Genomic DNA, 49,383 nt, shown 5'->3' with positions numbered 1-49,383 from the left:
GCGGCCCTCGGGCGCGGGTCCTGGGGGAGGACCCGGGCGCGGGTCTGGGGGGATCAGACGCGCGCCGCTTCGCGGTCGGCCGGGTTGTCCGGGACCGTGGTCAGGGTGGCGGGTCGGCGGGTGAGGGCCTCCCCTTCCACGTCGATATTGGGCAGCAGCCGGTTCAGCCGGCGGGGCAGGTACCAGGCCTTGTCGCCGAGTAGGGCGAGTACGGCGGGGACGAAGGCCATGCGGACGACGAAGGCGTCGAACAGTACGGCGATGGCCAGCCCGAACCCGATCATCTTGATCATCGATTCGCCGGCCCCGATGAAGCCGGAGAACACCGCCATCATGATCAGCGCGGCGGCCACGACCACACGGGCGCTGTAGCGGAATCCGGAGACGACCGCCTGCGCGGGCCGGTCTCCGTGGACGTACGCCTCGCGCATCCGCGAGACCAGGAAGACCTCGTAGTCCATGGCGAGACCGAAGACGATGCCCACCAGGAAGATCGGCATCAGGCTCATGATCGGACCGGTCTCGGTAACACCCAACAGCTCGGCACCCCAGCCCCACTGGAAGACCGCCACGACCGCGCCGAGAGCCGCGAGCACCGACAACAGGAAGCCCAGGGCCGCCTTGATGGGCACCAGGATGGACCGGAAGACCACCAGCAGCAGCACGATGGCCAGGCCCACCACGACCACGAGGTACGGGATCAGCGCGTCCTGCACCTTCTGGGCGACGTCGATGTTCACCGCGGTGGTGCCGGTGACCTGGAAGGATGCCCCGTCCGTCGCGGCCTCGATGCCGGGGCGCCCGTCGCGCAGCGACTGGACGAGGTCCTTGGTCGCCTTGTCGCTGGGCCCGGTGCCCGGGACGGCGGAGAACACCGCGGTGTCGCCCGCGGGGTTGAACTGGGCCGGCGAGACGGACACGACCCCCTTGGAGGCACCGACCTCCTCGGAGATCGTCGTCACCGCGGCCTTGGGATCATCGGCCCCCTTGGCGTCCACGACGAAGGTCAGCGGCCCGTTGAAGCCGGGGCCGAAGCCGTCGGCGAGCGCGTCATACGCGCGGCGCTCGGTGGTCGACGTGGACTTGACCTCGGCTCCGGGCATGCCCAGTTGCAGCCCCGTCACCGGTATCGCGACCACACCGAGGCCCACAACACTCAGGAGCAGCACCGTGACGGGACGGCGCAGGACGAACCGGGCCCAGCGGCTGCCTCCGTTGTGCTCGCCACCCTCCTTGACCGTTCCGCTCTTGCGGGTGCCACGCGAGAGCACGGCGTTCGGCCAGAAGCCGAGCAGTGCGGGGACGATGGTCAGCGAGATGAGTACGGCGATGACGACCGCGCCCGCCGCGGCCAGGCCCATCTTGGTGAGCATCGGGATACCGACCACGGACAGCCCGGCCAGCGCGATCACGACGGTGAGCCCCGCGAAGACGACCGCTGAACCCGCGGTGCCGGTGGCAAGACCCGCCGCCTCCTGCGGCGCATGGCCCTTGGAGCGCTCCTCGCGGTAGCGGGAGACGACGAACATGGCGTAGTCGATGCCGACCGCGAGCCCCAGCATCATCGCCAGCGTGCCGGTCGTCCCGGACAGACCGAAGGTGCTGGCCAGGGCCGTGATCGCAGCCATGCTGACCCCGACACCGAGCACCGCCGTAAGCAGCGGAAGCCCGGCGGCGGCCATCGAGCCGAAGGTCAGCACCAGCACGAGGGCCGCGATGGCGATGCCGATCGCCTCGCCCGCCCCGCCCGCCGCCGGCTGGCTGGCCAGCGCGTCGCCGCCGACCTCGACGGTCAGGCCCGCATCCCGGACCTCGTCGATGGCGTCCTCGATGGACTTCTTGTCGGCGTCACCGAGCTTGTCGGCGATCACCTTGAAGTTGACGGTCGCGTACGCCGTCGAGGCGTCCTTGCTGACCGCCCGCGCCTCGAAAGGGTTCACCGCGCTCGCGACCTCTCGGCCGGCGGACGCCTCGTCCACGAACTCCTCGATCGCGGACCGGTTCCCGGCCGCGGTGACCTTCTGCCCGTCCGGGGCGACGAAGACGACCCGGGCCGTCGCGCCATCGGCTGTGGAGCCGGGGAAGCGCTCCTCCATCAGGTCGAACGCCTTCTGGGACTCGATGCCGGGCATCGACATCCCCTCGTCGGGAGCGGCGGGCGCCTTGGCCGCACCGAGGCCGAGGGCGCCCAGGACCGCCACCCACATCAGGGCGACGTACCAGCGTCGCCGGAAGGCCGTACGGCCCAGTCGATAGAGGAAGGTAGCCATGGGGCAGGGGTCTCCACATCTGGTCTCGGGTACCTGCCAAGGCTCCTGGGACAGGACCCTTCCTGTCGTCGTGCGCCTGCCGACAATGCCGCGTACTGAGAACGCAGTACGCGGCCACCTGCCCGTAGTCCTGGATGAGGAGGAGGCGAGGAGACGGTCGCCATGACGCAGGCGCCGCGCACGTGCCGTGGTGGGCGACAGCCCCAGGTAGATGTCGGATTCTCGCCAGCCACCGCCATGACCATGGCCGATGCTGGAGAGCATGCAGAACGGGACGTACAACGGGACGCAGCACGCCATGCACACCGACACCGAGCGCTGTGTGCGCGCCGTCCAGTCGAAGGACGCCCGCTTCGACGGCTGGTTCTACACGGCGGTGCGGACGACACGGATCTACTGCCGGCCCAGTTGCCCGGTCGTGCCGCCGAAGCCGGAGAACATGACGTTCTACCCGAGCGCGGCAGCCTGCCAGCAGGCCGGGTACCGAGCCTGCAAACGGTGCCGCCCCGACACCAGCCCCGGCTCGCCCGAATGGAACCAGCGCGCCGACCTGGTCGCCCGCACGATGCGGCTGATCGGCGACGGAGTCGTGGACCGCGAGGGCGTCCCCGGCCTCGCCACGCGGCTCGGCTACAGCACCCGCCAGATCGAACGCCAGCTCCTCGCCGAACTGGGCGCAGGCCCGCTCGCCCTGGCCCGCGCCCAACGCGCCCAGACCGCCCGCCTCCTCATCGAGACGACCCCGGTCCCGATGGCCGACATCGCCTTCGCGGCGGGCTTCTCCTCCATCCGCACCTTCAACGACACGGTCCGCGAGGTCTTCGCCCTCTCACCGAGCGAACTGCGCACCAGGGCGCCGAAGAAGGGAGCCAACTCACCTTGTACGCCAGGGGTGTTGACGCTACGCCTCCCCTTCCGGGCCCCGCTCAACCCCGACAACCTCTTCGGCCATCTCGTCGCCACCGCCGTACCCGGCGTCGAGGAATGGCGCGACGGCGCGTACCGCCGCACCCTGCGCCTGCCCTACGGCCACGGCGTCGTCGCGCTCACCCCGAGGTCCGACCACATCGCCTGCCGGCTCAGCCTCAGCGACCTGCGTGACCTGACCGTCGCCATCAGCCGCTGCCGCCGCATGCTCGACCTCGACGCCGACCCGGTCGCGGTCGACGACCAGTTGCGTACGGATCCCCTGCTCGCCCCGCTCGTCGACAAGGCGCCGGGCCGCCGGGTGCCGCGTACCGTCGACGAAGCCGAGTTCGCGATCCGCGCCGTACTCGGCCAGCAGGTGTCCACGGCCGCCGCCCGCACACACGCCGCACGCCTGGTCACGGCGCACGGCGAGGCGGTCGACGACCCCGAAGGGGGCCTCACCCATCTCTTCCCCTCCGCCGAGGCGCTGGCCGCGCTCGACCCCGCCTCACTCGCGATGCCTGCCACCCGCCGCACCACTTTCACCACGCTCGTACGCCAACTCGTCGAAGGATCCCTCCACTTGGGCGTCGAGAGCGACTGGGTGGAAACCCGCGCCCGGCTGCTCGAACTGCCCGGCTTCGGGCCGTGGACCGTCGACGTCATCGCGATGCGCGCCCTCGGCGACCCCGACGCCTTCCTGCCCACCGACCTCGGAGTCCGGTACGCCGCCCGGGAGTTGGGCCTGCCCTCCACACCCGCCGCGCTCACGGCCCGCGCCGCGGCCTGGCGGCCCTGGCGGGCGTACGCCGTCCAGTACCTCTGGGCGACCGGCGACCACCCGATCAACTTCCTTCCCGTATAAGCCAGTACAGGCCCGTACCGACTACTCAGATTCGTCAAAGGACTTTCCGTGAAACAGCACACCGTGATCGACAGCCCCTATGGCCCCCTCACCCTCGTCGCCACCGACGGCGTCCTGTCCGGCCTCTACATGACCGACCAGCGCCACCGCCCACCGGAGGAGACCTTCGGCACACCCGACGACACGCCCTTCGGCGAGACGATCGACCAACTGAAAGCCTATTTCGCGGGCGAGTTGAAGGAGTTCGACCTGCCCCTGCGCCTCGACGGCACACCTTTCCAGCGCACAGTCTGGGACCAACTCCGCCGCATCCCCTACGGCGAGACCCGCTCATACGGCGAACTCGCCGACGCCCTCGGCAACCCCAAGGCTTCCCGCGCGGTGGGCCTCGCCAACGGCAGGAACCCGGTCGGCATCATCGTCCCCTGCCACCGGGTCGTAGGCGCGAACGGCAGCCTCACGGGCTACGGCGGCGGCCTGGACCGCAAGAAGCGACTGCTGGACTTCGAACGGGGCGCCGGGCTCTTTTAGCCCTGGGTATTCAGCGGAATTCGATGATCTGACGCCCCGATAGCAGAAAGGCGCCGTTGACCTGCAAGAATGTGAGTGTCTAGGTCATATCCGCTGCGGGAGCAAGGCGCCTTTCTGGTGGTTGAGGGGTGGGACCGTCGGCTGTCGGTTGTGGCTGACGCGAAGAGGCTGATCGGTCATGCCGGGGCGGTGCTGCTGCGCCGATGCGCGGACCGGACGGGCTGACGGGGGCGCTGGCGAAGGTGCTGCCGTCCAGCACCGTGGCCGGCTGGCGGGACCGGGCAGGGGTGCTGGTGCACCTGGCGGTCGCGATCGTACTCGGGTCGGCGAACCTGTCGGAGGCCGAGCAGTTTCAGCTTCACCATCGGCCGCTGTTCGGGCCCGAGGCATCGGACTCGACCGCCCGCCCGACTCGCCGACCACGCCCGCCGCCGATGGCTCCGGATCGAGCGGACTTGGCCCTGGGCCACCGCGTTCACCACCTGCTGGCAGCGGCTGACCACACTCCCGGCCATCATCTGACGACCGGCCGCCAGACTCGACGAAGGCCAGGAAGGAGCAGGACCAGCACACTCCGGGAGCCGTGGAACCCCGGCGCGGCCGCAGCGACACGCGAAGGCCCCGCCCGCGATCACGCGGGATAAAAAGGGCGAACCATCAACCTCATCAGGCAATCACGACCGCTGACGAATCGAGGTTGACGAGGAATTCCGACGAGCGGCATCAGAAGCTCCTGGTCGACAAGGTGAGTCGGCGACACGACCAGCGCCAGGGCTCCGGGCGAAGTGTCGAGATGACTACGACATCGTTGCGCCGTGGCGGCCTTGGCTTCACCAAGTAGGCGCGAACTACCGGATGCGGCAAGGACGCGTCCCGAGGTAGGCGGCACGGCAGAGAACGTCCACTCGCGCGAAGCTGCGGTAGTCAGGCACGACATGGTCTTTGGAGGCGCTCGGGTCAGGAAAGGGATTCGGTGACAGCCGCGCCGTTCGTGCGGGCGACGCTACCGAGCCATGCCAGGCTCGGCTTCGCTTTGCGCTCGAAGGTCTCCCTGTCGACGGCGGCCAGCCCGAACGTCGGTTCCCAGTGGCCCCACTCGTAGTTGTCGAGCAGGCTCCAGTGCAGGTAGCCATGGACGTCTGCACCGTCCGCCATCGCCGCGGACAGTCCCCGCAGCGCGTCGGTCGTGTAGGCGATTCTGCGGTCGTCGTCGCTTGTTGCGATCCCGTTCTCGGTGACGAGGATGGGTAGGCCGGTCACCTCCCACGCGTGGCGGACGGCCATGCCGAGAGCGTCCGGTCGGTACGCCGCCCCGGTCTGCGTGTTGTCGGGGCGCTCAGGGTGGGGGACGAGTCCGTTCGCGTCCACCTGCTGGCTGGAGTAGGACTGGACCCCGATCCAGTCGTCGCCGCGTGATCCTTCGAGGTAGAGGTCTTCGTACGCGTATCGCACTTCAGCGAGTTTCTCTTCGTTGCCCGGTGTTGCGGTGAGCGCGCCGTTGGCGATCGTCCATCCCACCTTGGCTCCTGTCCGTTCGCGCACGATGTCGCGGACGGCGTGGTGGAGTTCGACCATGCGGTGTCCGAATCTCGGTTCGGGCACCGGCAGATTCGCGGCGATCCGTTCCCGCTGCGCCTCGCCGTCGACGGTGGGACTCTGCCATTCGGCGAGCTGCCCGGAGCGCATGGCTTCCTGCAGCATCACCATCATCGCCTGCATGTTGGGTTCGTTCATGGTGGCTACCCACTGCACGCCATCGAGGATATGGGTGGCAGTGGTCACGAATGATGCGAACCGGGCGGCTGCTTTTTCTCCCAGCCAGCCGCCTTCCTCCGCGAACCAGCGTGGCGACGTGAAGTGTTGCAGGGTGATCACCGGCTCGAGTCCGAGTTCGAGTGCGGTGTCGATCATGCGCCGGTAGTGGGCCAGCTCGGCGCGCGAGATCTGCCCCGGCCGCGGCTCGATGCGGGCCCACTCGATGCCGAATCGGTACGCGGTGCAGCCGGCGTCCGCCAGCAGTTCCATGTCCTCCCGATAGCGGTGGTAGCTGTCCAGAGCATCGCCGCTCGGTTCCATCCCGGGCATCAGGCTCTCGCGGGCCCACCAGTCGCTGTTGATGTTGTTGCCCTCAATCTGGTGAGGTGCGGTCGAAGCGCCCCAGAGGAACCTGGCGGGAAAGGCACTCATCGTGTTCTCGTTCATCGTGTCTCCACCTCAAGCGTGGTCGTCAGCTCGGCGGTGGAGCTTCCGCCGACGTAGATGTCGATGGTCGTGGCGTCCTGGACGAACCCGCCCGTGGCCGCGGCCCAGTAGCGCAGCATGTCCGGGCCGAGACCGAAGGTGACCGTGCGGATCTCGCCGGCCGCGAGGGGGACCCGCTGGAACCCCTTGAGCTCCCGGATGGGACGGGAGGCCGTGCCGTAACGCTGATGCGTGTAGAGCTGCACGACCTCGTCGGCGTCGACGCCGGAGCGGTTGTGAACGTCGACGGACACGGTGACGGTTTCTCCGACCTGGATCTCGGGCCGGTCCAGTCTCAGGTTCGAGTACTCGAAATCGGCGTAGGAGAGTCCGTGACCGAAGGGGTAGAGCGGCACGCTTTCCTCTTCGAAGTAGCGCGCACCCTGGTTCTCGGGCTGGAAAGTCCGGTTGTGCGAGTAGATGATGGGCACCTGTCCGACGTGGCGCGGCCAGCTGAAAGGGAGGCGCCCGGCGGGCGAGACCTCGCCCAGCAGGACGGATGCCACCGCTTCACCGCCGCGTGTCCCCGGGTACCAGGCTTGCACGATGGCGGGCACGTGGGCGTCCGCCCAGCGCAGATCAAGGGGGCGGCCCGACATGACGACCAGCACGACGGGAGTGCCGGTCCGGCTGATCCGCTGGAGCTGCTCCAGCTGCCGCCCCGGCAGGTCCAGGGTGGCGGTCGAGGCGTTCTCGCCGATCTGGTTCTGTCGTTGCCCGACGACCACGATCGCCACGTCGGCGGAGGCCGCCAGCTCCACCGCACGGGTGATCTCGTCGTCGTCGTTGTCCAGGGAGGTCTCCACCACTGTGGGGTCCATCCGATCGAACATGGAGGGGAAGCGTCGGCTCGGGCTGCCCGCTCCCGGCGCGTGCGTCACCTGGACGCGGTCACCGAGACGGTTCCGCAGGCCTTCCAGAACGGTTACGGTCTCGTCGGTGTCGTGGTCGAACACCCACGGGCCGAGGGTGTCTCGCTTGCTGTCGGCCAGTTCCCCGATCACGGCGACCGTTTTCAGAGCGTCGGCGCGAAGCGGAAGCACGGCGGGCTCGTTCTTCAACAGGATGATCGAGCGCTCTGCGGTGGTGCGGGCGAGCTCACGGTGTTCGAGGGCACCCAGGACGGAGGCCGCGGCATCCTCGAGCACGTAGGGGTTCTCGAAGAGACCGAGCCGGAACTTGGCCGTCAGGACCCGCCGCGCTGCGTCGTCGATAACCTCTTCACCGATCACACCGTCGGTGCCTGCCTGCGGGAGTCGCGAGAAGGCGGGGTCGAACATGCACATCTCCATGTCGAGCCCGGCCGAGACAGCTCGCACCGCTGCATCCGTGAGGTCTTCCGCGAAGTGCTGGGTCTCCAGGGATCGGACGGCGTTGGCGTCCGAGACCACGAATCCCTCGAAGCCGAGCTCGTCGCGGAGTATGTCGGAGAGCAGGCGGCGATTCGCGGACGCCGGCACGCCGTTGAGGTCCATGTAGGCGCTCATCACAGTGCCGGCCCCGGCTTCGATCGCCGCTTGGAAGGGCGGCAGGTACACGTTCCACAGCTCGGAATCCGACACTTCGGCGTCGTCGTAGTCGCGGCCGCCGCGAGCGGCTCCGTACCCGGCGAAGTGCTTGGGGCCCGCGAGCACGTGCTCGGCGTCCAGGTTCCCCTGGAAACCTTGGACCTGGGCCGCCGCGACGGCGGCACCGAGCACGGGGTCCTCACCCGGTCCTTCGATGATCCGCCCCCACCGTGGGTCGCGGGCGATATCGACCGTCGGCGCGAACGTCCAGGCGATACCGACGGCACGGGCTTCGCGGGCGGCCACGGCTTGTGCGGTTTCGATCGTGGCAGGCGACCAGGTCGCGGCGAGTGCGATCGGCACCGGGAAGATGGTCCGCAGGCCGTGGATCACGTCGAAGCCGAACAGCAGAGGGATGCCGAGGCGGGTGGTCTCGACGGCGAGGCGCTGCAGGCGGTTCGTCTTCGCGGGGTCTTTGACGAACAGCACGGAGCCCGTGGTGCCGGCGGCGATCGCGGCTTCGACCATCTTGGGCTGTCCGACATACGCCCGTTGCTCAGGCGGGAGCGTCTCCAGGTCGAAGTCCTCGGGCAGTTCCTCCATGTCCAGGTAGAAGAACTGGGTGAGCTGGCCTGCCTTCTCCTCGAGTGTGAGTCGGGAGAGCAGGTCGTCGACGCGCTGTTCCAGGGGCAGGGCCGGGTTCTGGTACGGGAGGTCGCCCGCCCGGACGGCGGCCGGATCGGTGACGCTTTCCGCGGCCACGTCGGTCATCGGTCTCCTTCTGGTTCAGCGGGGTTCGCCCCGCTGAGGATGGTGGTGGAAGGGGTGCGCCGGGTGGTCTTCATCGCAGGGCCAGGAGCGCGGCGGTGACGGGCTCGTCGTCGGGTTCCAGCGACTCCAGCTCGAGGACGACCGGTTCGAGGCCTTCCGCAGTGACGGTCACCGTGATCTCCCCGGCACCTCTCGGCCGGACGATCGCCAGAGCCCGGCCGTCGAACGTGGTGCACTGCGCTGCGTCGAAGCGTTCCTCCGAGTCCGGGCGGGCACTGCCGAGGGCCTGCAGGACGGCCGCGCCCTCGACCGTCACGTGCACCAGCTGATCGTGTGCGCCCGCCGGGTTGCCCTGCTCGTCGCGGAGTTCGATGGTGATGAAGCTGAGGTCGGAGTCGTCCGCGTGCAGTTCTGTCCGGTCGGCGACGGCGACGAGCCGAGTCGGGCCGGTGGCCGAGCGGAGCGACGTGCGTCCCTGTTCGACGCCGTTGCGGTAACCGACGGCCACCAGTTCCCCGGGCTCGTAGGTGAGATCGAACTCGGCCAGGAAGGGCTTGGACTCTCCTGGCGTCGCCCGCCCCAGAGAGCGGCCGTTGAGCAGCAACTCGACTTCGTCAGCGACGGTGTACACCTCCACGGCGATCGGGGTGCCGATCGGCACGTCCCAGCTCCAGCTGGCGATGGAATCGCTCCACGCCCACATGCCGAAGCCCTCACGCCCGTATACCTCGGGGCGTTGAACGGCGAGGTAGGGCTGGGTTCGGAGGCCGAACACGATCTCCCGGTAGTAGGAGATGGGCCTGCGCAGGCCGGTGATGTCCAGGTCTCCCACCCGCGCGGAGATCCACGGGTAGGGCGCCTCGAAGACCGGGCTCACATCCGCGTACTGGAGCCGGCCGACGCCGGCTTCGCCGAGGTAGTCCCAGCCGGTCCAGGTGAAGTCACCCAGCACGTGGGCGTTGTCCAGCACGAGGCGCCAGTTGTGCGCGATCCGCGGCGGGAAGGTTTCGGTGCCGACGATGATCCGGTGGGGGAACTGCTCGCGATCGGACTCGTAGCGTCCGTCCCCGTAGTTCAGGCCGGCCACGTCGAGAACCGAGAAGGAGGCTTCCGTCTTTTCGCTGACCATCGGCGAGGCGCTGACTCTCGCCATGAAATCGCCTGCGTTCATCATGGCGTTCACGCCGCCCTCCCCGTCGGGCTGCACTTCGGCGGAGCGGGCGCGCATCTCTTTCACCTCGCTGAGCACCGAGACGAACGGGTTGATGCCGTTCGTCACGAAGCGTGTCGGATCGAGGGTGCGGATCTTCTCGGCGAGTGCGCGTCCCCATTCGGAACCGAGCGCGTCGCCGGTTTCGAAGATCTCGTTGCCGATCGAGTAGAAGATCACGCTGGGATGGTTGAAATCCTTTCGTACCAGAGATTCGACATCCCGCTCCCACCATTCCGGGAACGACAGTGAGTAGTCGAACGACGATTTTCCTTCCGCCCACATGTCGAAGGTCTCGTCCATCACGAGCATGCCGAGGCGATCGCAGGCGTCGAGCATTGCGGGGCTCAGCGGGTTGTGGGAACTGCGCAGGGCGTTGAAACCGGCCTGCTTCAGAAGCTCGACTCGACGCTCCTCGGCGCGCGCGATGGTGGCCGCGCCGAGAGGCCCGTTGTCGTGATGAATGCATGCGCCGCGGAGCTTGACCGATTCGCCGTTGATGCGCAGGCCGGTGATCGGATCGAGCTGAAGGCGACGGATCCCGAAAGGCGTGGTTTCCTCGTCGAGGAGCTCATACGAGTTCTCAAGCACGGTGCGGGCCGTGTGGAGGGCCGGGCTGTCCACGCTCCACAGGGCCGGATTCGGTACGTACAGCCGCTGGCGGACCACCCCGGACCCGCCCGCGCGCAGGGTGATGGGTGCGGAGTCGCGCGTGATCACCTCGCCGTCAGGACAGCGGATTTCGGTGCGCACTCGAAGCGTCCGGGTTTCGACGCTCTCGTTCACCACCCTTGTCGCCACCTCCACGACCGCCCGATCGGCGTCGATGTCAGGCGTCGCGATCCGGACCTCGCCGAGGTGGGCGAGGTCGGTGACGCGCAAGGTCACATCCCGGTAGATGCCCGCGCCGCTGTACCACCGGGAGTCGTCGTGGGTTCGGGCATCGACACGGATGGTGTTCGATTCCCCGTAGCGCAGGAACGGGTCGAGGGGCACGTCGAACGGTGAGTAGCCGGAGGGTCGCTGAGCCGCGAAGGTGCCGTTCACATAGACCATGGCGTCGCGGTAGACGCCCTGGAACTCCAGCGTGACCCGCTTGCCACGCCACCGATCGGGAACCTCGAAGTCCTTGAGGTACTCGAACGTGCCACCGGGAAAGTAGCCGGTCCGTCCTCCGGAAGGCGCGTCGGCGTTCCGGGGAAGGGCGGCGACGGCGTCGTGCGGCAGGGTTACGGATGTCGCGTTCCCGGCGCCGGCCTGAAGCTGAGCGAACGGGCTCACCTTGGGGCGGACGCGCCAGCCGCGGTTGAAGGAAGTTCTTGTCATGCTGCTCCTCGGTTTGCCGCGGTGGCCACTACTCAGCGGACGCTCTTGACGCGCAGAAGGATCACCAATCCCCCGATGAGGGCGAAGCCTGCGGAGATCAGGTACAGGAGGCCGTAGTTGTCCTCCGCGGAGCCGGCTCCGAGGAGGAGGAAAGCGGGCGCGAGCAGGGGTGCGGCGACCTGTGGAATGGACGTCGAGAACTGGGTGATGGCGACGAAGCGCCCCGCCTGGGTGTCCTGCTCGGGGAGCACGTCCAGGTAGAGGGCCTGGTCGACGGCGGAGAAGATGCCGAGGCCGACCTGCAGGACGCACAGCCCGATCAGCAGCACCGGCAGATCCGGAGCGAGCCAAGCGGTGACCGCGCCCACCGCGAAGAGGACTCCGGCGAGAAGGATGAAGGACTTGCGCCGCTTGAGCCGGTCGGAGAGGAATCCGCTGAGCGCCGCGCCTCCCACGGTGCACACGATGCCGAGCAGGCCGGCAATCGCGACAAGTCCTCCGATCTGAGTGACGGGACGGCCGAGCTTGGCGGCGAAGAAGAACGTCGTGAAGGTGCTGGAGAGTGTGACGCCGAAATTGAACAGGAACCGTCCGAGCCAGTTCCAGGAGAAGTCCTTGTACTTCTTCACGTTGTAGCCGTAACCGGAGAGCAGCGAACCCATCGTCACCTTCTCGGGCGCAGCCGCGTTCCGGAGGTCGGGCTCTTTGACGAAGGCAGCGAACAGGAGGATGAAGGTCGCTCCGACCAGACCCGGAACCAGGAAGATCAGGAGGTTCGAGGTCGCGAACGCGCTGGCCAGGACGACACCCGCGATAGAGGCCACCATCGTCGCCACCCCGGTCAGGCCGGCCACCTTGCCGCGCTGGGACTCCGGAAGACGATCGCCCATCGAGCTCGTCACCTGCAGCCCGGCGATTCCGAAGCCGAGTTGCGTGACTCCCCAGCCGAGGAGCGCGATCCAGACGTTCGGGGAGACGGAAACGATCAGCAGTCCGGCAAGGCCGACCACGGTGAGGCCGATGAGCCAGGGACGTCGACGTCCGAGCCGGCTGCGCGTGCGGTCGCTGAGAATGCCGACGAGCGGACCGGCGAGCACGACGACGAGCGCCCCCACTCCGGTGACGTAGCCGAGGAACTCCTTGTTCTCGGGCGCAATGCGCGCGAGCAGAACGGAGAGCGAGTATCCGATCGGTCCGACGAGCGCCACTATGGAGCCGAACGTCGCCAGTACGACCAGCCAGATGTAGGCAGCGCTCACCCGGGGACGGTCCTCGCCCGGGGTTGTCTGATGTGTGAGCTCCTCCGCAATCATCGCCGCCTCGTTGAAGGCAGGCGAGGAGGGGGAGGCGACGGGCGCCGGACCATTCACCGGCTCGCCGCCCTCCTCGCTGACGAGCGTGGGAGCTGTGCCGGCCTTCCGGTGGCCGGATGTGGCCGCGGACTCACGCTCGGTCATGCGAACTCCCTTGTTCGGCTAATCTACCGATCGATAGGTTGCGCCTACCGGGTGGTAGATTAGGATTCGTGGACATCGTCGTCAAGCCGCCCGAGGAGATCGATGAATGCAGCAACTGACAGCACTCCCCGCGCCCAGCGACGGCTGGCGCCCGAAGTGCGGCGCCGTCAGATCGTCCTGGAGGCAGCGCGGCTGATCTCTGCTGCCGGCTTCAACGCGGTGTCCCTGGCAGACATCGCGGACGCGTGCGGCATTCGGAAGCCGTCGGTGCTGCACCATTTCCCGTCCATGGCCGATCTCCTCGCGGCTGTCCTCGCTCACCGGGACGAACTGTCCTACCCCGTGCGACGCGAGGTTGAGGATTTCGCCGACCCTGCCGCGGTGAACGAGGTGTTCCGGAGCACGGTGGAGCACAACCAGCAGCAGCGTGAGTTGGTCCGGCTCTACGTCGTGCTCCGGGCTGAGGCTCTGGATGTCGGCCACCCCGCGCACGGCTACTTCCTGGAGAGGGAGCAGCGGGCGCTCGACGGTTTCGCGCGGGCGCTGTCCTGGAAACCGAAGCCGATGCTCGCCGCGCGGGAGCTGTACTCCTTCTGGACGGGATTGGAGGCGCTTTGGGTCGCCGATCCCACGGTGGACATGCTCGAAGTGTGGGATGCCTTCGCCGAGCGCTTCTTCACCATCAGTTGAGCGTCACCTGACGAACGACACGACGTCGCAGTGCGACGCGCCCTGCACACCTCAATCCTCGGAGCACTGCTTTCATGGTCAGCTCAGTGCCTTATGCGTTGTCGATCGACTTCGGTGGCGACCGGTTCCCGGTGTCCGGGCCGCGGCCGCGGCTGTCGTGGAAGCCGCCCGCGGAGGTGCCCCCGGGCGCCGGCTATGACGTGGAAATCCTGATCGGCGACGGCGTGCGGGAAGTCGCCCGCACCCGGGAACACCGGTGGGTCGCGTGGCCGGTTCGGCCGCTGCGCAGCGGCGAACAGGCGCGCTGGCGGGTCCGGACGGGCACGTCGCCGTGGAGCGAGTGGCACGCCTTCGAGGCCGGGCTGTTCGACGAGGACTGGACCGCCCGGTGGATTTCTCCGGCCGAAGTCGGGGATACCGAGCCCGGAGCCCGGCCCGCGCAGATCCTGCGCGGCTCGTTCACCGTGCCCGAGGGGGTGACCCGCGCCCGCCTCTACGCGACGGCGCTGGGCGTCTACGAGGCGTTCGTCAACGGCGAGCGCGCCGGAACCGCCGAACTCACGCCCGGCTCGACCTCCTACGACCGCACCCTCTACGCGCAGGCGTCGGACGTCACCGCGGCGGTGCGGCCCGGGGCGAACACGATCGAGATCGTCCTGTCGGACGGCTGGTTCCGCGGCCAGGTCGGCGCCTTCCGCGAACCCGCGGACTGGGGGCCCCGCCTCGGCGCCCGGCTCGAGCTCCACCTGGCTTTCGCCGACGGCTCGACCCGCGTCGCCGGCACCGACGAGCACTGGACCGGCGGCCCCGGCCGGATCACCCGCGCCGACCTGATGGCCGGGCAGACCACCGACTTCCTCGCCCCGCGGGGCCCGGAACGCCCGGTGCTCCTCGACGCGGTCACCGCCCCGCCGATCGGCTGGTCGCCCGGCCCGCCGGTGCGGCGCGTCGAACGCCGGCCGCCCGTGTCGGTCACGCAGCTGCCCACCGGCGCCTGGATCGCCGACTTCGGCCAGAACGCCTCGGGCTGGGTCACCCTCACCGACCTCGGCCCGGCGGGCACCAGGACCGTGCTCGACTACGGCGAGCACCTCGACCCTGCGGGCGATCTCACGACGTCGCACCTGGACGCGGCCCGCCCGGGCGAGCCGCCGGTCCCGTTCGTCCAGCGGGACGAGGTGGTCTCCTCGGGCGCGCCGGGTGAGGTCTTCGAGCCGCGGCACACCGTGCACGGCTGCCGGTACGCGCGGCTCGAGCGCGGTGGCGTGCCGCTCGACCCGGCGGGCATCGTCATGCAGGTCGTGCACACGGACCTGCGTCCCACCGGGACTTTCGCCTGCGGCGACGAGGACCTCAACCGGCTGCACGAGGCGGCCGGCTGGAGCTTCCGCGGCAACGCCGTCGACGTGCCCACCGACTGCCCGCACCGGGAGCGGCTGGGCTGGACGGGCGATTACCAGGTCTTCGCCCCGACCGCGGTGCGGCTCTACGACGTCGCCGGGTTCACGCGCAAGTGGCTGCGCTCGGTCCGGGACGACCAGCTGCCCGACGGCCGCATCGCGAACTTCTCCCCGGACGGGCACCGCATCAAGGAGCACCCCGACGTCCTGTTCGCGATGATGACGGGCTCGTCCGGCTGGGGCGACGCCATCGCGCTCGTACCGTGGCTGCTGTACGAGACGTATGGCGACCGCGAGGCATTGGCCGAGAACTGGGACGCCATGGTCCGCTGGGTCGAATGGGCACTGGCGACGGCACGGACTTCGCGGCACCCGTCGCGGGTGGAGCGGTCGGCCGAGCCGTTGCCCCACGAGGAATTCCTCTGGGACGGCTCATTCCACTGGGGTGAATGGATCGAGCCGAAGGCGCGCGCGGAGGACGGCTCGCTCATCGACCCGGTGCAGGCCGACCCGGCCGGCTGGTTCACCGCCGACAAGGGGGAGGTAGGGACGGCCTACCTGGCCCGGTCGACGGCCACGCTGGCCGCGACCGCGCAGGTCCTCGGCCGGACCGAGGACGCGGCCCGCTACACGGAACTGGCGGACCGGGTGAAGGACGCGTGGCGCACCGAATTCCTCGACGACAGCGGGCGCACCGCCGCCGACACGCAGGCGAGCTACGTCCGGGCGCTCCACTTCGGACTCGTGCCCGGCGACCTGCGCACGGCGGCCGCGGCGCGGCTGGTCGAACTGGTCCGGGAAGCGGGCACGCACCTGGGCACCGGGCTCCTGTCGACGGCCGACCTGCTGCCCGTGCTCGCCGACCACGGCCACGCCGGCGTCGCCTACGAGGTGCTGTTCCAGCGCACCTACCCGTCGTGGCTCGGCATGCTCGACCGCGGCGCGACGACGATCTGGGAAGACTGGGACGGCGTCGACGCCGACGGCACCGCGCACGCGTCGCTCAACCACTACAGCAAGGGCGCGGTCGTCCGGTTCCTGCACACCCACACCCTCGGCCTGCGGCAGGCCGAGGGCTCGGTGGCGTGGGAGTCGTTCGTCGTCGCGCCGGTGCCCCACGCCTTGATCACGTGGGCACGCGGGACGTTCGACGGTCCGCAGGGGCTCATCGCGGTCGAGTGGCACGTCGAGGGGGAGGAGCTGCTGATCATCCTCGACGTGCCGCCCGGGTCGAGGGCGACCGTCGTCTTCCCCGGCGGCGAGGAGGTCACCGCCGGGGAAGGCCGGTTCGCGGACCGGCGGAAGCTGTGACGCCGTCCCTCAGACGGCCGACCAGCCGTCGTCGACCGGCAGCACGACCCCGTTGATGTCGCCGGCGGCGGGGGAGGCGAGGAAGGCAGCACCCTGGTCGAGGAGGTACGCCGGGGCGCGGTGGACGAGCGTGCCGTGGATGTCTGCGTCCGCCGGGTGCTGCGGGCCAAGTTCGACTGCTGCGGCTCGCCTCTCGCGTCGGAGCGCTGAAGGGCTACGAGCCACAGGAGGTCGCCCCCGTGACGGACACGGAGGTCGCCGCTCTGCTGCGTGAGGCCGCTGCGGCCGGCACCGTCCTGCTGCGCAACGAGGGCGATCTGCTGCCCCTCGACACCGGGTGCCGACCGTCGCGTCGCTGTCATCGGCCCCAGCGCGCGCGAAGGCCGCACTCAGGGCGGTGGCAGCGCCTTCGTGAACGCGCCCTACACCGTTGCGCCACTGAGCGGGCTGACCTCTGCGCTCGCCGCGCACGGCGTCGACGTGGTCCACACGCCGAGCGTGTACGGGCCCGGCCAAGTGATGGTGGTGAAGAAAGAGCAGCTCACCGAACCGGTCGCCGGCAAGAGCGGGGCTCGCGTGCGCTTTCTCGGCGCGTCCGGGGACGAGGTGTACAGCGAAGTGCGCACCGACGGGCCGCTGTTGTACATCGGTGCGCCCCAACTCGCCGACACCTACGCGGTCGAGGTCACCTGCCGCTGCCTGCCGGCCAGGGACGAGCTGGTCCGGGCGGTCGTGGCGGCCAACTCGAACACGGCCGTCGTCATCAACTCGGGTGCTCCTGTGCTCACCGCGTGCACCGACGGTGCGCGTGCGCTGCTGGTGAGCTGGCGACATCGGCTACCGCGCCTGGCTGCGCTCCGGGGCTCGACCGGCTCACTGGTTCGGCGCGGGACAGGGCTACATCACGTGGCGTTACACCGCTCCTTGCGGGGACGCGCGGATCCGCGTCGAGGTGGCCAACGTCGGTGATCGGCCGGGCCGCGAGGTCGTGCAGGTGTATCTCAGCCGACGCGAGTCGCAACTGGCCCGTCCGCCGCGCTGGTTCGCGGGCAGCGCCATCGTTCACGCCTCCCCTGGCGAGACCGTGAGCGCGCACATCACCGTTCCCAGACGGCTGTTCGCCAACTGGTCGGCCGAAGATCACGACTGGCGGGTCGAGGCCGGTTTCTTCACGGTGCACGCGGCCCGCCACGCGGACGCATCAGTCCTGACGGTGGGCGTCCAGCCCAACTGATCTGCCCACATCCCCAACCCCGCACATTCCATGGTGGAAGGAACCGACACAGCATGAAGATCGTCAAGGGACAGGTCGCTGTCATCACGGGTGGCGCCAGCGGCATCGGGTACGGCCTGGCCGAGGCGCTCGCGGCCCGCGGCGTACGCATCGTCCTCTCCGACGTCCGTGAGGACGGCCTGAACGAGGCCGTCGCGCGGCTGGGCGCCGGCGACGTGGACGCCATCGGTGTCGTCGCCGACGTAACCGACGCAGCCTCTGTCGACCGGCTCGCCGACCAGACAATCGACGCCTACGGCCGCGTGGACCTCGTCTGCAACAACGCGGGCGTCGTATCGCCCGCCGCGCCGATGTGGGAGCAGGAACTCACCACGTGGCGCCGCATGATCGACATCAAGGTGATGGGGGTCATCCACGGCGTACGCAGCTTTGCTCCCCACCTGATCGACCAGGGCAGCGGCCACATCCTCAACACCGCCTCGTCCGGCGGTCTGGCTCCCCTGCCTGACCGCACCCCTTACACGGGCACGATGCACGCGGTGGTCGGTCTCACCGAGACCCTCGACGCCGAACTGCGACGCGCGGCTCGGAAGGTGGGCGCAACCGTGCTCTGCCCCGGCCTGGTCGACACCCCCCTGGGCCAGAACTCGGCGACGCTCGGTGTCGCCGCGCTTCCACCCGGCGTTGACGGCTCAACCATGAAGGGCCTGCCCGGGGTCATGTCCGCGAGGGCGGTCGCCGAGGCCGCCCTTGCCGCCATCGAGGCCGACCGCGTGCACTCCGCCCCCGGAAGCGGCGTCGCCGACCGGGCTCGTGCCCGGGTCGGGGGGCTACTGGCCGACCTCGCACCTCCAGCTCGCGGACCTTCTTGCGCAGAGCGGCGTTCTCCGCCTCCAACGGCATCGGCGGCTCGGTCGGAGCTTCCGCCCGGCGTCCCCGCGGCCGACTCGCACCGGCTGCCCGGACCCAGTTCCGCAAGGTCTCGGGATTGATCCCCAGATCTGCAGCGACCTGCCGGATCGTCGCCTCGGGCCGCGACTGGTACAGCGCGACCGCGTCCGCCTTGAACTGCGGCGCATAGTTCTTCACGACCACGAGATGTCCGTTCTCAGATCCCCAGGATCCAATGTCTCGTGTGTCCAGGATCAAGGGTCAAGGCCCATCGGGGACGGCCTTGTCCGCTCAGTAGGTGTAAAGACGGACGCGGACGATCCCGGTGGAGGTCAGCGGGAGAGGGATCGGGAAGAAGGCCGGCTGGGAAGCGTCAAGGCTGTGCAGCCGCACTGAGGCGCCCGACGAGGTCTCGTCGCCGCCCAGTCGGCGGGTGACGGTCCATCGGCCGTCGAAGTCCAGTTCCTCGACGGACAGGATGCCGACCCTGGCGTCCTGAGCTGCCGTGAATCTCGTCGTGAATCCGCGGCCCACCAGGAGGAACTGGTCCCGTTCCTCCTGCAGGACCAGCCCGTAGGCGGGACCGCCGGACTGCCTGAACGGACCTGGGGCGTCGAAGGCCAGGGTGTACGGGTCGGCCGAGTGCCGGGTAGTGGGGCGCTCGTGGTCGAGCATGAATCCCGTGACTCTCCTCGCTCCGGCGCGGGTGCGGTCGGTCGCCGCGGTCAGCAGGCGGTAGGCGTCGGCGAGGGCCACGCCGTCCGGGGTGTCGCCAGGCAGGGAGTCGACGCCGAACGGGGCGACGCCGAGCGCGCCGTACTCGCCGATTGCCGTGAACATCAGGCCGATGCCCGCCGGGCTGCGGCGCATTTCGGGGATGAAGAGCCGACCGGTCGCCTGGGTGTAGTCGCGGCAGATCGCGTTGGTGTCGCCGAAGTAGATGTCCGGGGCCAGGAAGTCGAGTGTGGGGGCGGCGGTCTGCCAGATCGGGGCGACGCGTGGGAGCGGTCCGCCGCTGGGGTAGGTGCCGGGCTGCTGGCCGCCGGCGAGGGCGACGGTGCCGGCTGTCTCGGGCGCGGTGTCCTGCGGGGGTTGCTCGCGGCTCAGGCCTGTGGGCAGGTCCAGTTCCAGTGGGGCGTCGAGCCAGGCGTTGACGTACAGCGGCACGTCGTTGGCCTTCCGCCCGGCAGAGGCGACGTGCTCGATGTAGGCGGCGTAGGCGTGGGCCATGAACGCCTCGTCGGCGTTGGGCCCCTGGCCGAGTAGCTCGGGCCAGCTCCCCTCGCGGCGCGATCCCGCCGCGAGCCAGTCCTGGTGCACCGGCATGTGGCCAGACCGTGCGATGGCTTCGACGACGGCAGGCGGGACCGTGGAGTGGAATGCCTTCTCGGCCAGCGGGCTGCGATCGCGGGAGTCGCCGAGGAGTCCCACCTCATTCTCCACCTGGACCATTACCGCGGTCTGTTGCTGGTCGACGTCCCGCAGGTGGTCCATGAGCGCGTGGAAGGCGCGGGCATCGGCATCGCGTGACTCGGCGGCGAACGGTGACAGGTGTTCGATCCGGCCGCTCGTCGTGGTGTGAGCCCGGGGGAAGCGGTCGGTGTCCTGCTTGACCCATGCCGGGACGTACGAGGACATGGCGTTCTTCCACGATCCGAACCACAGCGGCACCAGTTTCAGGCCGCGCTCACGGGCCGCGGTGATCATGCTATCGAGCAGGGCGGTGTCGAAGGTTCCCTCCGACGGCTCCCACAGGTCCCAGGCCACGGGCGCGAGGACCGTGTTCGCGCCCAGAGCGCTGACCTTGTCGAAGGCCGTGCTGATGGCCTGCGGGGTACTGGAGCTGGAGTTGTGTACTTCGGCGCCGAGGAGAACGAAGGGAGCACCGTCGATGAGCAGGTCCAGCCCTTCCAGTCGCACTCGGGTGGGCTGTCCGGGGATAGCTGCAGTCATGGACTTTCTCTCAGTCGGTGGACTCGGAGCGGGGCATCGGGGTCGGCCATGGAGTGCTCGCTCATGTGGCTGTGACAGTGGTCTGGGCCACGTCGCAGCCCGGCGCCGTAGCGGTGATCCAGATCTCGCCGACGCCGGTGGGGCGTATGACCGCGATCGCGCGCCCCTGGTAGGTGCGGCGGTCCTTGGCGTCGCAGCGCTCTTGGGTGCAGGGATCCGCGCTGCCGAACGCCAGCAGGGTGCCGGCGCCGGTGACTTCGAGGTTCACCATCCGGTCGGCGGCAGCATGGAGGGTGCCGTCCGCGTCGGTCAGGGCGAGGGTGACATAGACGAGGTCGCCGCTGTGCGCGGTGGCCGTCGGCCGGTCGGCCTCGGCGCGCAACCGGACCGGACCGGTGGCGGATCGCAACGAGATGCGGCCGACCGGTTCGCCGCCGCGGTAGGCGATGGCTTCCAGTTCGCCCGGCTGGTAGGCGGTCTCGAAGGCGGTGCGGAAGCGGTGCCCCTCACCCTTGGGGCGGGCCTGCCAGTTGTCGTCGAATGCGGAGCGGAGCACGGGATCCTCTTTGTTCGACAATCCGACGCCGGTCCATTCGCCACCGCGTCGACGGGGGTTGAGAGGGCCCCTGGCCGACAGCGGCGCGCCCTCGTCGTAACGGTGGTCGTGAGCGACGGCCTCGCCGCCGGGCTGGACGCCGAGCGTGCGTTCTTCGCCAGCCCCCGGTTGCATGGTGTTGTCGCCCTCCACCCATTGGCTCGCCGTGGCGGACCCCCAAGGAGTTCGGGCTGGATCGTGGTCACAAGGTCTCCATGGGACGGGTATGAGCCGACGCCTGGGGGCACACGCGGGTTGCGACGTCGGTACCGGATGGATGCGCCAACCGTAGCCGCGCCTACGCCTAAAATAGAAGTGTGATTCCAAATTGAGACAGGTGCTGGGACCGGCCCTATGCTCGACCTGTGACAAAGCAGACGAAGACAGCGAGCATCGGGGCCCGCGGCCCCCGGGGGGCCTACGCGAAGACCGCCGAGGTGCGGCAGAAGATCCTCGACGCCTGCATCGAGGCGTTCGGGGCCGGAGGATTCCACGGCGCCACCATGAAAGAGATCGCAGAGCGAGCCGGCATCAGCCAGACCGGACTGCTGCACCACTTCGACAGCAAGGCGGAACTGCTGGTCGAGGTGCTCGCCGCACACGAACGGGAGACGGCCGCGATCGTCCGGGAAGCCGACGACCTGGACGTACTGCAGACTCAACTGCGAGTCGCGCACGCCAATGAGACCCGACCAGGGCTGATTCAGCTGCACAGCATCATCTCGAGTGAGGCCACGGTCAGCGAGCATCCCGCGCACGAGTTGTACCGGGCCCGCTACGACAGCCTGCGCCTCCACCTGACCCGGATCTTTGCAGAGTTGCGCGGTCGCGGACGCCTGAAGGTGGACACGAAGCCGGACGTCCTCGCGAACCTGCTCGTCGCCGTCTTCGATGGACTCCAGATCCAGTGGCTGTACAACCCAGGCGCGGTGGACATATCGACAGGCATCGAGGCCTTCATCGCAGGGGTGGTTGACGACGTGGCCTGAGAGCTTCCACACGACTTGAGCCGTGTGCTAGCGTCCAAAACAATCTCGAAATACGAACCTAACTTAAGGATTGAGGCGGTCGGTTCGCCGATCACGCACGCGCAGTCAAGGAGAACCTGAATGATCGTGTCAACCCGCCTGCGTGGCTGGCGGGGCGGAGGTGAACCGCCTCTTGGCACGCAGCATTGCCAGAGCACTTTCGCGCGGCGACGGGCGAGCGAGACGATCGCCTGGGTGCGGATCATCCCGTCGGCTTGCTTCTTGAGGTAGTACTGCGCGGACCTGTAGAACAGCCGGCGCAGACGGTGGTTGTAGCGTTCAGGCCGGTGATGGTTGCCGGTGGAGCGACCGGAGTCGCGGGGCACGGGGGCCAAAACCGCGTGCGAGGCCAGGCAGCCGGCATCACGGTAGCCGGACAGATCGCCGACGATGGTGACGAACTCGGCGCCCAGAATGGGGCCCATGCCGAGCACCGACTCGATGTTCTCGGCTCGGTCATCCGTGCGGAGGATGTCGCGGATCTCTCGGTCGTTGTCCTTGATCCGTTCATCCAACGCCAGGAGCAGGTGGGCCGGGTCGAGTACCGGCTTCTGGGCCCGGGCCTCCCGAGACACAACTGATCAGCCCGGCAGCCGAGTTGAAGAAACCGACCGACAGGACGATGCCCCGATGACCTCTGCTGAACGCGTGATCTGTAATCCGCTCGATCTTGCCTACCGTTACCAGGACATCCGTTTCTCTGGCACGGTCAATGGCATGAAGCTCGGTGAGCCGCGGCGAAGCGTGCATCGGGAGGCAGCGGATCCGTCCATCGTGTTGTACCGGGGCCGCTACTACATGTTCGTGTCGATGTCCGGAGGGTTCTGGCACTCTGAGGACCTCGTGCGGTGGGAGTACCGCGCGACATCCAAGCTGCCGGCCCTTGACTACGCGCCGGATGTCCGGGAGATCGACGGAGCGCTCTACATCAGCGCGTCCCGCAAGGAGGACAACTGTCCTTTCTTCCGGAGCACCGATCCCTTGTCTGATGACTTCGTCGAGGTCACGCCCGGTACCTTCCCCTTCTGGGATCCGAACCTGTTCCAGGACACCGACAACTCCGTGTACCTCTACTGGGGATGTGACAACAAGACGCCCCTCTACGGAGTCCGGCTCTCGGACACCTTCAGCCCGATCGGCGACCCGTCGCCTCTGATCAGGTCCGATGTCTCTGCTCACGGCTGGGAGCAACTCGGCGAGGACTACGTTGTCGTACCGCCGCAGACGGAGCGGGAGAAACGCGTCGCCCTGGTCGTGGGTACTGACCCGTACATCGAAGGTCCGTGGATGACCGAGCATGAAGGGACGTATTATCTGCAGTACGCAGCGCCCGGCACACAGCTGAACACCTATGCCGACGGGTATTACACGGCCACCTCCCCCCTGGGGCCCTTTGAGTACTCGCTTGACAGCCCTTTCTCCTCCAAACCGGGAGGGTTCATCACCGGAGCAGGACACGGCAGCACTTTCCAGGATCGTCATGGAAACTGGTGGCATGCGGCGACCATGCGCATCTCGGTGAATGACGTGTTCGAGCGACGCATCGGCATTTTCCCTGCAGGCTTCGACGACGACGGTGTGCTGTTCTGCAACCAGAACTTTGCTGACTTCCCGTTGGTGGTCCCGGACGGACCGTTCGATCCGTGGACGCCTCCCGCCTGGATGCTGCTCTCGTACAAGGCGGATGTCGTCGCTTCGTCCTCGGCGTCCGGTCACGACCCGGCGTCGGCCGTTGACGAAAACGTCCGCACTTGGTGGGCGGCCGCCAGCCGCGAACCGGGCGAGTCTCTGACCGTCGACCTGGGCGTGTGCAAGACCGTGCACTCCTTGCAGATCAATCTGGCAGATCATGAGTTGAGCGGCGTCGCACCCCAGGCTTCCGAAGGAGCCGACATGGGTCATTCTTGGCGGGGCATCTTTCCAAGCCATCAGTCGGCGGAGATCGTGGTCGAGATCTCGAAGGACGGTCAGGAGTGGACCGTCGTGCGGGACTCCCGGAGCGCGGGTGGCGATGCTCCGCACGCCTTCATCGTCCTTGACGCGCCGCAGCAGACACGGTTCGTTCGGGTGACCAGCGGCCGACTGCCGTTCGATGGTGTCTTCGCCATCAGCGGTGTGCGGGTCTTCGGGGCGGGCGACGGCGACGCTCCGTGCCCAGTCCGCGCTCGGGCCTCCCGTGTGGATGACCGCACCGCCAGGATCGAGTGGGACGCTGTCGCGGGAGCCATCGGCTATAACATCCGCTACGGCCGACACCCGGAAAAGCTTTATCACAGCTGGCTGGTGTACGAGCGAACGGCACTCGACTTGCGGTCACTGAACGCGGGCGCGGAGTATTGGGTCGCCGTTGACGCGTTCGGCGAATCCGGTGTCGCATCCGGCGAGAGTGTGTCTGTGAAGTAGGTGGAACGCCGGCCCCGCCCTGAACGCCGAAATGACCACCGGCGCAGGCATGTTCCGCGCCTAGTACTCCAGCCGCAGTTGCTGTGACCGGTGGTCGGGCTGTTCGTTGAGCTGGGCTGAGGTCACGAGGACAATGCTGCCCGCTCGGATTCGGCCAGCAGTATGCAGAACTCGTTGCCTTCCGGGTCGGCGAGAATCACCCAGCCCCAGCCGTCGGGCTTGCGGTGATCGGCGACCAGGGAGGCGCCCAGCTTCAGCAGCCGCTCGACCTCTGCGTCCCGTGAGGTATCCGGGCGCAGGCACAGATGGAGCCTGTTCTTGGCCGACTTCGGCTCTGGAACCTCGTTGAAGTGCAAGGCCGGGCCGCCGGGCAGCATGATCTCCGTCTCGTCGTCACCCGGTTCGTCCTCGGGATCCAGCGGGTGTCCGGTCACATCGCTCCAGAACCGCGCCAGTCGGTAGGCGTTTGCACAGTCGATCGCTATGTTCGTCACTGTTGAAGGCATGCGCGCGATCATGTCGGAGCGGCGCCCCGCCCGCCACCGGAATATGGCCGCACCCGCGGCCTGCAGCCGAGATTACGGGGGTCTATGGCCTCGGCGGCGGTAGTGGCTGAGACGGGCGCGGTGCTGATGGCGTCGCCAGCGTGACCAGTGCAGGATGTGACCGGCTTCGTGCCGGACGGCGTGAGCGAATCTGGTCAGCAGGCTGCGGCGGCCATGGCCAGGGTGATGTGCCGGTCAGGTTCGCCCGGCGAACCGGTCATGTGAAAGCGTGGGCTCCCTCCGTCCCCCGCCTCAACCGCCTTCCCTGGGACCTGTTGCTGCACACCAATATGGGAGCCCATCCCATTGCCGCTCAATACGCCATGTCGTCCGACCGGAGCCCCCTCGCCATCGAGGACGTGGCCGGACCCGGCTTCTGGCGCCGCACTTCCACGTATCAGACGATGCACACGCTCTTCGACGTCGACGACCAGCTCGCTCTGCCATTACGTGCCCCTGCCGACGCCATCCGTTCCTTCCTCATCTGTCGGCTTCCGGGAAGAAAGTCACCGAGCACGACCGCGCGTATGCAAGGCAGATCCAACCTCTGCTCATACGGATCGACAGACACCTGAGGGCGCTGCAACGCCTGAACGACCGGGCAAACTCAGGGACTTCCACGAATGACGAACACGGCCCCCGGCAGCGCGCCACCGAATACGGCATCACGCCCCGCGAATTGACCGTGCTGTCGCTACTCGCGGAAGGTCTCACCGCGGCATCCATCGCCCAGCGACTCTCCATTTCCGTCCGCATCGTCAACACCCATCTGGAACACCTCTATCGCAAACTCGGCACCAGTAACCGGCTCACCACCGTGCTGGTCGCCCGCGAAGCGGCACTCGTCTGACCGGAGGCCAGGGTGGCGATCAACCGGCGATCTTGCGCAGCAGCTCCGGCAGCGCCGTCCCGATCGGCTCCCGTACGACCTCGTCGGCCTGGTCGTCGTACGGTGTCGGCTCGGCGTTGACGATGACCAGCCGCGCCCCGTGCTCGGCGGCCAGACCGGCGAGCCCGGCGGCGGGCTGGACCTGGAGGCTGGTGCCGACGGCGATGAACACCTGGCAGGCCTTGGTGATGGCGATCGCCTCGCCGAGGACCGCGGGGTCGAGCCGCTCGCCGAACATCACCGTCGCCGACTTCAGGATCCCGCCGCACTCCAGGCACGGCGGATCCTCCTCGCCCGCCGCGACCCGAGCAAGGGCGTCCTCCATCGGGGCCGTCGCCTGACAGCCCGTACACACCACGGTCCGTGCGGTGCCGTGCAGTTCGAGCACCTTGCGGGCCGGCATCCCGGCCAGCTGATGCAGCCCGTCCACGTTCTGCGTGATCACCCGCACCGGCACCCCGGCCCGCTCCAGCTCGGCCACCGCCCGGTGCGCGGCGTTCGGCTCGGCCTTGAGCGTCCGGTTCTTCCGCCGCATCTGCCACGACCGGCGCCGGATCTCCGGATCCCCCATGTAGTACTCGTACGTCACGAGTTTCTGCGCCTCCGGATCCCGCTGCCACAGCCCGTTGGGGCCGCGGTAGTCGGGGATGCCGGAGTCGGTGCTGATACCGGCCCCGCTGAGAATCGAGACGAGAGGCTTGTTCATGAGCCGAGGGTAAGGACCCCCGTCCGATCCGAGCCAACGGATATCGCGTCCGTCAGGGAGTCGGCACCCCGTACGTCCGGTCGTAATGGTGGGCCACCAGGTGCCCGGCGCCGTCGGTGGCGAGCTGCCAGTCGTGGACGCCGGTCTCCAGGCCGTCGGTGAAGTTCCACAGGAGCTTGCCCCGAGCGGCGTCGATCGCGTAGAAGCCGTTGCCGTTCTGGAAGGCCGGGACGTAGACCTCACGGGGGCCGACGACGATCGGGTGGTCGGTGTTGAGGCGTGGGGTCGGGCAGAACCAGCGCTTGTTGCCGTTCGCCGCGTTGAAGGCGTACACGCCGGAGGGGGCCGTTCCGGTGGCGTAGACCGTGTTGCCGGCGGCGCCGAGGGAGGCGAACTGGCCACGTTCGGCGCGCACATTCCAGCGGGTCCGCCCGGTGGCGAGGTGGAGCGCCATGAGTTCCCGGCCGACGGCGAAGACCGTTCGGTCCAGCACCGCCAGAGCCGGCCGGAGGTCGTAGCCGACGGGATGCCTCCACCGAACACCGCTGCCGTCGGTGGTGCTCCGGGCCGTCACATTGCGAAATCCGTCGGCGTAGATGAAATTTCCGGGGAAGACGACCGGTTCCAGCGGGATCCCCACGTCCTCGGGGCTGATGGGCGTGATGACGGCCCGGCCGGCATCGAGGTCGATGCCGAAGACCGTGTTCGTGGACGTCGCCACACCCTGCTCATCGGACTCGCGCTGGAGTCGGAGACCGAAGACGGTGACGACACGGTCACTGGTCTTGCCGAACAGTGTGTCGAACCGGAAATCCGCTCCGAAGTCGTACGTGAAACGCTCCGTGCCCTTGTCCGGATCGACACCGATCACCGTCGCGCCCTCGCCCAGTGCGACCGCGGCGTCGCTGGCGAAAACGACCGGGGTGGGCGACTGGCTGATGCCCCGGTAGACCCACTTGGGCCGTGTTCCGTCCTTGAGGTCGAGGGCGACCAGATTGCCGGGGCGGGTCTTCACCAGCGCCGTCCCACCCTTGAACACGGCCGGTGCCTGAAGCAGCGGATCGCTGCGGTACGTCCAGAGCGGCCGCGGAGCAGGGCCGAGCGGTTCCACGGACTGTTTGTCCGCCTTGTCTCCCCGGGTGATCAGCAGAGCGGTGGTGACGACGGCGGCGGTGGTGCCCGCCGACGCGGCGAGAATCGCGCGCCGGGAGAGGCCACGTCGTGAAGGGGCCTGGCGATGCACGGGGGAGGCGGAGGGTTCCGGTCCGCGGGGCCCGGGGATGGCGGGCACCTCGGACACATGGCCGGAGTCGTAGGAGCGGCCTGCCGGCGGCGTAGAGGGCGCCCCGTACCGGCCGTACGCGCGCGGAGCCGGGCCGCCCCGGACGGCGGAGACCGGGACCCGGTCGCGCGATCGGGTGCGCGACGGGGTGTCGAGAGCCCTCAAGGCCGCCGTACGGCGGGCGATCGACGACGCCACCGGCGCGGGCAGCCAACCGTGCTCCAGCGTCTGCTCCACTCCGCCGGGCGCACAGGCCGCGTACAGCCGGTCCGCACTGATCCGAAGATGCGGATCCTTGGGGAGACACAGGCTGATGATCTCGTCCAACGGCTTGGGTACGCCCGTCAGGTCGGGCGCGTCGTGCACCACCTGGTAGAGAAGGGTGGCCGCCGCGGAGCCGATGAACGGGGCGTGACCGGAAGCGGCGTACGTGAGCACCGAACCGAGGGAGAAGACGTCCCCGGCCGGCCCGGTCGGAGCGCCGGTGGCCTGCTCGGGACACATGTACTCGAGGGACCCGAAGATGGTTCCGGCGTTGGTGAGGTCATAGCCGTCGTTCGCCCGGACGATGCCGAAGTCGATGACGCGCGGACCGTCGGCGGCGAGCAGCACATTGGACGGTTTGAGGTCGCGGTGCACCAGTCCCGCGGAGTGCACGTCGAGCAGCGCCTGAGCGGCGCAGGCTCCCAGGACCAGCACCGACGGCACCGGCAACGGTCCGTGCTCGGCGACCGCCTCTTCCAGGGTCGGACCGGGTATGTAGGGGGTGGCCAGCCAGGGCGTCGCGGCCTCCGGATCGGCGTCCACCAAAGGCACCGTGTATCTGCCGCCGACCGCCTGCGCCGCCGCCACCTCCCGACGGAAGCGGATACGGAAGGTCCGGTCCGCGAGCTTCTCGGGGCGGATGACCTTGACCGCGACCGCGCGTCCGTGCGAGGAGGCGGCCAGATAGACCTGGCCCATACCCCCTGCGCCGAGCCGCGCCAGGAGGCGGTAGGGACCTAGCTCCTCGGGATCCTCTGGGCCCAGTGGTTCCATGACCTCAGCTGCCTGTTCTCGGGGCATGCGCAGGGGTGCCCCAGCTCTGGGACGAGGTGCGCGGAGCAGGATCGCCCGTGCGCACTTGAAAGTTAGAATAGGGGTTGGAGTGACAATTGGGGACCATTTTCAGGTAGTTGGTTGGCCGAAACGGTTCGTATACGTCGGTCAGGCCACCCGGTGACCGTTCTCCAGCTCGGCCGTCCCCGAGCCCTCGGCGAGGGAGTCGAGTGCGGCCAGTACTCGCCGCCCCAGGGCACCCGGAAGGTATTCGCCGAGTTCCTCGCGCGATACGAGACGCCAGGACAGCAGCTCCTCCTCCTGGAGGCGGATCGCCTTGAACTGGTCCTCGCGCAGAACACCACCGTCGTACAGATACGCCACGATCGGCGGGCGCCCGGCACCCGGTACCCAGTCCACCGCGAGCAGCCGGCCGACCTCCAGGTCCAGGCCGATCTCCTCCACGGTCTCCCGGCGGGCACCCTGCCGCGGAGTCTCGCCCGCGTCGGACTCGACGGTTCCGCCGGGCAGCGCCCACCCCTCGCGGTAGTTGGGCTCGACGAGCAGCACGCGGCCCTCGGCGTCGCGGAGGAGCAGGGCGGCGCCGGCGAGGACCCGGGGGAGACCGGCGATGTACGTGGCGTAGTCAGGAGTGGTCATTGGGGAAGCGTAACGAGGGCACGCCGCGAGGCTGAGCCGCGAATCGTCACGGCTCCGTTTTCGCCAACCGCACCGTCCGCCGGGCCAGTTCGCTGATCCGTACGCCGTCGAAGCCGAACACCGCGCTGCGGACCGTGTCCTCCAGTGGGTCCTTCCACTGGGGCGGGATCGCGGTGGCGCCGCCCAGGACGCCGGCGACCGAGCCCGCGGTGGCGCCGTTCGAGTCCGTGTCGAGGCCGCCTCGTACGGTCAGGGCGATGGTGCGGGTGAAGTCCCCGTCGCCGTACAGGAGTCCGGCTGTCAGGACCGCGGCGTTCGGGATGGTGTGGATCCAGCCGAGGCCGGACGTCTCCTCGGCGAGGGTGCTGAGCGTCTCCTCCCAGGACAACCGGGACTCGTGGAGCGAGAGCACACGGCGTACGGTGCGGGACAGACGGCTGCTCGCCGGGATCACCGTCAGCGCGGTCTCAAGGGCGGCGCGCACGGTCGGCGCGGTGAACGCGGCGGCCACCAGCGCCGCCGCCCACATCGCCCCGTACACGCCGTTGCCGGTGTGCGACAGGACGGCGTCGCGACGCGCGAGGGAGGCCGCGCGGCGCGGTTCGCCCGGACTGGTCCAGCCGTAGATGTCGGCGCGGATGAGGGCGCCGATCCACTCCTGGTAGGGGTTGTCGTACGTCGCGGTCAGCGGCGGTTTCAGACCGTCCGCGAGGTTCCGGTACGCGGCGCGCTCCGCCGTGAACGTCTGCAGATACGGCAGCCGCAGCAGCCACAGCTCGCCGACCTGCTCCGTACTGAAGCCGAAGCCGTACGTCTCCAGAAGATCCAGGCCGAGGATCGCGTAGTCCACGTCGTCGTCCCGGCAGCTGCCGTGGATCCGGCCGCGTACGCACTCACGCCACTCGGGGCGCAGCTCCAGCTCGACGCCCGGCTCGACGGGCTCGGGCAGATAGTCGGTGAGCGGCAGGGCGTCGGCCTGCCGCAGATAGCGGTCGATGCGGTCCCGCGTCCAGTGGTCGCCCCGCTCGACCGGTTTGCCGAGCATGTTGCCCGCGATCCGGCCCAGCCAGCCCCCGAGAACGCGGTCCGCGACGTCAACACCGACAAGGGTCATACGTCCGGTCTACCGAATTCCTGTCCGTCCTGCCTGGTTTATGGCCATTCCCGCCCCGTGCCACATGAGAGTCTCGTCGGGTTTTATTCGTATTGCGGGTTTGGAGTTCCATGCGTTCCATGCGTTCCGTGCGTTCCGTCCAGTCCATGCGTCAGTCCCTGCGTCCCACTCATTCCGTGGGGCCGAAGAGCCGTACGGCCGTCCTGGCGGTCGCCGCCGCTGTCGCCGCCCTGTCCGCCGCCGCGGCGGCCCCCGCCCACGCCGCGCCCGGCGATCCGCTGGTCACGACCGGGGACGTCGGCAACGTCCGGATGGGCGACGCCGACACCTTCGAGGACGTGCTGGAGCACATCAGCATCCCGTTCGGCGGCAGCGGGACACTGACGCACCAGATGTACGACTCCCCGGGCGCCGCGACGGCTGAGTGACCGGCGTTCACCGAGGCGCTGTCCAGGGTGCGGGATTCGGCCTGGGCAGCGCCCGCCCCAGCCGGTTAGGGTCACAGCGGCGCGACTGCCTTGACATGCGCAAGGCCCGGAGAACAAGGGGAGTATCAGGTGGCGGACGCTGCAGTGAACCGGACCCGGGGCCGTACCCAGCGGGTGCTCATCGCCGCGGACAAGTTCAAGGGCTCGCTCACGGCCGTGGAGGTCGCGCAACGGGTGACGGCCGGGCTGCACCGGGTCGCGCCACGCGTCGAGGTCGAGGCACTGCCGGTGGCCGACGGTGGCGACGGCACGGTCGACGCCGCGGTCGCGGCCGGGTTCGAGCGGCGTGAGGTACGGGTCGCCGGACCGCTCGGGGACGAGGTCACCGCCGCGTACGCGCTGCGCGGCGACACGGCGGTCGTGGAGATGGCCGAGGCCAGCGGCTTGCAGCGGCTGCCGCTCGGCGTCCTCGCTCCGCTCACCGCGTCCACGTACGGGTCCGGAGAGCTGCTGCGGGCCGCCCTGGACGCCGGGGCGCGGACGATCGTCTTCGGGGTGGGCGGCAGCGCCACCACGGACGGGGGCGCGGGGATGCTGGCCGCGCTCGGGGCTCGCTTCCTGGACGAGAAAGGGGAGCCGCTGCCTCCCGGCGGCGGGCCCCTGCGGGACCTCGCCACGGCCGATCTGTCCGGGCTCGATCCCCGTCTCGGCTCGGTCGACGTCGTCCTCGCGAGCGACGTGGACAATCCACTGACCGGGCCGAAGGGCGCGGCCGCGGTGTACGGCCCGCAGAAGGGGGCGTCTCCGGACGACGTGGCGGCCCTGGATGCTTCCCTCGCGCATTACTCCGCGGTTCTGGAGAAGACGATCGGGGACAGGGCCGCGGAGTACGCCGTGGCGCCCGGTGCGGGGGCCGCAGGCGGTATCGGGTACGGGGCTCTTGTGGGCCTCGGCGCGAGCTTCCGGCCCGGGATCGAGGTGATGCTCGACGTCCTCGGCTTCGCCACCGCCCTGGAACGGGCCACGCTCGTCATCACCGGTGAGGGCTCCCTCGACGAGCAGACCCTCCACGGCAAGGCTCCCGCCGGGGTCGCCGCCGTCGCTCGCGCCGCCGACAAGGAGGTCATCGCGGTCTGCGGCCGCCTCGCCCTTCCTCCGGAGGCCCTCGGCCGGGCGGGCATCCGCCGGGCGTACCCCCTGACGGACGTGGAGCCCGACGTGGCGCGCTGCATCGCCGAGGCGGGTCCGCTTCTGGAGGACGTGGGGGAGCGGATCGCACGGGACTTCCTGATCTGAGGCCTGGCGCCCGAGGAAACGGGTGTGGGCCCGAGCCGAAACCGGCTCGGGCCCACACCCGTGTGTCTGTCCCGCCCCTGCTCTCGGCTTCGCTCGAGCAGGGGCGGCGAGGGCGAAAAAGTTCACCGGCCCGACAACCGGTACGCGTCCAACGCCAACGTCATCTCGATCAGATCCCGAGGCCGCGCCAGCGACCTCGATGTCAGCTGTTCCAGGCGGCGCAGGCGGTTGAAGACCGTGTTGCGGTGGCAGTAGAGGCGCCCGGCGGCACGCCCGGCGGATCCCTCGCAGGACAGCCAGACGTCCAGCGTCTCCAACAGCACCGCCTGATCGCCCGGTTCGAGCTCGAGGAGGGTTCCGAACACGTCGGAGACGAGGCGCCCGGCCAACTCGGGCTGGCTCACCACGAGCGCCGTCGGCATCCGCTGATCGAGCCGGACGACCTCCGTCGCGTCCGGCGGACAGGTGCGGAAGGCCAGTTCGGCAAGGCGCCGGGCCCGGCCGAGTTCGGCGAGACCGGCCACGACGGGGCTGATCCCGCCCGGACCGGAGCAGCGGCCGCCGAGCGCCCTCTCGACCTCATCGAGCCCCTGCCCGTCGGCGAGGGCCACCACCCCGACCTCACAATCCGCCCGCATCCGCCAGACGAACCGGACTCCGTCACCCCGCACGGGCCGCAGAACCGACTCCCGCCGCTGTGAACGCAGCACCACCACGGCGTACGGCCCACGCTCCGGCAGATCCAGCCCGGCCGCCGCCCGTGCGGCGAGCCCCGGCGCCTCCTGCCCCTCCAGCAGCGCGTCGAGCAGCGCCTGAAGCTGCTCGTCCGTACGCCGCCGCAGCTCCATCTCCGTCGCCCGGTACGCCTCGGAGGCCACCGCCGCCTGCGCGTCCACCGCCGACCACATCATCGTCGCGGACCGCATCAGCGCCGCGAGCCGCTCGGGCTCCCGACCGGCCGCCCCCTCCATCAACGCGTCCCACACCAGATAGCCCGCGCTGCGGTACGCGTGCACAAGGAGCTCCAGCGGCAACCCCTGCTGGGCACGCCGGCGTCCCGCCTCCTCCGCGTACTCCAGGTCGCGGCGCGGCGAGTCCCGGGGCGCGGAGATCGTCTCGATGCCGATCCGCATCGCCTCCTCCGCCTCCCGCCACTGCTGGTCGTAGGGCAGGAACCGCTCGTAGAGGGGGGAGTACTCGGCGAGCTGCCGCATGTGCTCGTCCACGAGTTCCGGTACCCGTTCGAGCAGCGCCGTACAGGACTCGGCGAGCAGCTTCCAGTCATGCCCGGTACGCCTTCTGCGCGCTCCCATGGCCGGAGGATGCCACCGGAGTGCCGCCCCGCACAGGCCCCTGACACGCGGTGTTGTGCCCGCGCACAACGCGGGGCCGTGCCCGCTGGTCACCCGCAGCGATTCGATCGCGCCCCGTGGACGGGCGCCCGCCCTGGTGCTGTGGTGAGCGCCACACCGAGCGACGACAGGGGGAATGGCATGGGCGGTTCCGGGCTGGTCGTACGGGACCTGTCGGTCGGATACGGCCCCGTACGCGCACTGCGTCAGGTGTCCCTGGAGGTGCCGGAGGGAGCCGTGGTCACCGTGCTCGGCGGCAACGGCGCGGGCAAGTCGACGCTGCTGCGGGCCGTGTGCCGCACCCTGTCCTTCCACGGCGGCGCCGTCACCGGCGGCACCGTGAGCCTCGGCGGCCGACGGCTCGACAGGCTGTCGCCGGACCGCGTGGTCGCGGCCGGGGTGTCCCAGATCCCCGAAGGACGGCGGGTGTTCGCCCGGATGACCGTCGCCGACAACCTGCGCGCCGGAGCGCTCGGCGCCACCGGAGGCCGCGCGCAGCGGGCCGCCGCCCTCCATCGCGTCCACGAACTGTTCCCCGTCCTGGCCGTTCGCGCCCAGCAGCGTGCCGGGCTCCTGTCGGGTGGTGAACAGCAGATGCTCGCGGTCGGCCGGGCCCTGATGGCGACGCCCGGGGTGCTGCTCCTCGACGAACCGTCACTCGGCCTCGCTCCGATGATGGCCGAGCGGATCGCCGACACCGTACGGGAGATCAACGCCCAGGGCACCTCGATCCTGCTCGTCGAACAGAACGCCGCCCTCGCGCTGCGGCTCGCCTCACGCGCGTACGTCCTGGAGGTCGGCGAAGTGACGCTGTCCGGCCCGGCTCGGCAACTGGCCGCCTCGGACGAGGTGCGCCGCCGCTACCTCGGAGTGGTCGACGAGGACGCGGCGGCCGACGCCTCACGGGCCACGGCCACGCTGCCGTCGCTGTCCCGGTGGGAGGGGGACGCCGAGTGACGCCCACGACGGACGTTCCCCCGCTCCAGGTACGCGAGTTGACCGTACGCTTCGCCGGGCTGACCGCCCTGGACGCGGTGAGCTTCACGGCACGGCCCGGTACCGTCCACGCCCTCATCGGCCCGAACGGCGCCGGCAAGTCCACCTGCTTCAACGTGCTGTCCGGCGTCTACCGGGCCACCGGGGGGAGCGTCCGCTTCGGCGAGCACGAGCTGACCGGCATGCCCGCGCACCGCATCGCCGATCTCGGCGTCGCCCGCATCTTCCAGAACCTCGCGCTGCCACCGCTGGCCACGGTCGAGGACAGCCTGCTGCTGGGCCGCCACCGGCTGACCCGAACCGGCTTCCTGGCGGCGGGACTTCGGCTGCCCTCCGCCGCGCGCGAGGACCGCCGCCACCGCGCACGCGTCCGGGAGATCGCCGAGTTCGTGGGCCTCGCGCCCTACCTCGACCGTCCCGCAGGTTCCCTCCCGTACGGGCAGCGCAAGCTCGCCGAACTGGCCCGTGCCCTGTGCATGGAGCCCCGGCTGCTGCTCCTGGACGAGCCGGTCGCGGGCATGACCGCCGACGAACGGCGCCGGACCTCCGCCGTGATCGCGGGAGTCCGCGACAGCCTCGGCATCTCGATCGTCCTGGTGGAACACGACATGGGGGTGGTGATGCGGCTCGCGGACGCGGTGACCGTGCTCGACTTCGGCCGCCTGATCGCGGACGGCGCCCCCGGCGACGTACAGAGCGATCCGGCGGTCGTACGCGCGTACCTCGGCGAGAACCACGGCCAGAACCACGGCGAGGAGGGGACCGAGTGAGCACCTTCGCCGAACTCCTCCTCAACGGCGTCTCTCTGGGCTCCGTCTACGCCCTCATCGCGCTCGGCTTCGTGGTCATCTTCCGGGCCACCGAGGTCGTCAACTTCGCGCACGCGTCACTGCTGCTGGCCGGCGGATACGTGACCGCGACCCTCCACGACGACATCGGCTTCTGGCCCGCGCTGCTCGCCGGGATCGCGGGCGCCGCGCTGGTCGGGGCCGCCGTGGAGTTCCTGGTGATGCGCCGCTACCGGGGTGCCGACCACAGTGTCCTCGCCATCGTCACGATCGGCGTGGACATCCTGCTCACCACCGAGCTGACCCGCCGCATCGGTACGGATGTCCTGGCACTCGGCGACCCCTGGGGGGACGCCGTGCTCACGGTCGGGCCGATCTCGCTCGCCCACACCCGCATCGCCGCCTTCGTCGCCGCGGCCCTGCTCATCACCGCCTTCCTGCTCGCCTTCCGGTACACCACCTGGGGCGTCGCGATGCGCGCCGCGGCCGAGAGCGCGGAGACGGCGGCGCTGATGGGCGTACGGCTGGGCAGGGTCTCGCTCGGCGCCTGGGCCGTCGCGGGCGGTCTCGCGGCCGTCGCGGCGCTCTTCCTGACCGTCTTCCCGACACCCGGCCTGGAGAGAGCCACCTCGCTCGCCGCCCTCAAGGCCTTTCCCGCCGCCATCCTCGGTGGCCTCGACTCCACCACCGGCGCGCTTGTCGGCGGTCTGCTCGTGGGCGTCACCGAGTCCCTGGCCACCGGTTACCAGAGCGATCTGACCTTCCTGGGGCGGGGGTTGGGCGATCTGGCCCCCTATCTCGTCATGACCGCGATCCTGCTCATCCGGCCCGCGGGGCTGTTCGGTACGAAGGAGCTCGCCCGTGTCTGAGGTCCTGGCCACTCCCGGCGAGGCGAGCGGCACGCCCCGGCCCACCCGCCGCCGGCCCGCCTGGCTCACCCGCACCCGTACGTACGTCTGGACCGCCTGTGCCGTGCTCCTGCTCGCCCTGCCGTTCTACCTGGACCGCTTCTGGCTCCAGGCCGGCCTCTTCGCGATGGCCGCCGCGATCGGCGCGATCGGGATCAACCTCCTCACCGGTTCCACGGGGCAGCTCTCCCTGGGCCACGCCTTCTTCCTCGCCGTCGGCGCCTACGGCTACTGCGTGTTCGCCGCGGACGGGGGCGGGGGCGACGGGCTGACCGGTCTCGGGCTGCCGACCTGGATCGCAGCCGTGCTCGCCGTGCTGGTCGCCGGCGTGGCGGGTGGCCTCTTCAGCCCGATCGCGGGCCGGCTGCAGGGCGCGTACCTCGGAATAGCGACGCTCGCGCTGATCTTCATCGGCCAGCACGTGCTGTTCAACGCCCGCGACCTCACCGGCGGCTTCAACGGCCGCGACGTACCGCCCCTGAGTCTGTTCGGCCTCACCTTCGACGACCGCGAACTCGTCGTGGCCGACGTGCCGTTCGGGTCCGCGGAGAAGCTCTGGTACGCGGGACTCGTGCTGCTCCTCGGCTGCGCGCTGTTCGCCCGCGGGGTGCTGCGCGGGCGCCCGGGACGGGCCATGAACGCGATCCGCGACCACCGTATCGCCGCCGGGGTCATCGGCGTGCCCGTCGCCCGCTACCGGGCCGCCGTCTTCGTCCTGTCATCGATGTACGCGGGACTCGCGGGCGTCCTGCTCGCCCTGGTCTTCCAGCGAACGGTGCCGGACTACTTCGGTATCACCCTGTCGCTCGAATACCTCGCCATGATCGTCATCGGCGGGCTCGGTTCGGTGTCGGGGGCGGTGCTCGGGGCGGCCTTCGTGTCGCTGCTGCCGCAGCTGCTGACCCGCTACAGCGACGCGCTGCCCCTGGTCTCCGCCCCGGGCACGGGCGGGATCGCACCGGGCGAGGCATCCCGGTACCTCTACGGCGCCGCCGTCGTCGCGGTGGTGCTCTTCCTGCCCGGCGGCCTGGTCAGGGTGACCGCCGGGCACCGTGCACGGACCCATCCAGGGGAGGAACGATGAGGACGACATACGCGGCCAGGGCGGTCGCCGGCGCGCTCGCGGCGCTGCTCGTGCTGGCCGGGTGCAGCTCCAAGGCCCAGGACGACGACGGCGACAAGGGGGACGGCGCGGCCGCCGGCGAGGTGAAGACGGGCGACGGCATCTCCGGCAAGACCATCAAGCTGGGCGTCCTCACCGACATGACCGGTGTCTACGCCACCCTCGGCAAGAGCGTCACCCAGGCCCAGCAGCTCTATGTGAAGCAACTCAACGCCGACGGAGGCGTCTGCGGATACAAGGTCGCGCTCAGCATCCGCGACCACGGCTACGACCCGCAGAAGGCCGTCGCCGGGTACACGGAGCTGGAGCCGGACGTGCTCGGCTTCGCCCAGTTCATCGGCTCCCCGTTCGTCGCCGCCGTCAAGCAGCGCATCGACGGGCAGGACAAGGGACTGGTGCTGCCACAGGCGTGGTCGGCCTCGCTGCTCGGCAGCCCGTACATCCGGGTCATCGGATCCACGTACGACATCGAGACGATCAACGCCGTCGACTTCCTGATCAAGGAGAAGGGCATCAAGAAGGGCGACAGGATCGGCCACGTGTACTTCGAGGGGGACTACGGAGAGAGCGCGCTGGTCGGCTCGAAGCACATGGCGAAGGAGTCCGGGCTCGCCGTCGTCGAGCAGAAGATCAAGCCGACCGACAACGACATGACCGCGCAGGTCGCGGCCCTGAAGAAGGCCGACGTGAAGGCGGTCGTGATCAGCGCGGGCCCGCGGCAGGCGGCCTCGCTCGTCGGCGTTGCCGCGGCCGGCGGTTTCGACGTCCCGATCATCGGTAACAACTCGGCCTTCGCCCCGCAGCTCCTCGCCACCCAGGCGGGTCCGGCCCTCACCAAGAACTACTACGTGGCGTCGCCCTCACTGCCCATCGGCGCGGACACCCCTGAGGCCAGGAAGCTCGTGGCCGACTACAAGGCCGCGTACCCGAAGGACGCGCTCGACAACGGCGTGGTCGCGGGCTGGACGGCCGCCTACGCCTTCGGAGAGGCCCTCAAAAAGGCCTGCGCGAGCAAGGACCTCACACGCGCCGGCGTCGACAAGGCCCTCCTGACGATCGACTCCCTCGACACCGGCTTCGGCATCCCACAGGATTTCACCGACCCGAACGCTCCGTCCTCCAAGCAGAGCGTCATCCTCCAGCCGGACAAGAGCGTGACGGGCGGCATGAAGGTCGTACGGGACGCAGAGGCTTCCGAGGTGGCGGAGGCGTACGCGCCGGGCGCCTGAGGCTTGCCGTCCGACCCGTCGTCCCGGCATGTCGTGACCGGTACGTGAAAGAGGGCCCGAACCGGAAGGTTCGGGCCCTCTTTCACGTACGTACACAACGAGCTAAGGCAACTGCGCCGCCCGCGCCTCACGCCGGTTGTCGCGGAAGTTGTTCACCCTCCGCGCCGTGGCGAAGAGGGGGATCACCGCGCCCGTGACCAGCTGGAGCGCGCAGCCCATCTGGAGGAGGAGCTGGCCGCCGGGGGCGTCGAAGGCCCAGGAGGTCAGCAGGCCCATGCTGAGCACGATCCAGGAGAGCACCGCCACCGCGAGGCGGCCCCGCGGCTTCGGGTACTCGACGCGGCTCACCATCAGCCAGGCCGTGCCCAGGATCGCCATGAGCGTGGCGACGAAGGGCAGCTCAAGGAGCACGATGGACACCACGGTCAGCGCACCGAACGGTGACGGCATGCCCTGGAACGTGCCGTCCTTCACCGTCACGCACGAGAATCTGGCGAGCCGCAGCACGACCGCCAGCAGGACCACGATCGCCCCCACCGCCGCCACTCGCTGCTGCGCGTCGTCCGCGACCATGCCGTAGACGAGGACGAAGTACGCGGGCGCCAGACCGAAGCTGATCAGGTCCGAGAGGTTGTCGAGCTCCGCGCCCATGGGGGAGGAGCGCAGCTTGCGGGCCACCAGCCCGTCGAAGAGGTCGAAGACCGCCGCGCACAGCATCAGGATCACGGCCGTGGCCGCGCTGTTGCGGGCCATACCCGACTCCTGGCTGCCCGTGAGGTGCGGGATCAGGATGCCGGTGGTGGTGAAGTACACGGCCATGAAGCCGCAGGTGGCGTTACCGAGGGTGAGGGTGTCCGCTATTGAGAGGCGGAGAGAGAGGGGCATCTCCTCCTCTTCGTCCACCTCATCGGCCTCCGGCACCCAGCCGGTGCCGGCCTGAGCCTCTGGATCAATCACGGTCAATGCGAGTCACCCCAGCCACCGTCTTCTGACCGACCTCCACCGCGACCTCGACGCCCTCGGGGAGGTAGATGTCGACACGCGAGCCGAAGCGGATCAGGCCGATCCGGTCGCCTTGCTCGACCTTCGTGCCCTGCGGAACGTACGGCACGATGCGTCGCGCGACCGCACCGGCGATCTGGATCATCTCGATGTCGCCGAGCTCGGTGTCGAAGTGCCAGACGACGCGCTCGTTGTTCTCGCTCTCCTTGTTGAACGCCGGAACGAAGCCGCCGGGGATGTGCTCGACCGACGTGACCGTGCCGGAGAGCGGGGCGCGGTTCACATGGACGTTCAGCGGGCTCATGAAGATCGCGACGCGGGTGCGGCCGTCCTTCCACGGCATGATGCTCTGCACCACTCCGTCGGCGGGCGAGATGACCCGGCCCGAGGTGATCTCGCGCTCGGGGTCGCGGAAGAACCACAGCATGCCCGCCGCGAGCGCGGTGGCGGGTACGGCCACGGCCTTGGCGGCGCCGGACTTGCGCGCGCGTACCAGGCTGAGGGCTGCGGTGGCGACGGTCGGGACGAGCCACGGCGATGCTCCGCGCGCGAGGCGTGCGCCGACCAGGCTGTCGCGAGGTGCAGAGATTGGGCTGTGGGGCATGGATGACCTTCGTAGCGGATGATGCCGCGCTGCAGGAGGGGGACGGCGGCTTCCTGGGATCGTACCGGTCGCGGGCCACAACTGGGCAAGCCAGGAAGCCGAGTCAACGGCCGAAGGGTGTTGACGGGGTGTGATGTTCACCTCGAACAAAACACCCCAATCGGCACGTCTAACCCTGGAATCGATACTCTTCGAGCAGCCGGCGCCCGATGATCATTTTCTGGATCTCGGCGGTACCTTCGCCGATCAGCAGCATCGGAGCCTCACGGTAGAGGCGCTCGATCTCGTACTCCTTCGAGAAGCCGTAGCCGCCATGGATTCGGAACGCGTCCTCCACGACTTCCTTGCAGTATTCGGAGGCGAGGTACTTCGCCATCCCTGCCTCGAGGTCGTTTCGCTCCCCTGAGTCCTTTTTGCGAGCTGCGTTCACCATCATCGCATGAGCGGCCTCGACCTTGGTGGCCATCTCCGCCAGCTTGAACTGAATGGCCTGGTGCTGGGCGATCGCCTTGCCGAAAGTGTGACGCTGCTGGGCATACGAGACACCGAGCTCGAACGCGCGCTGAGCGACGCCACAGCCACGCGCCGCCACATTCACGCGGCCGACCTCGACCCCGTCCATCATTTGGTAAAAGCCGCGGCCGGTGACTCCGCCGAGCACGCGATTGGCCGGAATGCGCAGGCCATCCATGATCAGCTCGGTGGTGTCGACGCCCTTGTAGCCCATCTTGTCGATCTTCCCGGGGATGGTCAGTCCGGGCCGGACCTCACCGAAGCCGGGCTCCTTCTCGACCAGGAAGGTCGTCATCGACTTGTGGGGCGCGGTGCCCTCGGGGTGTCCTTCGTCACTCTTCACGAGAACGGCCACCAGCGTCGACGTGCCGCCGTTCGTCAGCCACATCTTCTGGCCGTTCAGGACGTACTCCTCGCCGTCCTTGACCGCCTTCGACGTGATCGCCGACACGTCCGAGCCGAGCGCCGGCTCCGACATGGAGAACGCGCCGCGGATCTCGCCCGCCGCCATCCGCGGAAGGAAGTACTCCTTCTGCTCCTCGGTGCCGTGCTGCTTGAGCATGTACGCCACGATGAAGTGCGTGTTGATGATGCCGGAGACCGACATCCAGCCGCGCGCGATCTCCTCCACGCACAGCGCGTAGGTGAGGAGCGACTCACCCAGGCCCCCGTACTCCTCGGGGATCATCAGCCCGAAGAGGCCCAACTCCTTGAGGCCGTCGACGATCTGCTGCGGGTACTCGTCGCGGTGCTCCAGCTCGGTCGCGACCGGGATGATCTCCTTGTCCACGAAGTCCCGGACGGTGGACAGGATCTCCTGCTGGATGTCGGTCAGACCGGCGGTCTGGGCGAGTCGCGCCATGGCTACTTCTCCTGCTCCTTGAGCTGGGGCCGGCCGGGCTGCTCGCCGCCGCGCTCCTTGATGTACGTCTCGGTGGGGACCATCACCTTGCGGCGGAACACGCAGACCAGCGTGCCGTCCTGCTTGTAGCCCTTGGTCTCGACATAAACGATTCCGCGGTCGTTCTTCGACTTGGAGGGCGTCTTGTCGAGGACGGTCGTCTCGCCGTAGAGCGTGTCGCCGTGGAAGGTCGGCGCGACATGGCGCAGCGACTCGATCTCCAGGTTGGCGATCGCCTTGCCGGACACGTCGGGGACCGACATGCCGAGCAGGAGCGAGTAGATGTAGTTCCCCACGACGACGTTCTTCCCGAAGTCCGTCGTGTTCTCCGCATAGTTGGCGTCCATGTGGAGCGGGTGGTGGTTCATCGTCAGGAGACAGAAGAGGTGGTCGTCGTACTCGGTGACCGTCTTTCCGGGCCAGTGCTTGTAGACGTCCCCGACGGTGAACTCTTCGTAGGTGCGGCCGAACTGCATGGTGTCTTACGCCTCCGGGGCCTCGAACTTGGACGTACGGGTCATGCCGGCCGCCCGGCCCTTGCCCGAGATGACGAGCGCCATCTTGCGGCTGGCCTCGTCGATCATCTCGTCACCGATCATCGCGGAGCCCTTCTTACCGCCCGCCTCGGACGTGTAGTACTCGTACGCGTCCAGGATCAGCTCGGCGTGGTCGAAGTCCTCCTGGGACGGCGAGAAGATCTCGTTGGACGCCTCGACCTGGCCCGGGTGCAGCACCCACTTGCCGTCGAAGCCGAGCGCGGCGGCTCGCTGCGCGACCTCGCGGTAGCCGTCGACGTTGCGGATCTGCAGGTAGGGGCCGTCGATCGCCTGGAGGTTGTTGGCGCGGGCGGCCATCAGGATCTTCATCAGGATGTAGTGATAGGCGTCCGCCGGGTAGCCGGGCGGCTGCTCGCCCACGACCAGCGACTTCATGTTGATCGATGCCATGAAGTCGGCCGGGCCGAAGATGATCGTCTCGACGCGCGGGGACGCCTGGGCGATCTCGTTGACGTTGTTGAGACCCTGGGCGTTCTCGATCTGCGCCTCGATACCGATCTTGCCGACCTCGAAGCCCATCGTCTTCTCGATCTGGGTGAGGAGGAGGTCCAGGGCCACCACCTGCTGGGCGTCCTGCACCTTCGGCAGCATGATGCAGTCCAGGTTCGGGCCCGCACCCTCGACCACGGTCACGACATCGCGGTACGTCCACTCCGTCGTCCAGTCGTTGACGCGCACGACCCGCGTCTTGCCCGTCCAGTCGCCCTCGTTGAGGAACTTGACGATGGTGTGCCGCGCCTCGGGCTTGGCGAGCGGCGCGCACGCGTCCTCCAGGTCGAGGAAGACCTGGTCGGCGGGGAGGCCCTGGGCCTTCTCCAGGAAGCGGGGGTTGCTTCCCGGCACTGCGAGGCAGGAGCGCCGCGGACGCAGGCGGTTGACCTGGGGAGCAGGGCTGGTCATGCGGGGACCTCCAGGGGGTCGAGCTTGTTCGCTTTGCGGATCTCGTCGACGATGCGGCCGATGATTCCGGTGATGTCGAAATCCTTCGGGGTGAAGACGGCGGCGACTCCGGCGGCCCTCAGCTGTTCGGCGTCTCCGTTCGGGATGATGCCACCTGCGATCACCGGGATGTCTGTGGCTCCTGCCACACGCAGCCGCTCCAGGACGTCCGGCACCAACTGGGCGTGCGAGCCGGACAGGATGGACAGGCCGACCGCGTGTACGTCCTCCGCGACGGCAGCGTCCACGATCTCCTCGGGCGTGAGCCTGATGCCCTGGTAGACCACCTCGAACCCGGCGTCGCGGGCCCGTACGGCGATCTGCTCGGCGCCGTTGGAGTGCCCGTCCAGGCCCGGCTTGCCCACCAGGAAGCGGAGCTTGCCGACGCCGAGGTCACGGGCGGTCAGGTCCACTTGCCGGCGCACGAGAGCGAGCGCCGTGCCTGCCTCGGCAGCCACGGCGACCGGCGCCGACGAGACCCCCGTGGGCGCCCGGAACTCGCCGAACACCTCGCGCAGGGCCCCGGACCACTCGCCGGTGGTGACCCCCGCACGGGCGCACTCCAGCGTGGCCTCCATCAGGTTGCCGGTCCCGGCCGCCGTCTCCTTCAGCCGCTCCAGCGCCGTTGCCGCACGCGGATGGTCGCGCGCGTCACGCCACTCACCCAGGGCCCGTACGACGCGCTCCTCGACCGTCGGGTCGGCCGTATGGATCGCGGTGTCCAGGTCGGCCGTCAGCGGGTTCGGCTCGGTCGTCTCGAAGATGTTGACGCCGACGATCTTCTCCTGACCGGACTCGATACGGGCCCTGCGCTCGGCATGCGAGGAGACGAGCTGCGACTTCAGGTAGCCCGACTCGACGGCCGCCATCGCGCCGCCCATCTCCTGGATGCGGTCGATCTCGGCGAGCGACTCCTCGACCAGGGCGGCCACCTTGGCCTCGATGACGTGTGAGCCCTCGAAGATGTCCTCGTACTCGAGCAGGTCGCTCTCGTACGCGAGTACCTGCTGCATGCGCAGCGACCACTGCTGGTCCCAGGGGCGGGGGAGGCCCAACGCCTCGTTCCAGGCGGGAAGTTGCACGGCACGTGCGCGTGCGTCCTTCGAGAGCGTCACGGCCAGCATCTCGAGCACGATCCGCTGGACGTTGTTCTCCGGCTGGGCCTCCGTCAGGCCGAGGGAGTTGACCTGGACGCCGTACCGGAAACGCCGGTGCTTGGGGTTCTCGATCCCGTACCGCTCGCGCGTGATCCTGTCCCAGATGCGGCCGAACGCCCGCATCTTGCACATCTCCTCGATGAAGCGGACGCCCGCGTTCACGAAGAAGGAGATGCGCGCGACGACATCGCCCATGCGCTCCTGCGGCACCTGGCCGGAGTCGCGGACCGCGTCCAGCACCGCGATCGCCGTCGACATCGCGTACGCGATCTCCTGGACCGGAGTGGCTCCGGCCTCCTGGAGGTGGTAGCTGCAGATGTTGATCGGGTTCCACTTGGGGATGTGGGAGACCGTGTACGCGATCATGTCCGTCGTCAGACGGAGCGAAGGCACTGGCGGGAACACATGCGTGCCCCGCGACAGGTACTCCTTCACGATGTCGTTCTGTGTCGTCCCCTGGAGCTTGGTGATGTCCGCACCGTGCTCCTCCGCGACGACCTGGTAGAGCGCCAGCAGCCACATGGCGGTGGCGTTGATGGTCATCGAGGTGTTCATCTGCTCCAGGGGAATGTCCTGGAACAGCCGGCGCATGTCACCGACGTGCGAGACGGGGACACCGACCCGGCCGACCTCGCCGCGGGCGAGGATGTGGTCGGGGTCGTAGCCGGTCTGCGTCGGCAGGTCGAACGCGACCGAGAGGCCGGTCTGGCCCTTGGCCAGGTTGCGCCGGTACAGCTCGTTGGACGCCTCGGCCGTGGAGTGGCCGGCGTAGGTCCGCATGAGCCACGGCCGGGCTGTTTCTTTTTGCGCCTGCGGCGCGGGCGGCGCGCCCTGTGCCGCAGGCGCTGTCTTGCGCGGCTCTGTCATGTCACACGTTCCGGAAGCGATTGATGGCGTCGATGTGCTTGGCGCGCTTCTCTTCGTCGCGCACGCCCAGGCCCTCGCGGGGCGCCAGTGCCAGCACGCCCACCTTGCCCTGGTGGAGGTTGCGGTGCACGTCGTACGCGGCCTGCCCGGTCTCCTCCAGGGAGTACACCTTGGAGAGCGTCGGGTGGATCTTGCCCTTCGCGATGAGCCGGTTGGCCTCCCAGGCCTCGCGGTAGTTGGCGAAGTGCGAGCCGATGATGCGCTTCAGGGACATCCACAGGTAGCGGTTGTCGTACTCGTGGTTGTAGCCCGAGGTCGAGGCACAGGTGACGATCGTGCCGCCCTTGCGCGTGACGTAGACGCTTGCGCCGAAGGTCTCGCGGCCCGGGTGCTCGAAGACGATGTCGACGTCCTCACCGCCGGTCAGCTCACGGATGCGCTTGCCGAAGCGCTTCCACTCGCGCGGGTCCTGGTTGTGCTCGTCCTTCCAGAACTTGTAGTCCTCGGCGGTCCGGTCGATGATCGCCTCGGCGCCCATCGAGCGGCAGATCTCCGCCTTCTGGGGCGAGGACACGACACAGATGGGGTTGGCGCCGCCCGCGAGCGCGAACTGCGTGGCGTACGAGCCGAGTCCACCGCTCGCGCCCCAGATGAGGACGTTGTCGCCCTGCTTCATGTCGGCGCCGTTGCGGGACACCAGCTGCCGGTACGCGGTGGAGTTGACCAGTCCGGGAGCGGCGGCCTCCTCCCAGCTGAGGTGATCCGGCTTCGGCATCAACTGGTTGGACTTGACGAGGGCGATCTCTGCCAGCCCGCCGAAGTTCGTCTCGAAGCCCCAGATGCGCTGCTCGGGGTCGAGCATCGTGTCGTTGTGGCCGTCGGAAGACTCCAGTTCGACCGACAGGCAGTGCGCGACGACCTCGTCACCGGGCTGCCAGGCGTTCACGCCGGGTCCGGTGCGCAGGACGACGCCCGCGAGGTCGGAGCCGATGATGTGGTACGGCAGGTCGTGGCGCTTGGTGAGCTCGCTGAGCCGGCCGTAGCGCTCCAGGAACCCGAAGGTCGACAGCGGCTCGAAGATCGAGGTCCACACCGAGTTGTAGTTGACCGAGGAGGCCATCACGGCCACCAGGGCCTCGCCGGGACCGAGTTCGGGCACCGGCACCTCGTCCAGGTGGATCGACTTGCGGGGGTCCTTGTCGCGGGTGGTGAGCCCGGCGAACATCTCCGTCTCGTCCTTGTGCACGGTGATCGCGCGGTACGAGTCGGGCAGGGGCAGGGCGGCGAAGTCGGCGGACGTGGCGGTCTGCGACTGAATCGCGTCCAGGATTTCCTTCACGGTGTTGCCTCCGGCGAAGCGAGCGCTCGGGAGGAGCGCTTGAGGGTTACGTCGGGGTGGTTGCTGGTGTGAGGCGTGCCGTCGGTTCGGCGAAGGTGGTGCTCGGCAGCGCTTTGTGGCGCGGAAGGTTGCCTGTGACGCAGGCGTCCGGGCGCGCAGGCCATGAAGCTTGCGGGGACAGCCGGCGTACGAAAGTTCTCTGCACGCCGGCCGCCCGGACTACTCCAACGTATGGCACCGCGTGTCACGCCGCAAGGCACGCAGTGCCAACAATTTCTCTCAGATGCAATCTCGCCGTAACAGATGAGCGATGATCGATCAAAAGCGGCGCTGCGGGGGCGTTCTCGCTGCGGGGGAGGCGTCCTGGGGGCGTTCTGCTGACCGCGCCCGCCCGCTCGGTCAGCGGTTCTTCAGGGCCTGCTCGATCGTCTTCATCACTTCGTCGAGCGGTGCGTCGGTCCTGGCCACCGTGACCAGCACCTCGCCCTGCGAGGCGACCGAGGCCGCGGCTGAGCGAGACGCGGTCTCGCGCCCCGCCCCCATGCCCGCCCCGATCCCCGAACCGAAGGTCTTCTGGACGATGGCGAACGCGTGGTCCAGCTGCGCCTCCACGTCGCCCTGCCCGCCGGCCCGCAGCCATCGCCGCAGTACGTGGTTGTGCGCCGTGACCACGGCCGAGGCGGCGACCTCCGCGAGCAGCGGATCGTCGTTCGCGTCGTCGTCGTGCGCGTGCTCGTCGAAGTGCCCCAGCAGATAGCGCGTGAACAGCCGCTCGTACCGCGCCACGGACGCGATCTCCGCCTCCCGCAGCGTCGGCACCTCACGCGTGAGCTTGTAACGCGACACCGAGATCTCCGGCCGGGCCGCGTACATCTTCATGACTTCCTTGATGCCACGGCACACGGTGTCGAGCGGATGCTCGTGCGCCGGCGCGGCATTCAGTACCGCCTCGGCCCGGATCAGCGTGTCGTCGTGATCGGGAAAGATCGCCTCTTCCTTGGAGCGGAAGTGCCGGAAGAAGGTGCGCCGGGCGACCCCGGCCGCCGCGGCGATCTCGTCGACGGTCGTCGCCTCGTAGCCCTTGGTCGCGAACAGTTCCATCGCCGCGGCCGCCAACTCCCGGCGCATCTTGAGCCGTTGAGCGGCGGCGCGGCTGCCCGCGGCACTCTCCGGAGCGTCGGGCGTGGCTGGCGTACGGGAGGACTTGACGGGCTGGGACATGCCCCGAACGTACTCCATCCGTGCGGCGGAGCGCTCAAGATCCGCTCTCCCCCCGACCGGGGCGGGGGGAGAGGTGTCGGCCGGGGCGAGCAGTCCGCCCCAGTCCGTGCGGTTCGTGAACCGGTCGCCGGGCCGCCGCTCAGCGCCGGGCATATTCGCGGAAGCCGCGGCCGGTCTTGCGGCCGAGGCAGCCCGCGGCCACCAGGTGCTCGAGGAGCGGCGCCGGGGCCAGGCCCGGGTCGCGGAACTCCCGGTGCAGGACCTTCTCGATGGCCAGCGAGACATCGAGACCGACCACGTCGAGGAGCTCGAAGGGGCCCATCGGGTAGCCGCCGCCCAGCTTCATCGCGGCGTCTATGTCGTCGAGCGAGGCGTAGTGCTCCTGGACCATCTTGATCGCGTTGTTCAGATACGGGAACAGCAGCGCGTTCACGATGAAGCCCGCGCGGTCGCCGCAGTCCACCGGGTGCTTCCTGATCTTCGTGCACAGCTCGCGGACCGTGGCGTGCACATCGTCCGCGGTCAGAACGGTCCGGACGACCTCGACCAGCTTCATCGCCGGGGCCGGGTTGAAGAAGTGCATGCCGATCACGTCCTGCGGGCGCGAGGTGGCGCGGGCGCAGGCGATGACGGGCAGCGAGGAGGTCGTGGTGGCCAGGATCGCGCCCGGCTTGCAGACCTTGTCGAACACCGCGAACAGCTGCTGTTTGATCTCCAGGTCCTCGGCGACGGCCTCCAGCGCCAGATCGACCTCGGCGAAGGCGTCGTAAGAACCCGCCGGAGTGATCCGCTCCAGAGTCTCGGCCGCGGCCTCCGCGGTCATCCGCCCCTTGTCGACAGAGCGCGAAAGCGACTTGCCGATACGAGCCTTGGCGGACTGTGCCTTCTCCTCGCTGCGCGCGGCGAGCACGACCTCGTACCCGGCCTTCGCGAAGACCTCGGCGATCCCGGACGCCATGGTGCCGGAGCCGGCAACGCCGACCGAGCGGACGGGGCGGCCAGGGGTTTCGGGGCCTGAGGCCAGCGGTGTCAGGGCGTCCCGGACGACGGTTCCGCTGCCCGGAGCGTCGTACGTGTAGAAGCCGCGGCCCGACTTGCGGCCGGTCAGGCCCGCCTCGCTGAGCTGCCTGAGGATGGGTGCGGGCGCGTGCAGCCGGTCGTGCGAGGCGGCGTACATGGCCTCCAGGACCGTACGCGCGGTGTCGACCCCGATGAGGTCGAGCAGCTCGAGCGGGCCCATGGGCAGTCCGCAGCCCAGCTTCATCGCGGCGTCGATGTCCTCGCGGCTCGCGTACTTCGCCTCGTACATCGCGGCCGCCTGGTTGAGGTAGCCGAA

Annotated in this window: 39 protein-coding genes and 3 pseudogenes; 17 read left to right on the top strand and 25 right to left on the bottom strand. The window is 69.1% G+C overall.

Features of this window, described 5'->3' with window-relative positions; translation table 11 throughout:
• Window positions 1-53 precede the first annotated feature (53 nt).
• Entirely contained in the window at window positions 54-2,270 is a 2,217-nt protein-coding gene (locus IEZ21_RS20200; protein ID WP_189323311.1) for an MMPL family transporter, read from the bottom strand.
• Window positions 2,271-2,568: 298 nt separating this feature from the next.
• On the opposite strand from IEZ21_RS20200, the gene IEZ21_RS20195 reads away from it, so the two are divergent.
• Both IEZ21_RS20195 and IEZ21_RS20190 read left to right on the top strand, forming a co-directional pair.
• Window positions 2,569-4,044 carry an AlkA N-terminal domain-containing protein gene (locus tag IEZ21_RS20195; RefSeq protein WP_189323466.1) on the top strand — a complete coding sequence of 492 codons (1,476 nt, stop codon included), beginning with the start codon at window positions 2,569-2,571 and terminating at the stop codon, window positions 4,042-4,044.
• 48 nt (window positions 4,045-4,092) lie between these two features.
• Window positions 4,093-4,575 (top strand): methylated-DNA--[protein]-cysteine S-methyltransferase, encoded by a 483-nt coding sequence (locus IEZ21_RS20190; protein WP_033320187.1) that lies wholly within the window; start codon window positions 4,093-4,095, stop codon window positions 4,573-4,575.
• 957 nt (window positions 4,576-5,532) lie between these two features.
• Here IEZ21_RS20190 and IEZ21_RS20185 read toward each other — a convergent pair.
• The 4 genes from IEZ21_RS20185 to IEZ21_RS20170 form a co-directional block, all read right to left on the bottom strand.
• The gene (locus IEZ21_RS20185; RefSeq protein WP_246567945.1) at window positions 5,533-6,777 is read right to left on the bottom strand and encodes a family 1 glycosylhydrolase; all 1,245 of its coding nucleotides are present in this window, start codon (window positions 6,775-6,777) and stop codon (window positions 5,533-5,535) included.
• A complete protein-coding gene (locus tag IEZ21_RS20180) occupies window positions 6,774-9,095 on the bottom strand; it encodes a glycoside hydrolase family 3 N-terminal domain-containing protein (RefSeq protein ID WP_189323310.1) in 2,322 nt (773 codons plus the stop codon). Before IEZ21_RS20180 ends, IEZ21_RS20185 begins: the two co-directional genes overlap by 4 nt.
• A 70-nt stretch (window positions 9,096-9,165) precedes the next feature.
• Window positions 9,166-11,631, bottom strand: coding sequence for a glycoside hydrolase family 2 TIM barrel-domain containing protein (locus IEZ21_RS20175; RefSeq protein WP_189323309.1), 2,466 nt, complete (start codon window positions 11,629-11,631; stop codon window positions 9,166-9,168).
• 32 nt (window positions 11,632-11,663) lie between these two features.
• Window positions 11,664-13,088: an MFS transporter gene (locus tag IEZ21_RS20170; RefSeq protein WP_213089326.1), complete on the bottom strand. Its 1,425-nt coding sequence runs from the start codon at window positions 13,086-13,088 to the stop codon at window positions 11,664-11,666.
• Window positions 13,089-13,190: 102 nt separating this feature from the next.
• Between IEZ21_RS20170 and IEZ21_RS20165 the strand changes: the two genes are divergently transcribed.
• Both IEZ21_RS20165 and IEZ21_RS20160 read left to right on the top strand, forming a co-directional pair.
• The gene (locus IEZ21_RS20165) at window positions 13,191-13,778 is read left to right on the top strand and encodes a TetR/AcrR family transcriptional regulator (RefSeq protein ID WP_189323308.1); all 588 of its coding nucleotides are present in this window, start codon (window positions 13,191-13,193) and stop codon (window positions 13,776-13,778) included.
• 74 nt (window positions 13,779-13,852) lie between these two features.
• Window positions 13,853-16,489 carry a family 78 glycoside hydrolase catalytic domain gene (locus IEZ21_RS20160; RefSeq protein WP_189323307.1) on the top strand — a complete coding sequence of 879 codons (2,637 nt, stop codon included), beginning with the start codon at window positions 13,853-13,855 and terminating at the stop codon, window positions 16,487-16,489.
• 9 nt (window positions 16,490-16,498) lie between these two features.
• Here IEZ21_RS20160 and IEZ21_RS20155 read toward each other — a convergent pair.
• Window positions 16,499-16,585 (bottom strand): annotated as a pseudogene (locus IEZ21_RS20155) (3-ketoacyl-ACP reductase); the annotation flags it as partial.
• Window positions 16,586-16,759: 174 nt separating this feature from the next.
• On the opposite strand from IEZ21_RS20155, the gene IEZ21_RS20150 reads away from it, so the two are divergent.
• The 3 genes and pseudogenes from IEZ21_RS20150 to IEZ21_RS48830 all read left to right on the top strand — a co-directional run.
• Window positions 16,760-17,458, top strand: coding sequence for a glycoside hydrolase family 3 protein (locus IEZ21_RS20150; RefSeq protein ID WP_189323306.1), 699 nt, complete (start codon window positions 16,760-16,762; stop codon window positions 17,456-17,458).
• Window positions 17,442-17,723: a fibronectin type III-like domain-contianing protein gene (locus tag IEZ21_RS20145; RefSeq protein ID WP_189323305.1), complete on the top strand. Its 282-nt coding sequence runs from the start codon at window positions 17,442-17,444 to the stop codon at window positions 17,721-17,723. Before IEZ21_RS20150 ends, IEZ21_RS20145 begins: the two co-directional genes overlap by 17 nt.
• A gap of 53 nt (window positions 17,724-17,776) precedes the next feature.
• Window positions 17,777-18,361, top strand: a pseudogene (locus IEZ21_RS48830) (SDR family NAD(P)-dependent oxidoreductase); the annotation flags it as partial.
• A 79-nt stretch (window positions 18,362-18,440) separates the two neighbouring features.
• Here IEZ21_RS48830 and IEZ21_RS48825 read toward each other — a convergent pair.
• The 3 genes from IEZ21_RS48825 to IEZ21_RS20125 form a co-directional block, all read right to left on the bottom strand.
• Window positions 18,441-18,812 carry a transposase gene (locus IEZ21_RS48825; protein WP_373302259.1) on the bottom strand — a complete coding sequence of 124 codons (372 nt, stop codon included), beginning with the start codon at window positions 18,810-18,812 and terminating at the stop codon, window positions 18,441-18,443.
• A 93-nt stretch (window positions 18,813-18,905) separates the two neighbouring features.
• The gene (locus tag IEZ21_RS20130; RefSeq protein WP_189323304.1) at window positions 18,906-20,567 is read right to left on the bottom strand and encodes a GH35 family beta-galactosidase; all 1,662 of its coding nucleotides are present in this window, start codon (window positions 20,565-20,567) and stop codon (window positions 18,906-18,908) included.
• Window positions 20,568-20,628: 61 nt separating this feature from the next.
• Window positions 20,629-21,123: a DUF4982 domain-containing protein gene (locus tag IEZ21_RS20125; protein WP_246567943.1), complete on the bottom strand. Its 495-nt coding sequence runs from the start codon at window positions 21,121-21,123 to the stop codon at window positions 20,629-20,631.
• A gap of 404 nt (window positions 21,124-21,527) precedes the next feature.
• On the opposite strand from IEZ21_RS20125, the gene IEZ21_RS20120 reads away from it, so the two are divergent.
• Window positions 21,528-22,151, top strand: coding sequence for a TetR/AcrR family transcriptional regulator (locus tag IEZ21_RS20120; RefSeq protein ID WP_189323302.1), 624 nt, complete (start codon window positions 21,528-21,530; stop codon window positions 22,149-22,151).
• Window positions 22,152-22,280: 129 nt separating this feature from the next.
• Here the strand turns inward: IEZ21_RS20120 and IEZ21_RS20115 are convergent.
• Window positions 22,281-22,768, bottom strand: a pseudogene (locus IEZ21_RS20115) (transposase); the annotation flags it as partial.
• 52 nt (window positions 22,769-22,820) lie between these two features.
• On the opposite strand from IEZ21_RS20115, the gene IEZ21_RS20110 reads away from it, so the two are divergent.
• Window positions 22,821-24,593 carry a family 43 glycosylhydrolase gene (locus tag IEZ21_RS20110; RefSeq protein WP_189323301.1) on the top strand — a complete coding sequence of 591 codons (1,773 nt, stop codon included), beginning with the start codon at window positions 22,821-22,823 and terminating at the stop codon, window positions 24,591-24,593.
• A 122-nt stretch (window positions 24,594-24,715) separates the two neighbouring features.
• On the opposite strand, the gene IEZ21_RS20105 is transcribed toward IEZ21_RS20110, so the two are convergent.
• Entirely contained in the window at window positions 24,716-25,099 is a 384-nt protein-coding gene (locus IEZ21_RS20105) for a VOC family protein (protein ID WP_189323300.1), read from the bottom strand.
• 268 nt (window positions 25,100-25,367) lie between these two features.
• On the opposite strand from IEZ21_RS20105, the gene IEZ21_RS48455 reads away from it, so the two are divergent.
• A complete protein-coding gene (locus IEZ21_RS48455) occupies window positions 25,368-25,988 on the top strand; it encodes a helix-turn-helix transcriptional regulator (RefSeq protein ID WP_281399459.1) in 621 nt (206 codons plus the stop codon).
• 19 nt (window positions 25,989-26,007) lie between these two features.
• Here IEZ21_RS48455 and IEZ21_RS20095 read toward each other — a convergent pair whose 3' ends face one another.
• The 4 genes from IEZ21_RS20095 to IEZ21_RS20080 all read right to left on the bottom strand — a co-directional run bounded on the left by IEZ21_RS20095 (window position 26,008) and on the right by IEZ21_RS20080 (window position 30,827).
• On the bottom strand, window positions 26,008-26,733 hold the full coding sequence (locus tag IEZ21_RS20095) for an SIR2 family NAD-dependent protein deacylase (RefSeq protein WP_189323298.1): 726 nt from the start codon (window positions 26,731-26,733) through the stop codon (window positions 26,008-26,010).
• 52 nt (window positions 26,734-26,785) lie between these two features.
• The gene (locus tag IEZ21_RS20090) at window positions 26,786-29,053 is read right to left on the bottom strand and encodes a protein kinase domain-containing protein (protein WP_189323297.1); all 2,268 of its coding nucleotides are present in this window, start codon (window positions 29,051-29,053) and stop codon (window positions 26,786-26,788) included.
• 168 nt (window positions 29,054-29,221) lie between these two features.
• Window positions 29,222-29,713: an NUDIX domain-containing protein gene (locus IEZ21_RS20085; protein ID WP_189323296.1), complete on the bottom strand. Its 492-nt coding sequence runs from the start codon at window positions 29,711-29,713 to the stop codon at window positions 29,222-29,224.
• Between the two features lie 46 nt (window positions 29,714-29,759).
• Window positions 29,760-30,827: an ADP-ribosylglycohydrolase family protein gene (locus tag IEZ21_RS20080; RefSeq protein WP_189323295.1), complete on the bottom strand. Its 1,068-nt coding sequence runs from the start codon at window positions 30,825-30,827 to the stop codon at window positions 29,760-29,762.
• Window positions 30,828-30,946: 119 nt separating this feature from the next.
• Here IEZ21_RS20080 and IEZ21_RS20075 point away from each other — a divergent pair, with 119 nt between their 5' ends.
• Both IEZ21_RS20075 and IEZ21_RS20070 read left to right on the top strand, forming a co-directional pair.
• A complete protein-coding gene (locus IEZ21_RS20075) occupies window positions 30,947-31,255 on the top strand; it encodes a hypothetical protein (RefSeq protein WP_189323294.1) in 309 nt (102 codons plus the stop codon).
• Window positions 31,256-31,384: 129 nt separating this feature from the next.
• Window positions 31,385-32,551 (top strand): glycerate kinase, encoded by a 1,167-nt coding sequence (locus tag IEZ21_RS20070; protein WP_189323293.1) that lies wholly within the window; start codon window positions 31,385-31,387, stop codon window positions 32,549-32,551.
• Window positions 32,552-32,673: 122 nt separating this feature from the next.
• On the opposite strand, the gene IEZ21_RS20065 is transcribed toward IEZ21_RS20070, so the two are convergent.
• A complete protein-coding gene (locus tag IEZ21_RS20065) occupies window positions 32,674-33,864 on the bottom strand; it encodes a PucR family transcriptional regulator (RefSeq protein WP_033320193.1) in 1,191 nt (396 codons plus the stop codon).
• A gap of 180 nt (window positions 33,865-34,044) precedes the next feature.
• Here IEZ21_RS20065 and IEZ21_RS20060 point away from each other — a divergent pair, with 180 nt between their 5' ends.
• Genes IEZ21_RS20060 through IEZ21_RS20040 form a run of 5 tightly spaced genes read left to right on the top strand, consistent with a single transcriptional unit; the run spans window position 34,045 to window position 38,947 of the window.
• Window positions 34,045-34,860: an ABC transporter ATP-binding protein gene (locus tag IEZ21_RS20060; RefSeq protein ID WP_189323292.1), complete on the top strand. Its 816-nt coding sequence runs from the start codon at window positions 34,045-34,047 to the stop codon at window positions 34,858-34,860.
• Window positions 34,857-35,669 carry an ABC transporter ATP-binding protein gene (locus IEZ21_RS20055; RefSeq protein ID WP_189323291.1) on the top strand — a complete coding sequence of 271 codons (813 nt, stop codon included), beginning with the start codon at window positions 34,857-34,859 and terminating at the stop codon, window positions 35,667-35,669. The genes IEZ21_RS20060 and IEZ21_RS20055 overlap by 4 nt, the downstream gene beginning before the upstream one ends.
• Entirely contained in the window at window positions 35,666-36,556 is an 891-nt protein-coding gene (locus tag IEZ21_RS20050) for a branched-chain amino acid ABC transporter permease (protein WP_033320195.1), read from the top strand. The genes IEZ21_RS20055 and IEZ21_RS20050 overlap by 4 nt, the downstream gene beginning before the upstream one ends.
• The gene (locus tag IEZ21_RS20045) at window positions 36,549-37,679 is read left to right on the top strand and encodes a branched-chain amino acid ABC transporter permease (RefSeq protein WP_246567942.1); all 1,131 of its coding nucleotides are present in this window, start codon (window positions 36,549-36,551) and stop codon (window positions 37,677-37,679) included. The genes IEZ21_RS20050 and IEZ21_RS20045 overlap by 8 nt, the downstream gene beginning before the upstream one ends.
• Entirely contained in the window at window positions 37,676-38,947 is a 1,272-nt protein-coding gene (locus IEZ21_RS20040; RefSeq protein ID WP_189323290.1) for an ABC transporter substrate-binding protein, read from the top strand. The genes IEZ21_RS20045 and IEZ21_RS20040 overlap by 4 nt, the downstream gene beginning before the upstream one ends.
• Before the next feature lie 102 nt (window positions 38,948-39,049).
• Here the strand turns inward: IEZ21_RS20040 and pssA are convergent, their stop codons facing one another.
• From pssA to IEZ21_RS19995, 9 genes are all read right to left on the bottom strand, one after another.
• Window positions 39,050-39,868, bottom strand: coding sequence for a CDP-diacylglycerol--serine O-phosphatidyltransferase (gene pssA, locus IEZ21_RS20035; protein ID WP_033320198.1), 819 nt, complete (start codon window positions 39,866-39,868; stop codon window positions 39,050-39,052).
• A 28-nt stretch (window positions 39,869-39,896) separates the two neighbouring features.
• Entirely contained in the window at window positions 39,897-40,553 is a 657-nt protein-coding gene (locus IEZ21_RS20030) for a phosphatidylserine decarboxylase (protein ID WP_189323289.1), read from the bottom strand.
• Window positions 40,554-40,722: 169 nt separating this feature from the next.
• Entirely contained in the window at window positions 40,723-41,928 is a 1,206-nt protein-coding gene (locus tag IEZ21_RS20025) for an acyl-CoA dehydrogenase family protein (RefSeq protein WP_165343637.1), read from the bottom strand.
• Window positions 41,929-41,930: 2 nt separating this feature from the next.
• Window positions 41,931-42,443: a MaoC family dehydratase gene (locus IEZ21_RS20020; RefSeq protein WP_189323288.1), complete on the bottom strand. Its 513-nt coding sequence runs from the start codon at window positions 42,441-42,443 to the stop codon at window positions 41,931-41,933.
• 6 nt (window positions 42,444-42,449) lie between these two features.
• A complete protein-coding gene (locus IEZ21_RS20015) occupies window positions 42,450-43,424 on the bottom strand; it encodes an HpcH/HpaI aldolase/citrate lyase family protein (protein ID WP_033320202.1) in 975 nt (324 codons plus the stop codon).
• Window positions 43,421-45,487 (bottom strand): ethylmalonyl-CoA mutase, encoded by a 2,067-nt coding sequence (locus IEZ21_RS20010; RefSeq protein ID WP_189323287.1) that lies wholly within the window; start codon window positions 45,485-45,487, stop codon window positions 43,421-43,423. The genes IEZ21_RS20015 and IEZ21_RS20010 overlap by 4 nt, the downstream gene beginning before the upstream one ends.
• A 1-nt stretch (window position 45,488) precedes the next feature.
• Window positions 45,489-46,826: a crotonyl-CoA carboxylase/reductase gene (gene ccrA / locus IEZ21_RS20005; RefSeq protein ID WP_189323286.1), complete on the bottom strand. Its 1,338-nt coding sequence runs from the start codon at window positions 46,824-46,826 to the stop codon at window positions 45,489-45,491.
• Window positions 46,827-47,225: 399 nt separating this feature from the next.
• Window positions 47,226-48,047 carry a TetR family transcriptional regulator gene (locus IEZ21_RS20000; RefSeq protein WP_189323285.1) on the bottom strand — a complete coding sequence of 274 codons (822 nt, stop codon included), beginning with the start codon at window positions 48,045-48,047 and terminating at the stop codon, window positions 47,226-47,228.
• 139 nt (window positions 48,048-48,186) lie between these two features.
• A partial coding sequence (locus tag IEZ21_RS19995) for a 3-hydroxyacyl-CoA dehydrogenase family protein (RefSeq protein ID WP_246567938.1) occupies window positions 48,187-49,383 on the bottom strand: 1,197 nt, incomplete at its 5' end.

Source organism: Streptomyces flaveus (assembly GCF_014647675.1).
In the GTDB taxonomy this organism is placed as follows: domain Bacteria; phylum Actinomycetota; class Actinomycetes; order Streptomycetales; family Streptomycetaceae; genus Streptomyces; species Streptomyces flaveus.
Note: the sequence above shows the minus strand (reverse complement) of the source record. Positions and strands in the feature narration are given on the sequence as shown.

Excerpts from the sequence above, each read along its gene's own strand:
- IEZ21_RS20090 (WP_189323297.1), bottom strand. The coding sequence starts at position 29,053 with ATGGAACCACTGGGCCCAGAGGATCCCGAGGAGCTAGGTCCCTACCGC.
- IEZ21_RS20000 (WP_189323285.1), bottom strand. The coding sequence starts at position 48,047 with ATGTCCCAGCCCGTCAAGTCCTCCCGTACGCCAGCCACGCCCGACGCT.
- IEZ21_RS20030 (WP_189323289.1), bottom strand. The coding sequence starts at position 40,553 with ATGCCCCACAGCCCAATCTCTGCACCTCGCGACAGCCTGGTCGGCGCA.
- IEZ21_RS20165 (WP_189323308.1), top strand. The coding sequence starts at position 13,191 with ATGAATGCAGCAACTGACAGCACTCCCCGCGCCCAGCGACGGCTGGCG.
- IEZ21_RS20010 (WP_189323287.1), bottom strand. The coding sequence starts at position 45,487 with ATGACAGAGCCGCGCAAGACAGCGCCTGCGGCACAGGGCGCGCCGCCC.
- IEZ21_RS20075 (WP_189323294.1), top strand. The coding sequence starts at position 30,947 with ATGCGTTCCGTGCGTTCCGTCCAGTCCATGCGTCAGTCCCTGCGTCCC.
- IEZ21_RS20185 (WP_246567945.1), bottom strand. The coding sequence starts at position 6,777 with ATGAACGAGAACACGATGAGTGCCTTTCCCGCCAGGTTCCTCTGGGGC.
- IEZ21_RS20130 (WP_189323304.1), bottom strand. The coding sequence starts at position 20,567 with ATGACTGCAGCTATCCCCGGACAGCCCACCCGAGTGCGACTGGAAGGG.
- IEZ21_RS20195 (WP_189323466.1), top strand. The coding sequence starts at position 2,569 with ATGCACACCGACACCGAGCGCTGTGTGCGCGCCGTCCAGTCGAAGGAC.
- IEZ21_RS20020 (WP_189323288.1), bottom strand. The coding sequence starts at position 42,443 with ATGCAGTTCGGCCGCACCTACGAAGAGTTCACCGTCGGGGACGTCTAC.
- IEZ21_RS20065 (WP_033320193.1), bottom strand. The coding sequence starts at position 33,864 with ATGGGAGCGCGCAGAAGGCGTACCGGGCATGACTGGAAGCTGCTCGCC.
- IEZ21_RS20105 (WP_189323300.1), bottom strand. The coding sequence starts at position 25,099 with ATGCCTTCAACAGTGACGAACATAGCGATCGACTGTGCAAACGCCTAC.
- IEZ21_RS20175 (WP_189323309.1), bottom strand. The coding sequence starts at position 11,631 with ATGACAAGAACTTCCTTCAACCGCGGCTGGCGCGTCCGCCCCAAGGTG.
- IEZ21_RS20180 (WP_189323310.1), bottom strand. The coding sequence starts at position 9,095 with ATGACCGACGTGGCCGCGGAAAGCGTCACCGATCCGGCCGCCGTCCGG.
- IEZ21_RS20060 (WP_189323292.1), top strand. The coding sequence starts at position 34,045 with ATGGGCGGTTCCGGGCTGGTCGTACGGGACCTGTCGGTCGGATACGGC.
- IEZ21_RS20025 (WP_165343637.1), bottom strand. The coding sequence starts at position 41,928 with ATGGCGCGACTCGCCCAGACCGCCGGTCTGACCGACATCCAGCAGGAG.
- IEZ21_RS20015 (WP_033320202.1), bottom strand. The coding sequence starts at position 43,424 with ATGACCAGCCCTGCTCCCCAGGTCAACCGCCTGCGTCCGCGGCGCTCC.
- IEZ21_RS20095 (WP_189323298.1), bottom strand. The coding sequence starts at position 26,733 with ATGAACAAGCCTCTCGTCTCGATTCTCAGCGGGGCCGGTATCAGCACC.
- IEZ21_RS20110 (WP_189323301.1), top strand. The coding sequence starts at position 22,821 with ATGACCTCTGCTGAACGCGTGATCTGTAATCCGCTCGATCTTGCCTAC.
- IEZ21_RS20040 (WP_189323290.1), top strand. The coding sequence starts at position 37,676 with ATGAGGACGACATACGCGGCCAGGGCGGTCGCCGGCGCGCTCGCGGCG.
- IEZ21_RS20080 (WP_189323295.1), bottom strand. The coding sequence starts at position 30,827 with ATGACCCTTGTCGGTGTTGACGTCGCGGACCGCGTTCTCGGGGGCTGG.
- IEZ21_RS20200 (WP_189323311.1), bottom strand. The coding sequence starts at position 2,270 with ATGGCTACCTTCCTCTATCGACTGGGCCGTACGGCCTTCCGGCGACGC.
- IEZ21_RS20085 (WP_189323296.1), bottom strand. The coding sequence starts at position 29,713 with ATGACCACTCCTGACTACGCCACGTACATCGCCGGTCTCCCCCGGGTC.
- IEZ21_RS20170 (WP_213089326.1), bottom strand. The coding sequence starts at position 13,088 with ATGACCGAGCGTGAGTCCGCGGCCACATCCGGCCACCGGAAGGCCGGC.
- IEZ21_RS20160 (WP_189323307.1), top strand. The coding sequence starts at position 13,853 with ATGGTCAGCTCAGTGCCTTATGCGTTGTCGATCGACTTCGGTGGCGAC.